The sequence below is a fragment of the Marivita sp. genome (assembly GCF_020055635.1).
Taxonomy (GTDB): Bacteria; Pseudomonadota; Alphaproteobacteria; order Rhodobacterales; family Rhodobacteraceae; genus Marivita.
The window spans coordinates 1-56,439 of sequence record NZ_JAIPUT010000018.1 but is presented as its reverse complement, the minus strand read 5'-3'; the positions used below and the strand labels follow the sequence as shown (position 1 = coordinate 56,439).

General features: G+C 62.5%; 55 protein-coding genes (1 of these 55 only partly in view). 22 read left to right on the top strand and 33 right to left on the bottom strand.

Translation table 11 applies throughout. The annotated features are described in order from the left end of the window. Positions 1-1,321: the 5' portion of an ABC transporter substrate-binding protein gene (locus LCF60_RS10815; protein ID WP_292291741.1), read on the bottom strand. 590 nt of this gene lie to the left of the window's left edge; only the first 1,321 of its 1,911 coding nucleotides appear in the window; it begins with the start codon at positions 1,319-1,321; its stop codon lies off the left edge, out of view. A gap of 127 nt (positions 1,322-1,448) precedes the next feature. On the opposite strand from LCF60_RS10815, the gene LCF60_RS10810 reads away from it, so the two are divergent. From LCF60_RS10810 to LCF60_RS10790, 5 genes are read left to right on the top strand one after another with little or no spacing between them, the layout of a single operon-like run. Beyond that, positions 1,449-2,174 carry a FadR/GntR family transcriptional regulator gene (locus LCF60_RS10810; protein WP_292291740.1) on the top strand — a complete coding sequence of 242 codons (726 nt, stop codon included), beginning with the start codon at positions 1,449-1,451 and terminating at the stop codon, positions 2,172-2,174. Beyond that, positions 2,171-3,052 (top strand): SMP-30/gluconolactonase/LRE family protein, encoded by an 882-nt coding sequence (locus LCF60_RS10805; RefSeq protein ID WP_292291739.1) that lies wholly within the window; start codon positions 2,171-2,173, stop codon positions 3,050-3,052. The genes LCF60_RS10810 and LCF60_RS10805 overlap by 4 nt, the downstream gene beginning before the upstream one ends. Before the next feature lie 31 nt (positions 3,053-3,083). Continuing rightward, on the top strand, positions 3,084-4,235 hold the full coding sequence (locus LCF60_RS10800; RefSeq protein ID WP_292291737.1) for a mandelate racemase/muconate lactonizing enzyme family protein: 1,152 nt from the start codon (positions 3,084-3,086) through the stop codon (positions 4,233-4,235). Next, entirely contained in the window at positions 4,235-5,065 is an 831-nt protein-coding gene (locus LCF60_RS10795; protein WP_292291736.1) for an alpha/beta fold hydrolase, read from the top strand. The genes LCF60_RS10800 and LCF60_RS10795 overlap by 1 nt, the downstream gene beginning before the upstream one ends. Then, the gene (locus LCF60_RS10790) at positions 5,059-5,859 is read left to right on the top strand and encodes an NAD(P)-dependent oxidoreductase (protein ID WP_292291735.1); all 801 of its coding nucleotides are present in this window, start codon (positions 5,059-5,061) and stop codon (positions 5,857-5,859) included. The genes LCF60_RS10795 and LCF60_RS10790 overlap by 7 nt, the downstream gene beginning before the upstream one ends. 70 nt (positions 5,860-5,929) lie before the next feature. On the opposite strand, the gene LCF60_RS10785 is transcribed toward LCF60_RS10790, so the two are convergent. Continuing rightward, on the bottom strand, positions 5,930-6,784 hold the full coding sequence (locus LCF60_RS10785) for a shikimate dehydrogenase (RefSeq protein WP_292291734.1): 855 nt from the start codon (positions 6,782-6,784) through the stop codon (positions 5,930-5,932). A 252-nt stretch (positions 6,785-7,036) separates the two neighbouring features. On the opposite strand from LCF60_RS10785, the gene ltnD reads away from it, so the two are divergent. From ltnD to LCF60_RS10755, 6 genes are all read left to right on the top strand, one after another. Next, positions 7,037-7,945 (top strand): L-threonate dehydrogenase, encoded by a 909-nt coding sequence (ltnD, locus tag LCF60_RS10780; RefSeq protein WP_292291761.1) that lies wholly within the window; start codon positions 7,037-7,039, stop codon positions 7,943-7,945. After that, entirely contained in the window at positions 7,942-9,213 is a 1,272-nt protein-coding gene (gene otnK / locus LCF60_RS10775) for a 3-oxo-tetronate kinase (RefSeq protein ID WP_292291732.1), read from the top strand. Before ltnD ends, otnK begins: the two co-directional genes overlap by 4 nt. Then, complete coding sequence (locus LCF60_RS10770) at positions 9,210-9,860, top strand: aldolase (protein ID WP_292291731.1); 651 nt, start codon at positions 9,210-9,212, stop codon at positions 9,858-9,860. Before otnK ends, LCF60_RS10770 begins: the two co-directional genes overlap by 4 nt. Then, entirely contained in the window at positions 9,857-10,630 is a 774-nt protein-coding gene (locus LCF60_RS10765; RefSeq protein ID WP_292291730.1) for a TIM barrel protein, read from the top strand. The genes LCF60_RS10770 and LCF60_RS10765 overlap by 4 nt, the downstream gene beginning before the upstream one ends. 163 nt (positions 10,631-10,793) lie before the next feature. Then, positions 10,794-11,732, top strand: a complete 939-nt coding sequence (locus tag LCF60_RS10760; RefSeq protein WP_292291729.1) for a 2-hydroxyacid dehydrogenase — start codon at positions 10,794-10,796, stop codon at positions 11,730-11,732. Positions 11,733-11,742: 10 nt separating this feature from the next. Then, positions 11,743-12,510: an HpcH/HpaI aldolase/citrate lyase family protein gene (locus LCF60_RS10755; RefSeq protein WP_292291728.1), complete on the top strand. Its 768-nt coding sequence runs from the start codon at positions 11,743-11,745 to the stop codon at positions 12,508-12,510. A gap of 78 nt (positions 12,511-12,588) precedes the next feature. On the opposite strand, the gene denD is transcribed toward LCF60_RS10755, so the two are convergent. The 7 genes from denD to LCF60_RS10720 are packed head-to-tail and all read right to left on the bottom strand — an operon-like array spanning position 12,589 to position 19,488. Next, complete coding sequence (denD, locus tag LCF60_RS10750) at positions 12,589-13,554, bottom strand: D-erythronate dehydrogenase (protein ID WP_292291727.1); 966 nt, start codon at positions 13,552-13,554, stop codon at positions 12,589-12,591. After that, positions 13,551-14,474, bottom strand: coding sequence for a sugar kinase (locus tag LCF60_RS10745; protein WP_292291726.1), 924 nt, complete (start codon positions 14,472-14,474; stop codon positions 13,551-13,553). The genes denD and LCF60_RS10745 overlap by 4 nt, the downstream gene beginning before the upstream one ends. After that, entirely contained in the window at positions 14,471-15,322 is an 852-nt protein-coding gene (locus LCF60_RS10740) for an SMP-30/gluconolactonase/LRE family protein (protein WP_292291725.1), read from the bottom strand. The genes LCF60_RS10745 and LCF60_RS10740 overlap by 4 nt, the downstream gene beginning before the upstream one ends. Next, on the bottom strand, positions 15,319-16,470 hold the full coding sequence (locus LCF60_RS10735) for a fumarylacetoacetate hydrolase family protein (protein ID WP_292291724.1): 1,152 nt from the start codon (positions 16,468-16,470) through the stop codon (positions 15,319-15,321). Before LCF60_RS10735 ends, LCF60_RS10740 begins: the two co-directional genes overlap by 4 nt. A gap of 2 nt (positions 16,471-16,472) precedes the next feature. After that, complete coding sequence (locus LCF60_RS10730) at positions 16,473-17,858, bottom strand: FAD-linked oxidase C-terminal domain-containing protein (RefSeq protein ID WP_292291723.1); 1,386 nt, start codon at positions 17,856-17,858, stop codon at positions 16,473-16,475. Further along, on the bottom strand, positions 17,855-18,457 hold the full coding sequence (locus tag LCF60_RS10725) for a LysE family translocator (RefSeq protein WP_292291722.1): 603 nt from the start codon (positions 18,455-18,457) through the stop codon (positions 17,855-17,857). Before LCF60_RS10725 ends, LCF60_RS10730 begins: the two co-directional genes overlap by 4 nt. Beyond that, complete coding sequence (locus LCF60_RS10720) at positions 18,457-19,488, bottom strand: L-idonate 5-dehydrogenase (RefSeq protein WP_292291721.1); 1,032 nt, start codon at positions 19,486-19,488, stop codon at positions 18,457-18,459. The genes LCF60_RS10725 and LCF60_RS10720 overlap by 1 nt, the downstream gene beginning before the upstream one ends. A 125-nt stretch (positions 19,489-19,613) precedes the next feature. Here LCF60_RS10720 and LCF60_RS10715 point away from each other — a divergent pair, with 125 nt between their 5' ends. From LCF60_RS10715 to LCF60_RS10705, 3 genes are read left to right on the top strand one after another with little or no spacing between them, the layout of a single operon-like run. Further along, positions 19,614-20,375 carry an SDR family oxidoreductase gene (locus LCF60_RS10715; RefSeq protein WP_292291720.1) on the top strand — a complete coding sequence of 254 codons (762 nt, stop codon included), beginning with the start codon at positions 19,614-19,616 and terminating at the stop codon, positions 20,373-20,375. Between the two features lie 13 nt (positions 20,376-20,388). After that, positions 20,389-21,315, top strand: a complete 927-nt coding sequence (locus LCF60_RS10710; protein WP_292291719.1) for an NAD(P)-dependent oxidoreductase — start codon at positions 20,389-20,391, stop codon at positions 21,313-21,315. A gap of 15 nt (positions 21,316-21,330) precedes the next feature. After that, entirely contained in the window at positions 21,331-22,224 is an 894-nt protein-coding gene (locus tag LCF60_RS10705; protein ID WP_292291718.1) for a phytanoyl-CoA dioxygenase family protein, read from the top strand. 21 nt (positions 22,225-22,245) lie between these two features. Here the strand turns inward: LCF60_RS10705 and LCF60_RS10700 are convergent, their stop codons facing one another. The 5 genes from LCF60_RS10700 to LCF60_RS10680 form a co-directional block, all read right to left on the bottom strand. Next, complete coding sequence (locus tag LCF60_RS10700; RefSeq protein ID WP_292291760.1) at positions 22,246-22,716, bottom strand: cell wall hydrolase; 471 nt, start codon at positions 22,714-22,716, stop codon at positions 22,246-22,248. A gap of 178 nt (positions 22,717-22,894) precedes the next feature. Further along, a complete protein-coding gene (locus LCF60_RS10695) occupies positions 22,895-23,593 on the bottom strand; it encodes an RraA family protein (protein WP_292291717.1) in 699 nt (232 codons plus the stop codon). Positions 23,594-23,635: 42 nt separating this feature from the next. Then, positions 23,636-23,959 (bottom strand): AzlD domain-containing protein, encoded by a 324-nt coding sequence (locus LCF60_RS10690; RefSeq protein WP_292291716.1) that lies wholly within the window; start codon positions 23,957-23,959, stop codon positions 23,636-23,638. After that, a complete protein-coding gene (locus LCF60_RS10685; protein WP_292291715.1) occupies positions 23,956-24,669 on the bottom strand; it encodes an AzlC family ABC transporter permease in 714 nt (237 codons plus the stop codon). Before LCF60_RS10685 ends, LCF60_RS10690 begins: the two co-directional genes overlap by 4 nt. Further along, the gene (locus LCF60_RS10680; protein WP_292291714.1) at positions 24,666-25,139 is read right to left on the bottom strand and encodes a hypothetical protein; all 474 of its coding nucleotides are present in this window, start codon (positions 25,137-25,139) and stop codon (positions 24,666-24,668) included. Before LCF60_RS10680 ends, LCF60_RS10685 begins: the two co-directional genes overlap by 4 nt. 113 nt (positions 25,140-25,252) lie before the next feature. Here LCF60_RS10680 and LCF60_RS10675 point away from each other — a divergent pair, with 113 nt between their 5' ends. Further along, a complete protein-coding gene (locus LCF60_RS10675) occupies positions 25,253-27,034 on the top strand; it encodes an IlvD/Edd family dehydratase (RefSeq protein ID WP_292291713.1) in 1,782 nt (593 codons plus the stop codon). Between the two features lie 54 nt (positions 27,035-27,088). Then, positions 27,089-27,826 carry an SDR family oxidoreductase gene (locus tag LCF60_RS10670; RefSeq protein ID WP_292291712.1) on the top strand — a complete coding sequence of 246 codons (738 nt, stop codon included), beginning with the start codon at positions 27,089-27,091 and terminating at the stop codon, positions 27,824-27,826. Between the two features lie 87 nt (positions 27,827-27,913). Here LCF60_RS10670 and LCF60_RS10665 read toward each other — a convergent pair whose 3' ends face one another. From LCF60_RS10665 to LCF60_RS10630, 8 genes are all read right to left on the bottom strand, one after another. Next, complete coding sequence (locus LCF60_RS10665; protein WP_292291711.1) at positions 27,914-28,801, bottom strand: DMT family transporter; 888 nt, start codon at positions 28,799-28,801, stop codon at positions 27,914-27,916. A 13-nt stretch (positions 28,802-28,814) separates the two neighbouring features. Then, positions 28,815-29,537 carry an SDR family oxidoreductase gene (locus LCF60_RS10660; protein WP_292291710.1) on the bottom strand — a complete coding sequence of 241 codons (723 nt, stop codon included), beginning with the start codon at positions 29,535-29,537 and terminating at the stop codon, positions 28,815-28,817. A gap of 108 nt (positions 29,538-29,645) precedes the next feature. Next, positions 29,646-30,707, bottom strand: a complete 1,062-nt coding sequence (locus tag LCF60_RS10655; protein ID WP_292291708.1) for a Gfo/Idh/MocA family oxidoreductase — start codon at positions 30,705-30,707, stop codon at positions 29,646-29,648. After that, positions 30,704-32,194, bottom strand: a complete 1,491-nt coding sequence (locus LCF60_RS10650; RefSeq protein ID WP_292291707.1) for an altronate dehydratase family protein — start codon at positions 32,192-32,194, stop codon at positions 30,704-30,706. The genes LCF60_RS10655 and LCF60_RS10650 overlap by 4 nt, the downstream gene beginning before the upstream one ends. 61 nt (positions 32,195-32,255) lie before the next feature. Continuing rightward, on the bottom strand, positions 32,256-33,197 hold the full coding sequence (locus tag LCF60_RS10645) for a phytanoyl-CoA dioxygenase family protein (RefSeq protein WP_292291705.1): 942 nt from the start codon (positions 33,195-33,197) through the stop codon (positions 32,256-32,258). Positions 33,198-33,280: 83 nt separating this feature from the next. Then, positions 33,281-34,906 (bottom strand): TRAP transporter large permease subunit, encoded by a 1,626-nt coding sequence (locus LCF60_RS10640; protein WP_292291759.1) that lies wholly within the window; start codon positions 34,904-34,906, stop codon positions 33,281-33,283. 10 nt (positions 34,907-34,916) lie between these two features. Beyond that, complete coding sequence (locus LCF60_RS10635) at positions 34,917-35,678, bottom strand: TRAP transporter small permease (protein WP_292291703.1); 762 nt, start codon at positions 35,676-35,678, stop codon at positions 34,917-34,919. A gap of 179 nt (positions 35,679-35,857) precedes the next feature. Next, positions 35,858-36,871 (bottom strand): TRAP transporter substrate-binding protein, encoded by a 1,014-nt coding sequence (locus tag LCF60_RS10630; RefSeq protein WP_292291701.1) that lies wholly within the window; start codon positions 36,869-36,871, stop codon positions 35,858-35,860. Between the two features lie 219 nt (positions 36,872-37,090). On the opposite strand from LCF60_RS10630, the gene LCF60_RS10625 reads away from it, so the two are divergent. The 3 genes from LCF60_RS10625 to LCF60_RS10615 are packed head-to-tail and all read left to right on the top strand — an operon-like array spanning position 37,091 to position 39,634. Next, positions 37,091-37,753, top strand: a complete 663-nt coding sequence (locus tag LCF60_RS10625) for a GntR family transcriptional regulator (RefSeq protein ID WP_292291700.1) — start codon at positions 37,091-37,093, stop codon at positions 37,751-37,753. Between the two features lie 11 nt (positions 37,754-37,764). Next, entirely contained in the window at positions 37,765-38,610 is an 846-nt protein-coding gene (locus LCF60_RS10620; protein WP_292291699.1) for a fumarylacetoacetate hydrolase family protein, read from the top strand. A gap of 40 nt (positions 38,611-38,650) precedes the next feature. Beyond that, positions 38,651-39,634 carry a LysR substrate-binding domain-containing protein gene (locus LCF60_RS10615; RefSeq protein WP_292291697.1) on the top strand — a complete coding sequence of 328 codons (984 nt, stop codon included), beginning with the start codon at positions 38,651-38,653 and terminating at the stop codon, positions 39,632-39,634. On the opposite strand, the gene LCF60_RS10610 is transcribed toward LCF60_RS10615, so the two are convergent. Genes LCF60_RS10610 through LCF60_RS10595 form a run of 4 tightly spaced genes read right to left on the bottom strand, consistent with a single transcriptional unit; the run spans position 39,631 to position 43,196 of the window. Continuing rightward, positions 39,631-40,383 carry a glucose 1-dehydrogenase gene (locus LCF60_RS10610; protein ID WP_292291696.1) on the bottom strand — a complete coding sequence of 251 codons (753 nt, stop codon included), beginning with the start codon at positions 40,381-40,383 and terminating at the stop codon, positions 39,631-39,633. The two genes, LCF60_RS10615 and LCF60_RS10610, sit on opposite strands and share 4 nt — an antisense overlap. Positions 40,384-40,415: 32 nt before the next feature. After that, positions 40,416-41,303 (bottom strand): NAD(P)-dependent oxidoreductase, encoded by an 888-nt coding sequence (locus LCF60_RS10605; RefSeq protein WP_292291694.1) that lies wholly within the window; start codon positions 41,301-41,303, stop codon positions 40,416-40,418. Between the two features lies 1 nt (position 41,304). Beyond that, positions 41,305-42,348, bottom strand: coding sequence for a transketolase C-terminal domain-containing protein (locus LCF60_RS10600; RefSeq protein WP_292291692.1), 1,044 nt, complete (start codon positions 42,346-42,348; stop codon positions 41,305-41,307). Beyond that, on the bottom strand, positions 42,345-43,196 hold the full coding sequence (locus tag LCF60_RS10595; protein ID WP_292291691.1) for a transketolase: 852 nt from the start codon (positions 43,194-43,196) through the stop codon (positions 42,345-42,347). Before LCF60_RS10595 ends, LCF60_RS10600 begins: the two co-directional genes overlap by 4 nt. 185 nt (positions 43,197-43,381) lie before the next feature. Between LCF60_RS10595 and LCF60_RS10590 the strand changes: the two genes are divergently transcribed. Further along, positions 43,382-44,722 (top strand): Gfo/Idh/MocA family oxidoreductase, encoded by a 1,341-nt coding sequence (locus LCF60_RS10590; RefSeq protein ID WP_292291689.1) that lies wholly within the window; start codon positions 43,382-43,384, stop codon positions 44,720-44,722. 1 nt (position 44,723) lies between these two features. Then, on the top strand, positions 44,724-46,670 hold the full coding sequence (gene tkt / locus LCF60_RS10585; RefSeq protein WP_292291687.1) for a transketolase: 1,947 nt from the start codon (positions 44,724-44,726) through the stop codon (positions 46,668-46,670). 23 nt (positions 46,671-46,693) lie between these two features. Here the strand turns inward: tkt and LCF60_RS10580 are convergent, their stop codons facing one another. The 7 genes from LCF60_RS10580 to chvE form a co-directional block, all read right to left on the bottom strand. Further along, entirely contained in the window at positions 46,694-48,214 is a 1,521-nt protein-coding gene (locus LCF60_RS10580; protein ID WP_292291686.1) for an aldehyde dehydrogenase (NADP(+)), read from the bottom strand. Positions 48,215-48,226: 12 nt separating this feature from the next. Further along, positions 48,227-49,144: a dihydrodipicolinate synthase family protein gene (locus LCF60_RS10575; protein WP_292291684.1), complete on the bottom strand. Its 918-nt coding sequence runs from the start codon at positions 49,142-49,144 to the stop codon at positions 48,227-48,229. A gap of 34 nt (positions 49,145-49,178) precedes the next feature. After that, a complete protein-coding gene (locus LCF60_RS10570; protein WP_292291683.1) occupies positions 49,179-50,102 on the bottom strand; it encodes a Gfo/Idh/MocA family oxidoreductase in 924 nt (307 codons plus the stop codon). Next, entirely contained in the window at positions 50,102-51,844 is a 1,743-nt protein-coding gene (araD, locus tag LCF60_RS10565) for an L-arabinonate dehydratase (protein WP_292291682.1), read from the bottom strand. The genes LCF60_RS10570 and araD overlap by 1 nt, the downstream gene beginning before the upstream one ends. A 4-nt stretch (positions 51,845-51,848) precedes the next feature. Next, the gene (gene mmsB / locus LCF60_RS10560; protein ID WP_292291681.1) at positions 51,849-53,078 is read right to left on the bottom strand and encodes a multiple monosaccharide ABC transporter permease; all 1,230 of its coding nucleotides are present in this window, start codon (positions 53,076-53,078) and stop codon (positions 51,849-51,851) included. Positions 53,079-53,088: 10 nt separating this feature from the next. Then, entirely contained in the window at positions 53,089-54,609 is a 1,521-nt protein-coding gene (gene mmsA / locus LCF60_RS10555; RefSeq protein ID WP_292291680.1) for a multiple monosaccharide ABC transporter ATP-binding protein, read from the bottom strand. Between the two features lie 104 nt (positions 54,610-54,713). Continuing rightward, positions 54,714-55,769, bottom strand: coding sequence for a multiple monosaccharide ABC transporter substrate-binding protein (chvE, locus tag LCF60_RS10550; RefSeq protein ID WP_292291679.1), 1,056 nt, complete (start codon positions 55,767-55,769; stop codon positions 54,714-54,716). A 127-nt stretch (positions 55,770-55,896) separates the two neighbouring features. Here chvE and LCF60_RS10545 point away from each other — a divergent pair. Then, positions 55,897-56,439: LysR family transcriptional regulator (locus LCF60_RS10545; RefSeq protein WP_292291678.1), on the top strand; the 543-nt coding region annotated here is incomplete at its 3' end.

Sequence of the window (56,439 nt, the reverse complement as noted above, 5' to 3'; positions counted from 1 at the left end):
CGCTGTCACGCTCCGTGAACCCCTGTTCATCAAGGATCGCGTTGGCGCGGTCGGGATCGTACTCGATGTACTGGGTCCCCAGCTGCTCATTGTAGAGGACATGGGACTTGGATGGCCCGATCTGCCAGGGCTCGCCCTGCCCTTGCCACACGATGTCGATGATTTCCTCGCGGTCGATTCCAAGGGACAGTGCGATACGCACATCCTTGTTCCGCAACACGTCCCGCATTACCGGGTCCTTGTGGGTGTGGTTGAAATGGATCGCCATGATGTTGGAATTCGAGTCCTTGCGCTCGAAAAGCTTGTAACCACCACGCTCCATGTTTTGCGACAGGACCGGCTTGTTGGTCACCGCCGAGATCCGGCGCGCCTGCATGTCGATGTTGCCCGCGATCGCTTCGAGAAGAATGGCCTGGCTGTCCTGCGCCACGCCCATTTGAAGCTTGTCGACATAAGGCAGCTGATTGCCTTCGGTATCGACCTGCCAGAAGTACGGATTCCGCTCGAACATGACCTGCGTTGAGCCTGCGGAATAGCCGTCGCCCGTCACGACCCAGGGGTCGAGCGTCGGGCGGTCGGGATTGGCCCAGCGGTTGGGCGCTTCGACCTCGCCGCAATTGAGACGGAACAGCGCCGCCCAATCCTCGACAGCTTCGGTTTCGTCGACCAGTTGCTGCACGTTTTCGTTGTATGTCGGGTGGTACTGCTGACAGAAATGCTTTGCCCAAAGCACGGGTTCCTGCGCCAGCGGAGTCGCCAGTTCGGTCAGGAAGGTGCCGTAGGGGGCCGCAAAAATCAGTTTTACCGTATGATCGTCGATCTTTTCTGCTTGCATGGTTTCACCGGCCACCACGAAACGCGCGGGCGCGGTCGGATAGAATTCCGGGTTGTTCAGCAAGTCGTTGACGAAGAAAAGAATGTCATCTGCCGTGAAGGGGGCACCATCGGACCATTTCATGCCTTCACGCAGGTGAAAGGTGAATTCCGAGCCCTCTTCGTTGACCTCCCAGCTTTTGGCCACGTTCGGCACCACACCGGAGAAATCCGGCTTCCAACGGGTCAGACCCTGCGGCGATATGAATTTCAGGATCGAGTTGTGATCGTTCGAGCCGCTGAGCATCCGGCGGATGGTTCCGCCGTAGTTGCCGACCGATTCAAGCGGCGTGATGACTTCCGGTTCATTGGGCAACCGTTCGTCTACCGGGGGCAGATCCATGCCTTCCAGCATAGGGGCTTGTTGATACGCAAAAGCCGCAAAGGGGCTCATGATCGCGCCGACAAAGGCCGAAGCCAAGGCCGTTCTTCGCCAGGTGATTGTCATAATTTCCTCCCATCGGAACGACAGCCTCCCGCTGCCGAAACACCATCAGTCTCGACACGGCTGAACAACTTGTCAAACAAATTAATTGCACTTGTAAGTTTTAAAAACTTCTTGCTATGGTTCCCGCATGCAAGCCCCTGACCCCAATATCACGGCGGATACACCCGCCCGGCCCACACGGCTCGAGGATCGCGTCTTCGCTGGAATACTTGATGATATCCGGCTGGGAAAGTTCACCCTCGGCGAGAAATTACCAAGCGAATCAGAGCTTGCGTCGCAATATGGATGCTCGCGTCCCGTGATCCGTTCGGCCTTGGCAAAACTCAGGGAAAACGGGCTGATCGTGTCCCGACAGGGCGCTGGATCCTTTGTAAGCAGCGGCCATGATGACCGGACATCCGGCTATGGCGCGCTCGAATCGATCTCGGATATCGCCGGCTACTTCGCGTTTCGAAAGACCGTCGAAGCCGAAAGCGTCGCACGGGCCGCGATGAATGTGAAACCTGCGGATATCGACAGGCTCAAGGCGCTTGTCGAAAAGATCGAAGACCTGATCGCAGAAGGCAAGCCGACCGTTGAAGTGGACATCGAATTTCACAATCTGATAGCCGATTTGTCAGACAACCGATTCCTTCACGAGACTCTTGTCATGCTGGAGCCAAGCTGGCTTTTCGTCGGAAAATTCGTGCGGTCGCTCGGACGGACAGGCTATCGCCTTGGCGGCAAACACATGAATTCGGAACACAAAACGATCCTTGCGGCGCTGGAAGCGCGCGATCCCAAGGCCGCCCGCGCCGCGATGATTGCCCATATCGACGGCTCCGAACGGCGCGTCTTCAAGGGGGAGAAATGAGCATCGACATCACCTGCGTTGCCCCGACACGAAGCCGGATCGGCGAAGGGGCTGTCTGGGATGACCGGGACCAATGCCTTTGGTGGGTCGATATCCCGTCAGGTCTTATATACCGCTTTGACCCCGAAACCGGCGAAAACCGCGCCTACGATTTCGGTGAACCGGTGGGATGCCTTTCGGTACGCGAACGGGGCGGGCTTGTCCTTGCCGCCAAGTCCGGCTTCTGGTTCTACGATCCCGAGACCGATGCGCGACGTCACATCACCGACCCCGAGACCCATCTTCCGAACAATCGCTTCAATGACGGCGGAACCGACCTGCAAGGCCGCTTCTGGGCAGGCACCATGAAGGAGGGCGGAGACCCCGAGGCCATGGGCACGTTCTACCGGCTTGATCCGGACCTGAAGGTCACTGCGTGGAAAGACGGGTTCTGGACGACAAACGGCCTGGCCTTTGCCCCGGATGGTCGCCGGATGTACTGGTCCGACAGCAATCCGCGCGTGCGCACGATCTTTGCCGCCGAATACGATCCTGAAACCGGGACCCCCAGCGCGCCTGAGGTGTTCTTCGACACGCGGGACCTGCCGGGTCGGCCCGATGGCGGCACGGTGGATGCCGAAGGCCATTACTGGCAGGCCGGGATCGAGGGCTGGCAATTGTATCGCATCGCGCCGACCGGCGACGTGGTTCAGACCATTGACGTACCGGTTGAAAAGCCGACCAAGCCGCAGTTCGGAGGGCGCGATCTGGGAACGCTCTTTTTCACATCGCTGAGCCTTGGTTTGGCTGAAGACCGTCCACAACCGGAGGCAGGCAGCCTCTTCGCAATCACCGGACTTGGCATCCAAGGCGTGCCGCAAGCGCGGTTTCAGGGTTAAGCATATGAAAATCACCGGCCTCCGAAGTTTCATGGCCCGGGACGGAAACCGGCCTCGGGTGATCGTCGCGGTGGATACCGACGAAGGCATTACCGGCTGGGGAGAGTGCTACAACCACGGCCCCGACCGCGCGCTGCCGCCGCTGCTCGACTACCTTTACCTTCAGATCGAAGGCGAAGATCCCCGCCGGATCGAGCGCATCGTTCTGAAACTGCTGCAACAGTCGCGGTTCCCTCCGGGGGCGCTGGGTCTGGCCGCCATTTCGGCCATTGATCACGCATTGTGGGACATTTCCGCCAAGGCGGTCGGACTGCCTGTCTACATGTTGCTGGGTGGCCATGTCCGGGACCGTGTGCGGGTGTATCTTGGCGTCTATTCCGCGCCCGATGCCGAAGCTGCGCGCGACCATTGCGCAGCAATGAGCGCGGAACATGGCTTTACGGCTTTCAAGATGTCTCCCTATCGCGGCGACATTCATGCCTACCCATGGAGCAAGACAATCGGCAAGACGACCGAGTGGGTCGCAAACCTCACGGAGCTTTGCCCGGACTGGGAATTTGCATACGACGCCCACGCCCGGCTTTTCGAGCCGTGGCAGGCGGTGTCTCTTGGCAATGCGCTGGCTCCGTTCCATCCCCTGTTCTTCGAAGAACCCATCCGCCCCGAAAACGTCGAGGCCTGGGGACCGCTCAAATCCGCCTTGAACTGCCCGCTTGCCACCGGGGAAAGCCTGTATTCCCGGTTCGAATTCCTGCGTCTTCTGCAATGCGGCGGGGCCGACATCATCCAGCCCGATATTTGCGTCGTCGGCGGATTGTTGGAGATGCGCAAGATCGCCGCCATCGCCGAGGCGTTTTACGTGCCCGTTGCGCCGCATAACCCGATGGGGCCGCTGGCAACGGCGGTGAACCTGCATTTCGCGGCGTCCTGTCCGAACTTCAAGATACTCGAATACCGGCTTCCGGGCACGTCTGCCTTCCTCGGGAAAGACCTGGCCAATCCGGACGTCGAAGCCGGCTACGTCACCGACCCCTACATGCCCAACGACGGATATCTCGAACTGCGCCCGGATCGTCCGGGCTGGGGCGTGGAGATCGACGAGGCCTATCTTGCCACCGACCGCTACATCCATTGGGAACGCAAGTTGCCCATCAGGCCGGATGCGTCCACCGGCTATACCTGATGGCAGACCTGCACGACCAGTTGCGTGGCCTTCTGGGCCTCGGCTCTCCATCGGTCTTGCCCGAGGCCCACAGCTATTTCTGCCCCGACGGACCGGGCCCACATCCGGCAGTGCTCTATTGCCATGCGCATGGCGGTGAATACGGGCTGGGACGCCGCGAACTGACCGAGGGCGCTCGCTGGCTTGTCGCGCCTTATGCACCTGATCTGCTGGCAGCCGGCTGGGCGGTTCTCTGCATCGACATGCCCGGTTTTGGCGACCGGGCAAAGCTGGGAACCGAAAGCGCGCTGGTCAAAGCCGGGCTATGGCAAGGCCGGCCATATTTCGGATGGATGGTGGCGGAACAGATCGCCGGTGTGCAGTGGCTCGCCGCACGCAACGAGATCGATGCCACCCGGATCATAACCCTTGGAATGTCGATGGGCGGCGCGCTGTCGCTCTGGACCGCAGCACTCGAGCCGCGCATCGCCGCCTGCGTCCACCTGTGCTTTCTTGCAGACATCGCCCCCCTGATCGCGACGGGCGTGCATGACCGGCACGGGCATTACCTGACTGTTCCCGGCTTTCTGCCCCTGGCCGAAACGGGCGATGTGGCCGCCCTGATCGCCCCGCGACCGCAATTCGTGGGCCACGGCAGCGACGACGCGTTGACCCCCGCCTCCGCGCGCGATGCCGCGTTGGCGCGCCTGCGGACAGCCTATTCGGATGACGCGCTCCGGACTTTCATGGCCGAGCGGACAGGTCATGTCGAGACCCCCGAAATGCGCAGGCATGTGCTTGATTTCCTGCGTCACCTACAAACTGCACAAAACACGAGGACATCATGCTGAAGAAACTTTTGATCACCGGCGCTTCCGGAAACCTTGGCGTCGTGTGCCGCGCAGGCTTGAGGCCCATTGCCGAAACGATCCGGCTCAGTGACCGCGAGGGGGTGACGGACGCAGCCGCCCATGAAGAGATCGTTCACTGCGATCTTGGCGACAAGGACGCGGTCGAGGCGCTGGTCGAAGGCTGTGACGGCATTGTCCATCTTGGAGGCCAGTCGGTGGAAGCACCTTGGGAAATCGTGCGCAATGCCAATATCGACGGCATCTTCAACCTCTACGAGGCCGCGCGCAAGTCGTCCGTGACCCCCCGGATCATCTTTGCCAGCTCGAACCACGCCATAGGGTTTCACAAGCAAACCGAACGGCTTGACGCCAACTCTCTGACCCGGCCCGACGGGCTTTACGGGGTGTCGAAGGTCTTTGGCGAGGCCATGGCGAGCATGTATTTCGACAAGTTCGGGATCGAAACGGCTTGCGTCCGTATCGGCTCCTGCTTTCCCGAACCGCGCAACCACCGGATGCTGTCGACCTGGATGAGCCACGACGATTTCATCGCACTGATCGAACGGGTTTTCCTTGTCCCAAGGCTGGGATGCCCGGTCATCTACGGCGCATCAGCAAACGGCGCATCGTGGTGGGACAATCGCGAGGTCGCCTATCTGGGATGGCAACCGAAAGACAACGGCGAAGCCTACCGCGACAAGATCGATGCCGAAATGGATCCGCCGCCCGCCGACGATGTGACCGCCGTCTACCAGGGCGGAGCATTCTGCGGAGACGGTATCCACGAAACGTGACATGCGCGGGCGCAGGAGACGGAGCATCGGTCTGCCGCGTGCGACGAAGCCATGCGGCTGCACCTGCCTGTCAGGGCTGGCCCGATGCATCTGCGGCCAAGCTTTCGCGCAGACGGGTTTCGTCCAGCGCGGTTCCCGCGAAATGGGCCCAGGCGTGGACACCCTGATGGAAAAACAGCTCGTAGCCGGAAATGACGGATAGGCCAGCTGACGCGGAGTCGCCCAGGAACCGGGTGTTCACGGGGGTGTAAACCGCGTCGAAGGCCCATTCCTGTCCGTGGATCGCGGCAGCCGGCAAGGGCGTCCCGCCATGGCCGACCATGCCCACCGGTGTTCCGTTCAAAAGCCCCGTTGCCCCCTGCGCCGCGGAACTTGCGTCGGTGTAGACAGTGACGGTCGGGGCATGTCGGAGGGCGCGCAAGTCTTCTGCCAGCGCATGCGCTTTGTTGGCGTCTGTATCGAACAGTCGGATTTCCAGTGCATTCAGGGCAACCAGACCGAAGGCGAGCGCCCGTCCGACACCGCCGGTCCCGATCAGACAGGCAATGCCGGGATTTGCGTCTGCCCGTTCGCCACGATAGGCGGCGATGAACCCGGTGTAATCGGTGTTGTGACCCTTGGGTCCTTCCGGTTCGAACAGGACCGTGTTGACCGCCCCGATTGCCTGGACAAGCGGGTCTTCGATCATGACCTTTCCTGCCGCACGCTCCTTGTACGGATAGGTCACGTTCACGCCACGGAACCCGTGACCCGCACATGTGTCGAAGAGGGTGTCGAAATCGACGTTCATGTCTTTCGGAACAAGCCGGTCATAACGAACCCGAAGCCCTGTCTGTTCGCCTGCCAGCCTGTGCAGGAACGGTGCCCGCGACGAAGCGATATTGTCCCCAATCAGGCCGAGTTTGAGCTCGGGTTCATCTTGCATGATGCGCGACCTTTTTGGTGGACGGAAAACGCGGAATGGCCCGAACAACGGCCGATAGTGCATGTGTCATTCAGGTCTCTTTCAGCTACACGAGAGCTCTTATCATCCGTCCTGAAATTTTGGTATGCCAAGGAAAATTTTTTGGTATACCAAATGGATGAGATTCAAATTCTGTCGTAACGGGATGCGGCAAGGAAGACGCACGGCATGGTCACGCCTGATGCGCTTTGTGAAAACGGAATGGGACGGGTCATGGGCGAAACGCAAAAAGTTGCCGTGATCGGGCTGGGCTCGATGGGCTATGGTATTGCCGCGTCGGCGCTTCGCGGAGGCCATCGTGTCTGGGGGTACGACATCAATCCCGCGCAGGTCGAGAAATTCCGCGAAGACGGCGGCGCAGAAGGCGCGCTTTCGGACATTGCCGCTGATTTGAACATTGTGGCCGTGGTGGTCCTGAACGCAGCGCAGACAGAGGACGTGCTGTTCGGTGCGGATGCGCTTGTGCCTCGTTTGACGCCGGGGACGGTCGTTCTGTCCTGCGCGACGGTTCCGCCAGAATTTGCGCGCACCATGGAGTCCCGCTGTGAAGACCATGGCGTGCTTTACCTGGACGCGCCGATCTCCGGCGGAGCGGCAAAGGCGGCCAGCGGGGAGTTGACCATCATGGCATCAGGTCCTGAAGCGGCCTTCACGGCGTCGCGTCCCCTGCTGGATGCGATCGCGGCCACTGTGTTCGAGCTTGGCAATACTGCGGGTCCCGGCTCGGCGATGAAGGCGACCAATCAACTGCTGGCCGGCGTGCATATCGCGGCGATGGCCGAGGCCCTGACATTTGGCATGACCCAGGGCGTCGCACCCGAAACGTTTCTCGAGGTGATCTCGAAAAGCGCGGGCACGAGCTGGATGCTGGAAAACCGCGCGCCGCATGTGATCGACGGGGATTACAGCCCCCGAAGTTCGGTCAATATCTGGCCCAAGGACCTTGGCATCGTTCTCGATATCGCCGCCTCGGCCGGGTTCGAGGCGCCGATCACCGCGACAGCGCTGGCGCAATACCGGCAGGCGGTCGAGATGGGCCTCGGAGGCGTCGATGACTCGGCGGTGGCCAAGGTCTATGCGCGACAGGCTGGTCTGACCCTGCCCGGAGAGGATGCGGCATGACCACCGTCCTGGGCTGCATCGCGGACGATTTCACGGGTGCCACCGATCTTGCCGGGCTGCTGGCCCGAAGCGGCGTCAAGGTGTCCTTGCGCATGGGTGTGCCCACCGACGCCCCATCCGAAACAGCCCCGTTCGAAGTGATCGCGCTCAAGATCCGCACAGTCCCGGTGGAGCAGGCGGTGCAACAGGCGCTCGAGGCGTTGGACTGGTTGCAGGCGGCAGGTGCCACGCGATTCTTCTGGAAATACTGTTCGACCTTCGATTCCACGGCACAGGGCAATATCGGCCCTGTTGCCGAAGCGTTGATGGATGCCCTGGGCACGAAGCAGACAATCTATTGCCCGGCCTTTCCGGAAAACGGTCGGTCCATCTTCATGGGAAACCTTTTCGTGGGTCGGCAGCCTCTGGCGGAAAGCCCGATGAAAGACCATCCGCTCACGCCGATGCGCGATTCCAATCTGATGCGCTTGCTCGACCCGCAAGTGACCCGACCGACGGGACTGGCCGACAGGCAGACCGTGGCAAAAGGGTCCGATGCGTTGACCAACGAACTGGAGCGTTTGCGAAAGGACGGGATCGCGCATGTCGTTGTCGATGCCGTCGCCAATGACGATCTTCACGTGATCGCCAGCGCCTGCCGCAACATGCCCCTGATGACCGGCGGATCCGCCGTTGCGATGCCCCTGCCCGGCATCTTTGCCCGTGACGGTTTGTTGGCTGCAGACGCACCGGGGCTGGTTCAGCCCGACCTTGGCAGGGGCGCAGTCGTGCTGTCCGGCAGTTGCTCGGCGATGACCAACCAGCAGGTCGAAGCCTATATCGCGCACGGCTGCCCGGCATACCGGCTGGACCCGCTGGACTTCGCGGCCGAAGGACACGCGAAAGCGGTGGCGTGGGTCGCGGCGCAAGACCTGACCAAGGCGCCACTGGTCTACGCCACCGCCAATCCGGACTCTGTCCGCGCCGCGCAAGAACGATTGGGCGTGCAGCGCGCAGGCGCGATGGTGGAGCAGGCCCTCGCGGCCTGTGCTGTCGCTGCTCGCGATGCCGGGGCGCAGCGATTTGTCGTCGCCGGAGGCGAAACCTCGGGTGCCGTCTCGCAGGCTCTTGGCGTCGACAGGCTGGATATCGGCACGGAAATCGCACCCGGGGTGCCCTGGTGCTTTGCCACGTCGAACGGCACGCCCATTGCCCTGACGCTCAAATCAGGCAATTTCGGCTCCAAAGGCTTTTTCCGCGATGCGCTGAGCGAACTGGAGCGGGAATGACCGAAGAAACCCGCCTGCGCGACCGGATCTGCCTGTTGGCCAAATCGATGTTCGACCGGGGTCTGACGGGGGGATCAACCGGCAACATCTCGGCCCGAACGCCGGATGGCGGGTTGCTGGTGTCGCCCACAGGCATGTCGTTCGGTCGATTGGACCCGGCAAGGCTGTCGCGCTTCGATGCCGCCGGAAAGCTGATCGATGGTGACAAACCGACGAAGGAAATGCCGTTGCATGCCGCCTTCTACGACACCCGGGGCAGCGCCGGCGCGGTGGTTCACCTGCATTCGTGCCATTCCGTCGCGTTGTCGCTGATGCCAGACGTGGACGACGACAATTTCCTGCCACCGCTGACGCCCTATTCGATCATGAAACTGGGCAAGGTCAAGTTGCTGCCCTTCTTTCTGCCGGGTGACCCGGCGATGGGCGAGGCGGTACGTGGGCTTGCGGGAAAGCGCAGCGCGGTGATGCTGGCCAATCACGGTCCCGTCGTGGCGGGCAAGGATGTCGAAGCGGCCTGCAACGCCATCGAAGAGCTGGAAGACACCGCGCGCCTGGCGATCCTGATGCGGGGCCATGATGCCAGGATGCTGACGCCAGAACAGGTCAATGCCGTTGTAACGAAATTCGATGTGGATTGGGACGGATGAAGTTTTCGGCAAATCTCGGGTTCCTCTGGACCGACCGTCCCTTGCCCGACGCGATCCGCGCAGCGCATGCGGCCGGGTTTGATGCGGTTGAATGCCATTGGCCTTACGAAGTTGCGACCGAGGAGATAAAAGCCGCCTTGAACGACACCGGCCTGCGGATGCTGGGCCTGAACACACGGCGCGGCAATGTGGCGATGGGTGAAAACGGTCTGGCTGCCCTGCCCGGTCGCCAGGCCGATGCCCGCGCTGCGATTGACGAGGCCATCAGCTATGCGGCTCAGATCGGGACAGGCAACGTCCACGTGATGGCCGGATTTGCCAGCGGCGACGACGCGCGGGCCACCTATGTCGACAATCTGCGCTATGCCTGTGACACAGCCGCCCCGCACGGGATCACCATCCTGATCGAACCGCTGAACCGGCATGATGCGCCCGGGTATTTCCTGCGCACCACCGATCAGGCGGTCGCCATCATCGACAGCGTCGGTGCCTCCAATCTCCGGCTGATGTTCGATTGCTACCATGTCCAACGCACCGAAGGCGATGTGAGCACGCGTCTGCGCGCCCTGCTGCGCCATGTCGGGCATATCCAGTTTGCCTCGGTGCCCGACCGGGGCACGCCGGATCACGGAGAGCTGAATTACGCCCATGTCTTCGCGACCCTTCGCGACCTGGGCTGGAATAGCCCCCTGGGTGCCGAATACAAGTCCGATAGGCCGACAGACGACACGCTTGGCTGGCTGGACGCGATCAGGGACCGTTCTTCATGAAAGCGCGGATGAATCCCTCCGGTCACGCCCGTCGCGGCTTTGCAGCGCTCGCGCCAACCATGCCCGGGGCCTCGCTGCTGGCAGCGCATTCCGGCAACCGGGCCACCTGCGCCGGGCAGGGCTGTCACATACGACACACTGGAACTGCTAAGGGAGACACCTGATGACCAAGACACTCGTAATGGGCAACTACACCGAAACCGACCTTGCCGCGCTCAGGGCAGAGTTCGATCCTGTGTTTCTTGCCGGCCCCGATGATCTGGCCGGGCTCCGCGAGGATGCCCGCGCGTCGATCACCGCGATGGCCTACAAGGGGCACGCCCCGTTTGGTGCCGACCAGATGGACATGCTGCCCAATCTCGGACTGCTGGCGAATTACGGTGTCGGATACGACTCCATCGATACGGCAGCGGCCAGCGCGCGCGGGGTAAAGGTGACCAACACACCCAATGTCCTGAACGACGATGTGGCAGATCTCGCGGTCGGACTGCTGCTTTGCCAAGGGCGCGAAATGATGCAGGCCAGCGCATGGGCGCGGTCGGGGAACTGGGCCAAGCATGGGGAATACCAGCTGAACCGCAAGGTCTCGGGAAGCACGGTCGGCATCCTGGGTCTTGGCCGGATCGGACGCGAGATCGCGGATCGTCTGGCGGCGTTCAAGATGGACATTCACTACTATTCGCGCTCTGAAAAGGAGACGCCGGGGTGGACCTATCATGATGACCCGATCGCGCTTGCCGGAGCGGCGGACTTTCTGATCGTGGCGCTGGTTGGCGGCAAGGAGACCGAGAAATTCGTGTCCGAGGATGTGATCGCGGCCATGGGTCCGCGCGGCGTTCTGATCAACATTTCTCGTGGCACGACGGTCGACGAGGCTGCCTTGCTGGATGCGCTGGAGGCAGGCCGGATCGCGGGCGCGGGGTTGGACGTCTTCTTGAACGAACCCGATATCGACCCGCGCTTCTATGCCTTGGACAATGTGGTGATTCAGCCGCACCAGGGCTCCGGGACCGTTGAAACCCGCGCTGCAATGGGGCAATTGCAACGCGACAACATCACCGCGTTCCATGCTGGAAACGCCCTGCTGACGGCAGTGAATTGAAAGACTGAACATGCGCAAGAATACCTTCAAGCAGGCGATCACCGAAGGCCGACAGCAAATCGGTGTCTGGCACATGGTCCGCGACACCCAGGTGACCGAGATGCTCGGAGGGTGCGGGTTCGACTGGGTGCTGATCGATTGCGAACACACGCCCAACTCGGAAGCCGACGTTCTGGCCATGCTTCAGGCCTTGAATGGCAGCCCGGCCATGCCGGCCGTCCGTCCGTCCTGCCTGAACGTGGCCGAGATAAAGCGCCTGCTGGACGTGGGCGCGCAGACGATCATCGTGCCTTATGTGCAGACCGTGGAAGAGGCCGAACTGGCCGCCGCCGCCGTGGAGTATCCGCCGCATGGCATCCGCGGCGTGTCCGGTGGATCGCGGTCGAGCCTTTATGGCACCGTCCCGGATTATTTCACGACCGCGCGCGACGAAATCTGCCTGATCGTCCAGATCGAGACCGTCGCCTCGATGGAAAAGCTGGAAGAGATCGCCGCCGTTCCGGGGATCGACGGCATCTTTATCGGTCCCGCCGATCTGGCCGCGTCCATGGGGCACGCGGGAAACACCAGCCATCCCGACGTTGTGGAGGCCATCGTGTCGGCGATGCGCCGTATCCGGGCGGCGGGCAAACCCGCCGGGTTCCTGTCGTCCAACCAGGAGATGCTGGAAAAGGTGGTCGAGGCCGGATGTGTCTTCACGGCGATCGACATCGACTTCGGACTGTTGCGCCGGGCCGCGCTGGAGCGGATCGAGGCGTGCAGAGGCTGGAAAGCCTGAGCACGAAGATCGCGCAAAGCCGAGCGGGAACGCGCTGTTTCCAGCGGCGCGGACCTGTGTCGATGACGGCGGGCGCGATCAGCCCGCCGGTTTGTCATCCTCCAGGTAGTAGCGGATGTTGTCTTCAAAGCTGTCATCCGCTTGCAATCCTAGCTTGATCGCCTTTTCGGGACGCAGGTCGAACCGCCAGCCCTTGACGATGGCCTGGATGTCGGGCTGCGGATCCCATGTGATGCGCTTGGCCGGTTCCGGGCCTGCCACAGCGGTCATGGCGTCGATCAACTGGCGCACCGACCACATGCGGCCAGGCATCATCATGCAGCGGTTCTGACCCAGATCCGCCTCGGGAATTTCCGTGCCCTTGATCAGGTTTTCAACGCATTTGCGGGGGCTGAGGTAGTAGTGCAGAAAATCCTCATCCACAGGGCAGTTCGCCTCTTGCCCGTTCAGTGGCTCACGCAGGATCGATGACATGAAGCTCGAGGCGGCGCGGTTGGGTTTGCCGGGTCGCACGGAGATTGTCGGGAGACGGAACCCGCGCCCGTCGATGAAGCCTTTGCGCGAATAGTCGTTGATCAGCAGTTCGCCGACGGCTTTCTGCGCGCCGTAGCTTGTTTGCGGGTTGAGGAAACTGTGGTCGACAATGGGGTCGGGAACCTCACCGCCATAAACCGCGATGGACGACGTGAAGACCACCACCGGTCTGGTGCCAAGCGCGCGGGCCCGTTCCAGCACATGCATCGTGCCCATCATGTTGATCTGCCAGCCCGCGTCGAAATCCTCTTCTGCATGGGCCGACACGATGGCGGCAAGAAGGTAGATCACGTCTGTTTCGGCTGTCACCACCTGTGCCACGGAGGCCGCATCGGCGATGTTGCAAGTCGTGGTCTGCACCGGGAACGGTGCCTCGACCGGCGCCGGATCGTTGATGTCGGCAAGTGTCAGGTTGCTGATCGGCTGGCCACGCAAGCTGCCTTTGTCGGCCAGTCTGGCGGCGAGTTTCTGGCCGACGACACCGCCGCCGCCGATGATCAGAATGTTCATGTCGTGACTCCCTCTTCGAAGATCTGCGGCACCAGTGCGCCGTGGAATTGAATGACCTGCCCGGCCAGCGCCATTGCGGTGTCCGCCGCCTGCTCCAGCGTGTCCCCTTGGGCCAGCCGCGCCAGCAAGGCCGCCGCAAAACTGTCGCCCGCGGCGGTGGTGTCGGTGATCCTGTCAACCGGAGTCGGGGTCAGGGTGATCCGACCCGCCGTTTCGGAGTAGGCGGTCAGCGGCGCGTCGCCGTTCTTGACGACAACCGTCTTGGCGCCCTGCCCTGTGTAGCGCCTGATCGTATCGTCGGGCCTGGCATCTCCGAACAGCTCGGTTTCCTCGTCAAAGCTGGGCAGGACGATATCAGCCGCGGATGCACCCAGCAAAAGCCCCGCTTTCATCGTGTCGGTGCTTTCCCACAGCCGGGGCCGGAGGTTGGTGTCAAAGGACACGGTGGTCCCGTTGGCGCGGGCGCGGTTGAGCGCGTCGCACAGGCGGTGCCGATGATCCGGCGTCAGAATGGCCAACGAGATTCCCGAAAAGTGGACCAGACCCGCATCGGCCAGATGCCGGTCAAGCCAAGCCTCGTCTTCCGCCAGCTGACGCGCGGCAGAGGTGCCGCGCCAGTAGGAAAAGCTGCGTTCGCCCTTGTCGGTCGAGATCATGTAAAGGCCAACCGATCGGTCCGGAATCTCGCGCAGGGCGGCCGTGTTCACCCCGGCCGATTCCATGAAGGCCCGCATCTCGGCGCTCACCGCGTCAGTGCCAATGGCTGACAGATAACCCACGTCCCAGTCATCGGGCAGCAGCCGGCGGGCATACCAGGCGGTGTTGAACGTGTCGCCGGCAAAACCGCGGCGATAGGTGTCCTCCCCGATCTGGGCCAGTTCCACCATACATTCGCCAATGGACAAAAATCGCTGTTTCACAAGATCACCCGATGTTCGGCCTGTCCGGTCGCGTCGACTGTCAGGTGATAGGTCTGCCCGTCTTCAGCCGCCGGATCTGCCATGGACTGACGGGCGGTGGTCACGAAAAGCGTGCACAGGTCCCGCCCGCCAAAGGCAGGGCATGTGGTGTTACTTCCCGGCACGGTGATGGTTTCTTTTTCGGTGCCATCCGGCCCGAACCTGACAACCGATCCGTGACCGTATTGCGCGATCCACAGATCACCCCCGGCATCGGAAACCGCGCCATCTGGACGATAGGACCCAGACGGCAGATCAAGCAAAACCTCGGGATCTCCCTTGGGCCAGCCGTCGCCGCCAAGCCGCTGAGACCAGACCTTGCCGGTCGGAGTGTCCGCGAAATAGGCCAGGTCGCCGGACGGAGCGAAACAGATCGCATTCGAAATGGAAATACCGGGATAAAGCTGTCGCACCTCACCGCGGTAGTAGCGCCAGATGGCCCCGGCCCCGGGCGTCTTGGTCTTGCTCATGGTCCCGAACCAGAACCCGCCTTGCGGATCGGCGCGGCAATCATTGCTTCGGGTTTCGGGAGTGTCGGCTTCGATGCGGCACAACCGGTCCTGCGCCCCTGTTTCAATGTCGAAAAGCGACAGGCCGGTTTCCGAGGCGATGACGATCCGCGTTTCATCGACCCAGCCCGCGGCGCTGACATATTCATCGAATTGCCACGTTCGCGTTTCGGCATCCTGGCGGGTGTGAAGCCGATGGGCATTGATGTCGAACCAGAACAATTGCTGTCGCAGCGGATGCCACAGCGGGCCTTCGCCCAGATCGCAGGGCGTGGGATCGTATACGGCGACGCGCGTCATAGAAGGTTCCGCGCGGCCAGATTGCGCATCAACGCGGATGTTCCGAAAATCCATTCGGGGCAATCGGAAGACAGGCGCACGGTGTTGCTCAGCGTGCCCAATGCCGGTTCGGATATGTTCACCACATCCTCGACATGGTGGGTGAATCCCTGTCCCGGTGCATCGCGATCCTGCACCGGCGCGAACATCGTTCCGCAAAACAGCATGAACCCATCCGGGTATTGGTGATGTGCGCCTATGGTCTGCGCCACCAGATCGGCCGGATCGCGGCTGATCTCGGCCATCGAGGATGCTCCGGTCAGGTCGAAACCGTCCGTTCCGGCGACCGTCATCGTCAAGTGCGCGGCGCGCACGTCATCTAGGGTAAAGCCGCCATCGAACAACCGGATCACCGGACCGATGGAGCATGAGGCGTTGTTGTCCTTGGCCTTGCCAAGCAACAGGGCCGACCGCCCCTCCACGTCACGCAGGTTGACGTCATTGCCCAGTGTCGCACCGACAATGTGGCCTGACGGGCTGACCGCGAGCACGATCTCGGGTTCGGGATTGTTCCAGGTCGATACGGGATGCAGGCCCACCGCCGCGCCCCACCCGACCGACGACATCGGCTGTGACTTGGTGAACACCTCGGCGTCCGGGCCGATGCCAACTTCGAGATATTGCGACCACAGCCCTTCTGCCAGCAGCACGCGCTTGACCTCGGCCGCTTCGGGCGAGCCGGGAACAAGACCGGCAAGGCTGTCCCCGATGATGCCTCCGACCTTGGCGCGGATCGCCTCGGCACGGTCGGGATCGCCTGCGGCCTTTTCTTCAATGACCCGTTCGACCATCGAGGCGGCAAAGGTGACGCCGCAGGCCTTGATCGCCTGCAGGTCACACGGTGCCAGCCAGCGCAGATCGTCCGGACCGGCATCGGGTGTCGAATTGGCATGGAGGTCTGAAACAGAGCAGAACTCCTCGCCCGCCGCCCCCCGTGTTGCCGCGACCGGATCCTTGGTTGCCAGCAAGTCCGCCATTGTCGGATGTGCCCGAGACGTGATGTCGGCCACGCGGTCCCCGTCGATGCGGACCAGCGCGGGGCCAAGGCCCGGACGCCAGACACGTCCGACGAGTGTTCTCTCGGAGTCGGGTTCGAGTTCCGGCAGCATGTTCAGCCTCCCTGGTTTCCGGCGGGCAGCATCTTGCCCGGATTGAGAATGTTGTTCGGATCGAATCCGGCCTTGACCGACCGCATGTAAGCCAAGGCGGGACCGTGTTCGGTCATCATGAATTTCTGCTTGCCCAGACCGATCCCGTGCTCGCCGCTGACGGTCCCTCCCAGCCGCAGTGCCGTTTCCGCCAGCGCGCTGGTGAATTCCTCGGCCCGGGCCATTTCGTCGGGGTCGTTCGGATCGACGCTCAGACCGGCATGGAAATTGCCGTCACCGACATGGCCGACAATCGTACTCGTCAGAGCCAGCCGCTGCGCATCGCGTTGCGCTTGCAGCACCGCCTCGGCCAGTCGCGAGATCGGTACGCAGACATCGGTCGGCCAGATATGCCCGGACGCCCCGAGCGCGGCGCTGGCATAATGCGACTTGTGCCGCATCGCCCAAAGCGCGTTGCGCGCCTCGGTGGTGTCGGCGGTCTCCCAACCCTTTGCGCCGAAGTCCGCAGCGATATCCTCGAACGTGGCGGATTGCTCCTCGACGCCCGCGGGCGTGCCGTGGAATTCGAGAAACAGATGCGGTTCCTCCGGAAGGCCGGCGCCGGAATAGACGTTGAACCCGCGCACCATCATCTCGTCGACCAGTTCGATCCGCGCCATCGGCAGGCCGGACTGGATCGTCAGGATCACGCAGTTCACCGCGTCTTCGACCGACGGGAACCGGCAGGTCGCGGATTTGATCGCCTCGGGAATGCCCTGCAATCGCAGGGTCAGTTCGGTGATCACGCCCAACGTGCCTTCGGAGCCGACAAGAAGATGCGTCAGGTCATAGCCGGTCGACGATTTCCGCGCCTGGCTTCCCGACCGGATGATCGTGCCATCGGCCATCACTGCCTCGAGCGCCAGCACGTTTTCCCGCATCGTTCCGTAGCGCACGGCGGTGGTGCCGCTCGCGCGGGTCGCGGCCATGCCGCCGATGCTGGCATCCGCACCGGGATCGACCGGAAAGAACAGGCCGGTGGCGCGCAATTCCTCGTTCAGGCGAATGCGCGTGATCCCGGGCTGCACGACGACATTCAGATCCTCGGCGTTGACTTGAAGGACCGCGTTCATCCGCATCATATCGAGGCATATCCCGCCCGAAATACACAGGTGCTGTCCCTCCAGCGACGATGCCGCGCCATAGGGCACAACGGGGCAGCCTTCGGCATTGCAGATCTTCAGGATCGCCGACACGTCTTCGGTGGTTTCGGGAAAGGCCACCGCGTCGGGGGGTGTCACGGGATAATAGGTTTCGTTCTGCCCATGCTGTTCGCGGATGGCGTCACTGGTGACCAGACGGTCCCCCAACAATTCCGCAATCCGGTCGATGGCTGTGGCAATCGTCATGGCGTACTCCGAGAGGCCGACCAGAGCGCCAGGGCGACAACTCCGAGCATGGACAAGGCCATCAGGATATTGATCGCCCGCTGGGTGCGGGGCGGCAGGTTGAGCTTGTGCAGGGACACCCCGGCCCAGAGCCAGGCCAGGTGAATGGGAATCCAGATCGTGTTGAGGATAAGCGCCTTGGTGATCATCTCGAACAGGAAGCTGTTTGGCGCATAGTTGAACCCGAGGATAAGCGAGCTGTTGACCGCATAGGCCTTGGGATTGATGGCTTGCAACATCACACCTCCCAGCACACCCGGCGCAGTCTTGGCCTCCATGAAGGAAATCTGCGCGCCCGCAAAGGCAATCCGCGCTGCGAGATACAGCAGATAGGCCACCGATCCAACCATCAGGACCGTCCGCAGCCACGGAACCGACAGGATGATCGCGGCCAGCCCGGTCATTACCGACAGCATCACGAGGTTGGTGCCGATGAACAGCCCAAGCACATAACGCAAGGACGGTCGAAACCCGTAGGCCGCGCCGAACCCGGCGGTGGTCATCACACCCGGACCCGGCGTGATGATGAGAAACAGCACCGCAGCGGCGAATGTCAGCATCAGGTGAACTCCAGCTGCACCTTCATCGCCTTGCTGCGATCAGAGGCAGTGGCAAAGGCGGTCTCGAACTCGATCAATGGATAGCTGTGGGTGATCAGCGGGGTCACATCAATCAGCCCCTTGCGCATCAGGTCAACCGCGATGGCGAATTCCTCGTGAAAGCGGAACGACCCGCGCAACATAAGTTCCTTGGCGGTGACCTGCATCATCGGCAGCGTCATGTCCCCGGACAGACCGAGTTGCACCAGCACACCGCGCGGGCGCAGGGCCGCGATTCCGGCCGCGAGTGCAGATTCGGCACCGGAACATTCGAAATGGATGTCCATGCTTCCCTTGGCCTGTTGGTAGGGCTTCAGGGCGTCGGGGGCCGTGCGGGTGTTCAGCACCACATCGGCGCCGGCAGCCTTGGCAAAGTCCAGCACGGCGTCGGCGATATCGGTCGCAATGATCTCGGCCGCACCGGCGCGGCGGGCGGCAAGGATCGTCAGCACGCCGATCGGCCCACACCCGGTCACCAGAACGCGACGGCCCAGCATCTCTCCCGCGTTGCGCACGGCATGCAGGCACACCGCCAAGGGTTCGGCCATCGCCGCCTGTGCCGCGCTCAGCCCGTCTGCCTTGACGCATTGCGCGGCATGGGCAACCAGCGTTTCGCGGAACGCGCCCTGGATATGCGGGAACGGCATCGCCGATCCGTAAAATCGCATGTTCAGGCACTGGTTCGGCAACCCCCGAAGGCATTCACCGCAGCCACCGCAGGGCCGCGAGGGCGACACCGCCACAAGATCACCGACACTCAAGCCGGTCACGCCATCGCCCAAGGCGCTGACCTCTCCGGCAACCTCGTGACCAAGGATCATCGGTTCGCGCAGGCGCACGGTGCCAAAACCGCCGTGGTGGTAATAATGCAGGTCCGATCCGCAAATTCCCCCGCGCCGCATCCGAATGGCCACGTGTCCCGGTTCGGGCACCGCGTCTTCGCAGGGTTCCAGACGCAGATCATGCGCCGCGTGGGCATATAGGGCTTTCATGGCAAGGCTCCTCCCCTCCTCGGGGTAGCGCTTGCATTGCCCCCAAGATGGTATACCATTTTAGTCAAGCCGGGTTTGCCCTGCAATGTCAATGCCGCGAAGACAGACGGCACACGGGAGGAAATATGCAACTGTTCGATCTGAGCGGGCGCACAGCGCTGATCACCGGGTCATCCATGGGGATCGGGTTCGCGCTGGCGCGGGGCCTTGCACAGGCGGGCGCACATCTGGTGCTCAACGCCCGCAATGCCGACCGTCTGGAAGAGGCCGCCAAGACCCTGCGCGCCGAGGGGGCGCAGGTTGCCACATTGGCCTTCGACGTCACCGACGCCGACGAAACCCGCGCGGCGGTGGACAGGTTCGAAGCCGAGCACGGCGCGATCGACATTCTGGTGAACAACGCCGGGATGCAGCATCGCACCCCGCTCGAGGATTTCCCGGCGGACGCCTTTGACACGCTGATGCGCACCAACGTGTATTCCGTGTTCTATGTCGGTCAGGCCGTGGCACGGCACATGATCAAGCGCAGTGCGGGCAAGATCATCAATATTGCCAGCGTGCAGACCGCGCTGGCCCGTCCCGGCATCGCACCCTACACCACGACCAAGGGGGCGGTGGCCAATCTGACCAAGGGCATGGCGACCGACTGGGCCAAGTACGGGCTGAACTGCAACGCCATCGCGCCGGGCTATTTCGACACGCCGCTGAATGCGGCACTGGTGGCCGATCCCGAATTCAGCGCGTGGCTGGAAAAGCGCACGCCCGCGGGCCGCTGGGGCAAGGTCGAAGAGCTGGTCGGCGCGTGCGTCTTCCTGTCATCGGACGCCGCAAGTTTTGTGAACGGGCATACCCTGTTCGTCGATGGCGGCATCACGGCAAGCCTCTGAAGGAGTTTAGAACATGAGCGACAAACCAACAGTTGGTTTCATCGGCGTTGGGCTGATGGGGCACGGGATGGCCAAGAACATCCTTCAGGGGGGCTTTTCCCTCGTCATCAAGGGCAATCGCAACCGCGCGCCGGTCGACAGCCTTGTCGGCATGGGCGCGACCGAGGTGCAGACCGCCCGCCAGATGGCCGAGCAATGCGACATAATCCATCTGTGCCTGTCCAATTCGCCCCAGGTCGAAGCCATCATGCGCGGGCCGGATGGCATTCTGGCCGGAGCCCGTGAGGGCTTGATCGTGGTCGACACAACCACCGCCGATCCGACCTCGACGATGGCACTGGCCGAAGAAATGTCGGCGCAGGGCGTACACATGGTGGACGCGCCGCTGGGCAGGACGCCGAAAGAGGCCGAGGAAGGCAAGCTTGACGCGATGGTCGGCGCGTCGGACGCGGCATTCGCCAAGGTCAGACCGGTGATCGAATGCTGGTCCGGATCGATCAATCACATCGGCCCTGTCGGGTCGGGCCACAAGATGAAACTGATCATGAATTTCATGTCGATGTCCTATGCCTCGGTCTATGCCGAGGCGCTGAGCATCGCGGTGAAATCCGGGCTCACACCGCAATCGGTGCGCGACGTCATGGGCCCGTCCCGCATGGGCTGCGGGTTCTTCGACACGTTCTTTTCGGCAGCTGTCGGCGGCGATCCCAACGCACACAAGTTCGCCATCGCCAATGCGGCCAAGGACGTGCGCTATGTCGCCAACATGGCGATGGCCGCCGGTGTGATGAACCCGATGGGCGCGGCGGTGCGCAACTATTTCGATCAGGCCGAAGCGGCGGGCAAGGGGCAGGATTTTGTCCCCACCATTGCCAACCATATCGCGGAGCTGAACGGCTTTGACCTGCCTGCGGCGGTCAGGAAGGGCAACGAGGGATAGAAAGGGGGGCAGCAGATGCTCACCGAGGCGCAAAAGGCGTTTTACGACGCGAACGGCTATCTTCTGGTCAAGAACGCGGTCACCCCGGACCAGCTGTCTCGCCTGCGCGAGATCACCTATCGGCTGATCGACGGGTCGCGCAATGTGACGGAAAGCAACGAGGTTTATGACCTCGATACCGGTCATACATCGGATAATCCGCGCCTGACGCGGGTGAAGCTGCCACACAAGCGCGACCCCTATTTCTGGGAGTTGATCCGTAAGTCGAAGCTGACCGATGTACTGACCGAACTCCTGGGTCCGCATACCAACCTGCTGACATCAAAGCTCAACACCAAGGCGCCGGGTGGCGGGCGTGCCGTGGAATGGCATCAGGACTGGGCGTTCTATCCTGCTACAAATGACAGCCTGCTGGCCTTTGGCCTCATGCTCGAAGATGTGGAGGAAGCGAACGGCCCGCTCATGGTCATTCCGGGCACCCACAAGGGTCCGGTGCTCAGCCATCAGGCCAACGGGTATTTTGCCGGCGCCATTGATCCTGACGACCCGTTGTTCGAGAAAGACAAGGCGGTGACCCTGACCGGCAAGGCCGGCGACATGACGGTACATCATGTGCGCATCCTGCACGGCTCGGCCCCGAACATGAGCGACCGAAATCGCCTGATCCTGTTCTATGAATGCGCAGCCTCGGATGCATGGCCATTGCTTGGATCGGGAAGCTATATCCACGCCCTCGGCCAGCGAAAGTTCTGGGACGACCTGCAGGACCGCCAGATCACTGGCGACCCACAGCTGTCACCACGCATGGCCGATGTGCCGGTCCGTATGCCGCTGCCCCCGGCCCCAGACACCGGGTCGATCTTCAGGACGCAGGAGAGTGCCGGCGCAAAAAGCGCGTTTTCGTCCTGAACCTGTCTGAAGCGTGCCCTGCTACCTTCCGGTCAGGCCTTCGACATTCGCGGGCGGTGAGCGCCGTGTCACCTGTGTCGGATGCCGTTTCTCGTAGAACGCATTGCCCCCGGTCGAGACAACGTAATGGATGTTGTTGTAGTCCGCGACATAGCTGCGGGCGTGAAAGAACCGGGCCTTGGCGGTGTGCGGATGGCGTTCGCCCCGAAGCACCGCCGCTGCCGTGTCGCGCGCAAGCGCCTCGGACGCGCCTGTCATCCGACGGGTCATCACCCCCGGCGCGAATTGGCGTTTCTGCGCCACGACCTCGCAGACGGTGTTCGGGAAATCCTCTGACCTGACGCGGTTCATGACGATACTGCCGACAGCGACCATGCCGTCACGGCTGGAACGGTTCGATTCGAAATACATGGCGCGCGCCATGCAGTCGATGTCCTTGGCATCAGGACTGTCTGGGCCCCGGGAGGCCGCACAACCAGACATGACAGCCATCGCAGTGAGCGCGACCGCAGACACGAAACGCATGCGAAAAGGGTTCATATGGGCGACAGCCTCTGAAATTGACCATCCGTCGATAGCCCAGGACTGACGAAGTCTGAATAGGCTTCGTCGCCGCGTTTGGCGGATCCGGCAGGAATCCGCCTTGCCCGGCGGACACGCAGTCTCAGCCTCACTCCACCATCAACGCGCTTCCTTCCTCCAGCATCGCCTGCACGGCCAGCATGTCGCAGAAGCCGCCCTGCACCTTGGCGTCAAGACTGTCTTCAAGCTCCTTGATGGCGTCCAGCTGTCCAATCACCGCATCGATCCGGGCATAGGGAACCACGACAACCCCATCTCGGTCAGCGACGATCATGTCGCCGGTCTCGATATGGCGACCGCCCACGACTGCCCCGAACCCGACCTTTCCAGGTCCGTTGGAATAAGGTGAATTCGGGCTGAGGCCCACGCACCACGCAGGCAGGCCTGCGGCAGCGATCCCGGGGTAATCGCGCATCTGGCCATCGGTGACAAACGCCGCGACGCCCTTGTTCTTCATCATGCCGCAGAACCGGTCACCCGCCGCCGAGCAATTCGTGTGGCCATGCACCGCCGCGACAATGACGTCGCCGGGCCGGGCGACGTGCAGCGCACCCATCGTTGCCAGAATCTCGGCCGGGCCGTTATCAGCCACCAATGCCGGGCCGTAAGCATGGGTCGGCAAATCGCGACCGCCACCAATATGCTGGATCGTGCTGCACAGCGCACCCTGCCCTTCCATTGCGTCACAGAGAAACCCGGTAGGGATATCGCGAAACGCGGCGATCTGTTCTGCGCTTGGACGGCGGATGGTTTTCCGGATCTGAAGTCTGGGAGGTTCTTTGATCATTCGATGTCCTTTGGTCAACGTGTCGGCAGCCAAGGCCACCGGCTAGGATAAGAGAAATTGCATCAGGTAGAGCGTGCCCATCCCGGCGATGATCGCCCAGACAACGCCAAAGCGAAGCCCCGCCAGAAATGCGGCCAGCGCAGCGATCAGTCGGATGGGGTCGGGTGTGCCGCCGGTCGCTTCGGGCCAGACCACCAGCGGCATGAAGAGCGCGGGAAACACCGCGACCCCGACATAGCGCAGGTACAGCAAGACGCGGTCGGGCAAGGTGCGGCCACCCAGGAGACCCAGGAAGGAAAAGCGGATCAGGAAAGTGCCGATCCCGAGAAGCACCGTCAGCGTCCAGAACGTGGTGGCGTCGATCATGCACCAGACCTTTCGGCGCGCCGGGCCAGGAACAGCTCGGCCTGACCGCCTGCGAGAATGCCCAAAAGCGCGGCGATGATCAGGCCAAGCGACCACGGCACCCAGGCAAAGGCCAGCGCCGCCGTTCCCGCCACCAGCGCGGCGAAGATATGAGGTCCCGACCGCAACAAGGGCGCGGTCAGCGCGATGAAACAGACAGGAACCGCGAAATCCAGGCTGAATGAGGCCGGGATCGCCTGTCCCACCACGGCACCCAACAGCGTGCAGCCATACCAGAATGGGCAGATCAGCGCCATGCAGCCGAAGTAATACGCGACCTTGATCGGCGGTGACATGTCGGGCCGGTCCTCATACGTACGGACCGCGACGGCGAAGGCCTGATCGACCATGAGGTAGGCCATCAAGGCGCGCACGCCCAGCCGGGCGTGACCGACATGCGGGACCAAGGCCGCAGAATACATCGCCATGCGCAAGTTGACCGCAAGCGATGCCAGCAGCGCGATGAAGACCGGTGCCTGATCCTGCAACAGGGCCACCGCCGTGAATTGGGAGGCCCCGGCAATCACGAGAACGGACATCGACATGGTCTGGAGGATATCCAGCCCGGCATCGCGCGCCACGACGCCGAACAACATCGAATACGGCACCACGATCAGCGTGAAGGGCGCGCAATCCAGGTATCCACGCCAGAAAGCCTGCCGCGGGGTCATCTCAGATCCCGTGACCGAAGGTAGAGCCGCGCATAGGACAGCCCCGCCGCGTTCGACTTGCAGCGGGCGTTCTGGCGCAGGATCGCCGGTTCGCTGTCTCGACCGACAGTCAGGGACAGCTCTTCCATCCGGCTGCACTGAAGCAGGGCCGACAAGAGATCATACTTGACCTCGATCGCCGCGATGGCCGCGATTTCATCGGGCGCCGCGTCCGAGATTTGCGCCATCAGGCCGGAAATTCCATTCTGCCACTTCTTTTCCGCCTCGACGAAGCAGAGCGTCGCCACGGCGGGGACCTCGTTGTCGACGCGCATGCAGTCGGACTGGGCGTCGTCGATGCAGGTGGCCGGGGCTCGCCCGGCGGACAGGCGTTCGGTCAGGCAGGCGTCGACCTCCGAAATATCGACTTCGGCTGCCGCCGGGTGTATCAGCGACGCGAGCATGGCCAGCGCGGCCGACAAGCAAAGCATGCAGGTCTTCATCGAGGTGATCCCGATCCTGTGGTCATGATAGCACTTGCATTTGGTATACCATTTAAGGAAGCTGTGCCAAGGCCCTCCTTTGGGCCCAACGGAGGAGACACATGTCCAACACGCGTGCCAACAAACGTTTCCGGTCTCAGGAATGGTTCGACAATCCGAACAACCCGGGCATGACCGCGCTTTACATCGAGCGCTACCAGAACCAGGAATACACGCGCGACGAGCTTCAGGGCGGGCGCCCGATCATCGGCATTGCGCAGACCGGCAGCGACATCGCGCCGTGCAACAAGATCCACGTCTTTCTGATGGACCGCATCAAGGCGGGTATCCGCGAGGCAGGCGGCATTCCGATGGAATTCCCGGTGCATCCGATCCAGGAAACCGGCAAACGGCCAACGGCCGCGCTGGACCGCAATCTGGCCTATCTGTCGCTGGTCGAGGTGCTACATGGCTATCCGATCGACGGCGTTGTCCTGACGACGGGATGTGACAAGACCACGCCCGCGATGCTGATGGGGGCCGCCACGGTCGATCTTCCGGCGATCGCGCTGAACGGCGGTCCGATGCTGGACGGCTGGTGGCAGGGCAAACGCGCCGGATCGGGCACCATTGTCTGGGAAAGCCGACGCCTGCTGGCCGAGGGCAAGATCGACTACGACGAGTTCATGAGCCGGGTCTGCTCGTCGGCCCCGTCGCTGGGCCATTGCAACACGATGGGCACCGCAAGCACGATGAACGCGATGGCCGAGGCGCTTGGCATGACGCTGACCGGCAACGCGGCGATCCCCGCCCCGTTCCGCGAACGCATGGCGATGGCCTATGACACCGGACGGCGCATCGTGCAGATGGTGCTCGACGATCTGAAACCGTCCGACATCATGACGCGCGAAGCGTTCGAGAACGCCATCGTCGTCAACGCGGCCATCGGCGGATCGACCAACGCGCCACCGCATCTTCAGGCCGTGGCACGCCATGTCGGTGTGGATTTGAACGTCAAGGACTGGGAAACCATCGGTTTCGACGTACCGCTCATGGTCAACATGCAGCCCGCGGGCGAATACCTGGGGGAATCGTTCTTCCGCGCCGGTGGTGTGCCCGCCGTGATGGGAGAGTTGATGAAAGCAGACCGTCTGCATGGAAACGTGATGACAGCCAGCGGCATGTCCATGTCTGCCAATCTTGCCGGATGTCAAAGCCTCGACCACGACGTGATCAAGACACATGATGCGCCGATGCGGAAAAATGCCGGCTTCAAGGTGCTGTCCGGCAACCTGTTCGACTCGGCGCTGATGAAGACCAGCGTGATTTCTCCCGAGTTCCGCGAACGGTTCCTGTCAGAGCCCGGCAACGAAGGTGTGTTCGAGGCGCGCGCGGTGGTCTTCGAAGGCCCCGAGGATTACCACGACCGGATCAACGATGCCGCGCTCGAGATCGACGAGCGAACGATCCTGTTCATCCGGGGGGTCGGTTGTGTCGGCTATCCCGGCAGCGCAGAGGTCGTGAACATGCAGCCACCCGATGCGCTGATCCGGGCGGGGGTCAAGCACCTGCCCACGGTGGGTGATGGACGGCAATCGGGCACTTCCGAAAGCCCGTCGATCCTCAACGCCTCGCCTGAATCGGTGGTCGGGGGTGGCCTTGCATTCCTTGAGACCGGCGACACGGTACGTCTTGACCTGAATGCCAGCCGCATGGACGCGCTGGTGCCCGAGGACGAATGGCAGACCCGGATCGACGCCTGGGAACCGCCCGATCTGGTTCACCAGACACCGTGGCAGGAAATCTACCGTACCCATGTGGGGCAATTGTCCGACGGTGGATGCCTCGAACTTGCCACCGCCTATCAAAAGGTCGGGCGCAACCTGCCGCGCGACAATCATTGAACCGCGGTGGGTTGATCACCCAACCGACGCCAGAGCTTCCGGAAGAGAGAACCCATGAGCAAATCCATCATCATCACCGGCGCTGGCCGGGGCATCGGCAAGGCGACCGCCGATGTGTTTCTGGACGCGGGCTGGAGCGTCGGTCTTGTCGGTCGAAACCGCGACGCTCTGGAGGCGGTCGCCGCTGGCCGCGAAAACGCCCTGCCCCTGCCCTGCGACGTGACCAACGAGGCAGACGTCTCAAAGGCTTTCGGCGACGCTCAAAAGCAATGGGGACGCGTCGACGCGATCTTCAACAACGCGGGCGTGTCGCTCAAATCCGCCCCGATCGACGAGATCGACGTGGCCGACTTTCGCAACGTGATCGACATCAACCTGACCGGCAGTTTCATCTGCGCCAAGATCGCCTTCGGCCTGATGCGCGCCCAGGATCCCCAAGGCGGACGGATCATCAACAACGGGTCTGTATCGGCCTATGTCCCGCGCTGGGGATCGGCTGCCTATACCGCGTCAAAACATGCGATTACCGGCCTGACCCGCACGATCAGTCTGGACGGGCGGCCCTTTTCCATCGCCTGCGGACAGATCGACATCGGCAACGCGTTGACCGACATGGCGGCCAAGATGACCAATGGCGTGCCGCAAGCCAACGGCGAGATCAAGGTCGAACCGGTGATGGACGTGTCCAATGTGGCAAAGTCGGTGCTGCACATGGCCAGCCTGCCACTGGATGCAAATGTGCAGTTCATGACGGTGATGGCCACCAACATGCCCTATATCGGACGGGGCTGACGGAACGCTCGCATTGCGATCCATTCGGGACGGCGGTGCGCTGATGAGCGTTGTTTCACTGGTCGATCACCACGCAGCGCTCGGCGTTCAGGCAGGCGCCTTTTGCCGTTCGCGGTTCCAGATATAAAGACCTGATGCGATGATGATCAGGCCGCCGCCCAAGGTCCAGACCGTGGGCCAAGTGGAAAACACCAGAATCCCCGCGATGGCGGCAAGGAAAATCTGGCTGTAGACCATCGGCGCCAGGATCGACGCATCGGCCCAGCGATGCGCGACCGTCGCCAGAATATGCCCGGTCATCCCGAAGCCTCCGATCAGGAACATGGTCAACCATTGCAACCCGGTCTCGGGCCACACCCAGACGGAGAGTGCAAAGGGGGCCAGAACAATGGACGCCAGCCCCGACGCCCAGACCTGCTGCGTGGCGTTCGTCTCGATCCCGGCCAGCATGCGGGTCATGATGAAATACAGCGACGCGATGATCAGCGCCCCGAGCGAGAAAAACATCGCCGGATGAAACTCAGTTCCCCAAGGCTGGATCACCACCAGAACCCCGACAAACCCGACGCAGACCGCCGCGATGCGACGCAGACCGACCTTTTCGCCGAGGATCGGGATCGCCAGCAGCGTCACCACGATGGGACCGGCGAACATGATTGTCGTGGTCACGGTGATCGGCAGGGATTGCAGCGCAAAGAAATTGCAGATGGTCGAGCCGAACAGGAACAGGGACCGCAGGAACTGTTTCAACGGCGCACGCGACAGAAACACCTCGGCGCGTTCCTGAGGCACATAGAGGATCATTGCATAGACGAAATGCCCAAGGTACCGCACGAAGACGACTTGCATCACCGGCAATCCGGCCAGCACCAGCCATTTTGCCGAGGTGTCGATGCAGGTGAAAAAGACCACCGCAAAGAACATGGTCAGGACGCCGGCAGCGGCACGGTCTTCCCTCGGGATTGGAACGCTCATGGTGCCATGCGTTTCAGACCGTCATTCCGCCGTCGATGGCGACGCATTGCCCCGTCATGTACCGACTTTCGTCAGAGGCCAGGTAGACGACAAGGTCGGCGATCTCCTGCGCCTCGCCTATCCGCCCCATCGGCTGACGGGCGATGAACTGCGTCATCGCGGTGTCATAGTCCCCGGTGTCGCGCAGCCGTTGGTGCAGGCTGGGGCTGTCCACCGTCCCCGGCGCGATGCAGTTGCACCGAATGCCTTGCGTGATGAAATCTGCAGCCACCTGTTTGGTCAGGCCGATGGTTGCCGCCTTGGACGTGCCATAGATGAACCGGTTGGGTAGACCGCGCAGGTTCGAGCAGACCGACGCGATGTTGATGATAGCACCCTGCCCGCGTTCCAGCATGCCCGGCAGGGCCGCCTGAATGGCATGAAAATGCGGTCGCACATTCAGGTTCATGGCAAAATCGAACTCCGCATCCGTGGCGTCGAGGATCGTACCGTTGTGCACCACACCGGAACAGTTGACCAGAATGTCCGGCTGCGCCGCGCGCACGGCCTCCACAAGCGCGGATTTGTCCGTCACGTCCAGCGCAAAGCTCTGCGCGACGTCAAGCCCCGCCAAAAGGTCGCCATGCAGGTCGGTCGCGATGACCGATGCACCGTTGCGGGCAAGCGCCTCTGCGCTGGCGCGACCGATGCCCTGACCGGCCGCCGTGATGAACGCGGTCTTTCCTTGCAGTCTCATGTTCGTTTGCTCCCCGGATGGCTGCCCATCCAACCGTCCATCGCCAGGCCCATCAGAACCGGCCCCCTGCATCCTGTTTTCGGTGTCCTCATTTTCGATCCCTCGTGTCTAAACGCCGGTATAATCTCCCGGCACCTCGCCGGTCCTAACCGGGTGTCCCTGTTGCTCCGACATCGCGGCTGCCAGCGTCATTTCCAAGGCCTTCGTGCCATCCGCGCCGGTGCACAGCACGTCGTCGGAGGCACCACTGACCACGGCGGCAAAGCGCGTCATCTGCTCAAGCAACGGATCGACGGTTTCAAACTTCGGACCCGGCGTCCGCTGCAATGGCCTGGACCATTCGATCTCTCCCGGCGCGGACCGGCCCCAGAGCGTCAGCGACGGAAATTCCAGCGACCCTTCCGTACCGACGAAACGCAGATAATCCTGATGCGACGCCGCGATGGTCGGGTTTTCGTCGGACGCAGCCTCGAAAGACCATGGCGACGCACCTGCATCCGAAATCAGGAACGACCCCAGCGCGCCGTTTCCAAAGCGCAACGCCAGCGCCGAGGTATCCTCGATCACGAAACCGCGCCGTGCATTCGATGTCAGCGCGGTCACCTCGTCGATCTCTCCGACAAGGAACCGGAGCAGATCAAGCTCGTGCGTCAGATTGGTCAGCAACGGCCCCGCGCCCGGCTTCCGCCGCCAGTCGGCATCGTAATACGTGTCGTGCTTGCGCAAAGACCACAGGCCCTGAACCCCGACAAGGTCACCGATCCGTGCCAGCGCATCTCGTGTCGCACGCGAGAACGGATGACACCGGCGGTGGTGTCCGGTAAAGAGCGGCACCTCCTTGTTCGCCGCGCGCTCTACCATCTGCCGCGCGTGATCCAGGGTCGCGGCTATCGGTTTTTCAACGATCACAGGCCAGCCGCGGTCTATACAGGCCAACGTGGAGGCATGGTGATCCTGCGTCGGGGTGGCGATCACCGCGGCACGCGTTTCGACCGGGGCATCGTCCAATGTCTCGACCGCGTTCAGGCCCATCGCCTGCAATTCGGCACGTCGGTGCGCAAGCGGTTCCACCACGGCCGAGATACGGGTCTTCGGACAGGCCAATGCCACCTCGACATGACGCATCCCGATCGCCCCCGCGCCGACGATGACGATGGGCAGGTCGGTCACATCACGGCTCCGACCTGCCACGGCACGAATTCGTAATCGCCAAGGCCCTGGGCCTCGGATTTCGACATCTCGCCGCTCGCCATGCGCAGCCACATGTCGTAAATCTCGCGGCCCACGTCTTCGACGCTGGCCCCGTCCGACAGGATGCGCCCCGCGTTCACGTCCATGTCCGAGGTCAGGCGCTGATACATCCGGGTGTTCGTCGCCACCTTCATCGTCGGCGCGGGTTTCGACCCAAAGGCAGATCCGCGTCCGGTGGTAAAGCACACAAGGTTGCAACCACTTGCGATCTGGCCGGTCACACTCGCCGGATCGTATCCGGGGCTGTCCATGAAGGTGAAGCCCCTGGCGGTGATCGGTTCGGCGTATTTGAACACGCCGGTCAGTGGGCTGGTCCCACCCTTGGCCGCCGCGCCAAGCGATTTTTCAAGGATGGTCGTCAACCCGCCCTGCTTGTTTCCGGGGCTTGGATTGTTGTCCATGTTGCCGCGATTGCGGTCGGTATAGTCTTCCCACCACTTGATGAGGTCGATGAGCCTGTCTCCGACAGCACGGTCCACGGCGCGGGCGGTCAACAGGTGTTCGGCACCGTAGATCTCGGGCGTTTCGGCCAGCACACCGGTGCCGCCCTGCGCCACCAGCAGGTCACAGGCATGGCCCACCGCCGGGTTCGCGGTAATGCCGGACCACGCATCCGACCCACCGCATTGCAGCGCCACCATCAACTCCGACGCCGGACATGGCACGCGCTCGACATCGTTGACGAGGGGCAGCATCGCCTCGATCTTCCTGATCCCCATCTCGACGGTTGCCCGCAATCCACCCACGTCCTGAATGTTCATGCTCTGGAACAGCGGTCCCGGCGTCAGGCCATAGGCTTCGATCAGCCAGTCGATCTGCATCATCTCGCAACCCAGACCCGCCATCAGCACGCCGCCGACATTGGGATTGCGCGCATAGCCCCAGAGCGTGCGTTGCAGCAATTCGAACCCCGTCCCGTCGCCGCCCATGGCGCAACCGGTGCCGTGCACAAAAGCGGTCACGCCATCGACGTTGGGATAGGCCGCCAAAAGGTCGGGGGTGAAGTGTTCCGCGATCATCCGCGCGGCGGTGGCAGAACAGTTCACCGAGGTCAGAACCGCGATATGGTTGCGGGTGCCGACCCGGCCCGTTGCCCGGCGGTAGCCCATGAAGCAATCGGGCTGTGTCGCAGGCGCAACCGGCCGCAGGTTGGTCGAGAACTCGTACTCCGTGTCGACGTTGCGAAATTCAAGGTTGTGCGTATGGACGTGGGCGCCCTTGGCGATCTGCTCGGCCGCATAGCCGATCACCTGGGCGTATTTGCGCACGGCCGCGCCCCTGGCGATATCAGCCGTGGCCATCTTGTGGCCGCGCGGGATCAACTGGGTCGCGCCCTCCTGCCCCACTTCAAGCGGCGAAATGGCTGTGACGACATTATCTTCTGACGAAAGACGGACAGTGTTCATGGTCTATCAACTTTGAGAAGGGCGCGGTCGGCGCACGCCCAAGGTAAGGTGGAACAGGCGATCAGGCGCAGGCGGGACTGTCGCTTTTCCAACGGTGAATCGGAACATGCGGTTGGCCGCTCAGGCGCGCGCGCGCATCGAGCCACATCTCGCGCCAGTCTTGCCAATTGGTCAAGACCCGATCCGGGTGTGTGCGGGACCGCGCGATGAACTCCGGGAAATGCGCGCGTCCTGTCGGCTGGTCGGTGACATTGTAGCGGATGTCGAAGGACCAGCGGAACTGGTCAGAGCGATTATCAAGCGACGCATGCGGCGTCAGCGGATGAAAGATCACCGCGCCACCGGCCTTGACCGGCAAGGCTTGCGCCTTGTCGAAATCGAGGAACCCGTCCGCGATGGCCGTCTGGCGTTTGGGGCAATGCGGATACATCTGGGGTTTGCCCGGGATCGCCTGCAGACACCCGTTTTCGACCGTGGCATCGGAAATCGCCAGCCAGACCGTGACCATCTGTGTATGGTCTCCTTCTTCATGCGCCACGGCACGGTCCTGATGCCAGTCGGTCGCCATGATATGCGCCCGGTCTTCCGACCCGCGCAGCGTGGGAGCGGGCGGTTTCAGGCGCACATGCTGGATCGGATTCGAGGTGATCTCGGGCCCGATCAGGCATTCCACCAGGTCAAGCAGCCGCGGCGCCGTGATCATGTCGAACACCGCCGGGCCGAAATGGAACGGCGTGTCGCCCCTGATCGCGCTTCCCGGCAGGGAAATGTCCATCGGCTGGAACCAGTCGCACCCGGCCTCGTAGCTGACCAACAGCTTATGCCAGAAATCCATCCCGACCGGCGCGGGCACCAGGCCATCGGCATGCCAGCGGTCATAGAGATCATCCAGCAGGGCCCGGTATTCCGACTTGACCGCACCGAGGACAGGCGCGGGCAGGACATCGGGAACAACCAGCACGCCAGTGCTGTGGAATTCCTCGATCTGGAGTTGGGTCAACATGGCAGTCATTCCCGAAGCTGCAATCGACAAGGAGCCGGGCTCATCCCGCCTCCTTGGGTCTTTTCACGATGCCAGCCCACCCGTCACAGGAAGATCGCGACCATCGGCGGCCAGACCAGCAGCACCGACAACGCCAGAAGCTGCAACGCGATGAACGGCAGGAAACCCCGGAAGATCGCGGTCAGCGTGATATGCGGCGGTGCGACGGATTTCAGGTAGAACGCCGCGGGACCAAACGGTGGCGACAGGAAACTCACCTGCATGTTCATGCAGAACACCACACCGAACCAGATCGCCACGTGGCGTGGATCCAACTCTCCGAAAACGCCGATCTCCTGGACCGGAAGCTTGAGCACGATCGGCAGGAACACCGGCATGACCAAGAGCACGATTCCGACCCAATCCATGAACATTCCCATGATCAGGAAGATGAACATCATCACCAGGATGATCGACATCGTCGGCAGCTCGGCCGCGATGATCATGTTGGCCACATAGGTGGGTCCGCCCGAAAGCGTGTACGCCGCCGCAAGGGCCGCCGCACCGATGGTCACCCAGATGATCGTTCCGGTGGATTTGAGCGTGCGGATCAGGCTGTCCCAGATGATCTCGAACGTCATTTCCCGTCGGATCACGCTGATCGTGAACACGGCGACAACGCCCATGCCCGCCGCTTCGGTGATGCCGGTGATCCCCATGTAGATCGAGCCAAGAACAACCCCGATGACGACAACGGGCGCGATCAGACCTTTGCCCATGTCCCAACCTGTTGCCACACGGTCCTTGCCGATCGCGTACATGATCGCACCCGCGATGACGAAGGCGCCAGCGATGTAGGGCAGGTGATAGACCATCCCCAGAGCGATGGGGTCCTCGCCCTCTTGCAGGGTGTTCTGACCGGTCACGGTAAAGAACAGCGCGCGCAGGAACAGGACACCGATGATCCAAAGCCCGAACTTGGACAGGAAGCCAAGGAACATCAGGCCCTTTTCACGTCCTGCGGGATCCTTGGGGTCGATCTCGGGCAAGGGTGCAAGCGACGGATTCAAACGCGTCCGAATGATGATGTAGATGATGAAGAAGGACGACAGCATGAAACCCGGAAGGAAGGACGCCGTGAACAGCGCCTTGATCGAGGTTTCCGTAACAAGACCGTAGAAGATCAGCACGATCGACGGCGGGATCATCGTTCCAAGCGATCCCGACGCACAGATCGTGCCGATGGCCAGGTTCTGGTTGTAGCCGAGCCGCAGCATTTGCGGCAGCGCGATCAGGCCCAGCAGCACCACTTCGCCGCCGATGATGCCCGACATGGCGGCCATGATCACGGCCATGATCGAGGTCACGATGGCGATGCCGCCCCGCGTGCCTGACAGCCAGACGTTCAGCGAATTGTACATGTCCTTGGCGATACCGGACCGTTCAAGCAGGGCTGCCATGAAGATGAACAAGGGGATCGATATCAGGACATAGTTGGTCATCTGCCGATAGATCGCCTGCGCAAGCACCGACATCGGACCAGACCCGAAATCACGGAACAGAAGCTCCGGTCCGAACTTCATGATCAGAACCGCAACCGCCAGAAACGCCGAGGCGAAGCCAAGCGGCATGCCGATGGCCAGCAGAAAGAACATGCCCAACAACAGCCAGATGCTCAGCGTGGCCACGTCCGACACCTTCATCCAGGCGAAGTAGCTCAGGAATTCCATTTCCATTCTCTTACTTCTCCAGGGTCCGGCGGATGTTTTCGATTTCGGTCTTGTCGATGTCGTCCACGGCCAGATGCTCGGGCGCTTTGTTCCAGTCCGAGATGATGTTGGACAGCGCCTGAAGCGCAACGAGACAGATGATGATCAGGATGGCGGGTTTGACGATGCCCGGAATGGGAGGATCCCAGGCGGTGCCAAACGTCTCCATGCGCAGAAACCGGCGCATGGCGTCATCGAAGCCGCCCCAGACCATGGCAAAGGTGAAGAACCAGATCAGGAAGAGCGACAGGATGTCGGAGGATTTCTGAATCCAGCGCGGCATCATGTCGTAGATCACGTAGATGCGAATGTGGCTGCGCTGCTGCATGGCATATTGACCGGCCAGCAGAAAGACAAAGCTCGCGATCCACAAGGACAGTTCGTTGGCCCATAGGGTCGGTCGGGCAAAGACGTAGCGCGAGACCACTTCGTAGAACATCACGATCACGATGAGCGCGACCATGATCATCGCGATCCGTGCACACACGAGCGAGATGATGTCGAAAACGCCATCGGGCTCGAATTCAATCGCGCCGCGGGTGTCCGACAGGTACAGCGAGACGGTCAGGATCGACCCGGCGATTGCAAACAACATGAGCTGCACCATCGGCCGACCGGCGGGCCGGATCATCTCGTGCATGCCGATGGCGTCTTCCGAGACCATGCGGTTGGCGACGAACCAGACAAACAGCACGGCCACCACCGCGGTGAACGCCATGGCTGTCATGCGCATGGGCTTCCTGAACGAGCCCAACCAAAGGCTGTCCTTCTCCATCCCGATCCTCCCTCGAAGATGCAGGGCCTTGTTTCGGCCCATGATGTCTGCGTGTTTTCAAGGCGCGGGCCCCGCAAAAGGGGCCCGCGACTGTCAGCTGAGCGTCACGACCTTGTGGCGCTCCTGGACCGTGGTCATCAGTTGATCAGGCCTAGCTGCCGCAGGTAACTCTTGTGGCTGTCGACCAGTGCAGCGGCTTCGGGGCTGCGGGTTGCCCAGTCATCCCAAGCGGCCTGTGCGGCGATGCGGAATTCCTTGCGATCCTCATCCGACCACGCATAAAGCGTGACGCCCTGCTCCTGCAGCGCTGCGGCGGCTTCGGTGTTGGCCTTCTCGTTTGCCATGGCAATCTGGAAGGACAGCTTCTGCCACGCGGTATCCATGATGCGACGCTGCTGTTCGGTCAGGTTGTCCCAGACATCCTTGTTGCAGGCCAGATGGTCGGACGGCATGGAGTGGAAGCCGGGATATGTCGCGTGCTGGACAATGTCATACAGACCCAGCCCCACGTTGTTCGCCAGGCCGGATGCATCCGCTCCGTCGATGATGCCGGTTTCCAACGCGGTAAAGATCTCGGTGAAATCCATCACGATCGGCGAGGCGCCCATCTTTTCGAAGATCTCGGTCTCCATGCCCGGAGGCGACCGGAATTTCCAACCCTGGAGATCCTCTGGACCCCTGAGCGGCTTTGAGGACGCGAAGGATTCCTGACCATATATGGCCCAGCCGATCAGCTGCATGTTCTGCGCGTTGTAAAGCTCTTGCGCGGCTTCCCAGCCACCGCCGTGATACAGCCAGCTATACTGCTGCCAAGGCGTGTCGTAGCCGCCCATGATGTCGCCGACGAACTGGAACGCCGGGTTCTTGCCGGTCTGATAGGCGCCGCCGGTTGCGTCGCAATCGACGATGCCATTGATGGCTGCGTCGAAAGTTTCCACCGTTGCCACGACCGACGATGAATAGAACATCTCGATGGTGATGTCGCCGCCAGACATCGTCTGCACGTCATCGATCCATGTGGCCAGCATCTTGCCTGTGGGATGTTCGGTTGCGTAATGCGTCTGGATACGCAGGGTCACGGGTTCGGCCGCCGCGGACATGGCGATCAATGCCGTCGCGCCAGCCGCCGTCAAAGTCGACTTCAAGTTCATGATTGTTCCTCCCTAGGCGGCTCTCCTCGACCGCCTGTCTCACCTTGGCGCACCAAAATGCACCGCGAAAGATGGTATACCATCCTGCCGGAACGGTAGCGAATGGAAACTCGACACGCAACATTTTTTGGTATACCAAATCCGGACTTTCGCAGACACGCTCTTTGCCACATCCAGGGGACAGCGCGTGTGAGCGCCTGATTATGCAGAAAAAGCCGGATGTCGAAGGAAACGCTCGCTGAACAGATCGCCAACCGGCTTCGCCGCAACATCCTGCGTGGCAAACTCTTGCCGGGGATGGCGGTCAAGGAACGCGATATTGCTGCCGACATGGGTGTGAGCCGCACCCCCATCCGCGAGGCGATCCGCATTCTGTCCAAGGAAGGGCTCGTCGAATTGCGCCCGTCGCGCAGCCCGATCGTGGCAGTGTCCGACTTCTCCGAAGTGGCGGATCAGACCGAAGTATTGATTGCATTGGAAAAACTGTCAGCCGAACTGGCCTGCAAGAACGCATCCGAGGCCGAGATCGAGAATCTGGCCGCGATCACGCAATACATGTCGGACCATTTCAACACCACCGACGCGCTGGACATGTTCGAGATCGACATGTCCTTTCACACCGCGATCGCGGCTGCGTCCGGCAACAGGGCGCTTGCGGAAACCCATGGCACCTTCCTGCGCAGACTCTGGCGCGCGCGCTATATGGCCGCCCGGCAGCGACGCAACAGGGAACGGGTGCTCAATCAGCACACGCGCATCCTGGACGCCCTGCGCGCCCGGAACAGCGATGAAGCCCGCGAGGCCATCGGCAACCACCTGTGGCACTTGGCCGAAGACATCCGTTCGGTCATAGAACAAGAATCAGCGACTCAGGAAACGTAAGGAAGACAGCGATGAAGCTTTTGCGATTCGGGCCCGAGGGCCAGGAAAAACCCGGCATTCTCGACGGTGACGGCAATGTCCGCGACCTCAGCGGCAAGGTCGCCGATTTCGCCGGCGCGGCTGTGTCACTGGAGGCGCTGGACACGATCCGCGCCCTGGATGTTGCAAGCCTGCCCCTGGTGGAGAACCCGGGGCGCATCGGCTGCCCCCTTGCATGGGTGCCGAATTTCTTCTGCATCGGCCTGAACTATGCCTTGCACGCCAAGGAAAGCAACATGCCCGAACCGCCCGAGCCGATCATCTTTTCCAAGGCGAGCTCTGCCCTGTCGGGGCCGTTCGATCCTGTCGTCATCCCGCGCAACTCGGTCAAGGGCGATTGGGAAGTCGAACTTGGCGTCGTGATCGGGAAACCGACGCTCTACGTCAGCGAGGACGATGCGCTGGACCACGTCGCGGCCTATTGCACCATCAATGACGTGTCAGAACGGGAATTCCAGATCGAACGTCAGGGCCAATGGATCAAGGGCAAGTCCGCACCGACCTTCGGCCCCGTCGGCCCCTATCTCGTCAGCGCAGACGAGGTCGCTGATCCTCAGACCCTGCGGGTGTCTCTGGATCTCAACGGTGACACGGTTCAGGATTCGAACACCAGCGACATGATCTTTTCCGTTCGTCAGATCATCAGCCACATGAGCCAGTTCATGCAGCTCATGCCGGGTGATATCATCGCCACCGGCACCCCGTCGGGCGTCGGGATGGGCATGAAACCGCAACGGTTCCTGAAGCCCGGCGACGTGATGGAGATCGAGGTCGAAGGCTTGGGTCGCCAACGTCAAGAGGCTGTTGCCGCGGAGTGAGGACGCATCATCGCTCCTTGGCGCGGCGGCGCCCCTTTGCATGTCAGTGACCCCGAACCTGAACGCATATCTCTATTTCGAAGCCGTTGCGCGGCGTGGGACGATCACCCGCGCCGCAGAGGAACTGTCGGTCTCTCCGTCCGCGGTCAGCCAGCAGGTCAAGCTTCTGGAACAACGGCTTGGGGTCAAGCTGTTCCGGCGCAACGGGCGTGTGCTCAGCCTGACGCTGGAAGGGGAACAGCTGTTCCAATCCTCGACAACCGCGTTGCGGCTGTTGCGCGACGCAGGGCGTCACCTTGGCAAGACCCGCGAAACGCATCGCCTGAACCTGCGTGTCACACCCAGCTTCGGGGTCCGTTGGCTGGGCCCCCGGCTGGCCGATTTCGTCGCCCGGCACCCGGATTGGGACCTGCGTGTCGATGCGGCGCCGGATCCGACCGATTTCGAACGCGAGGTGATGGACCTCGATATCCGCTATGGGGCCGGCGACTGGCAGGGCCTTCATGCGCGGGCCGTGGTGCCGGATCACGTGCTGCCGCTGTGCAGCCCCGAGTATCTTGCCGGGCTGGCCTTCTCTGATGACGCGGGTGCCCTGCTGGATCAGGCACGCCTGATCGACAGCGCGCGCGCCTTGTGCCAGTGGGATTTCTGGCTTTATCACAACGGGATCGAAACGCAGGGCAACCGCAAGTCCATCCTGATGGACCGGTCCTCCATGGCGTTGCAGCTTGCCCTCGACGGGGCCGGGATCGTCCTGGAATCGCTGGCCCTCGCCCTGCCCGAAGTGGCCGAGGGACGACTTGTCCCCGTGCTGCCCGCCAATCCGGTTCTGACCTTCCCGTCCTACTGGGCGATCTGCCCCGCACGGTATCTGAACCGCCGTGCCGTGAGGCTCTTTCTCGATTGGCTGGAGGACGCCGCGACAGCCCATTCCGGTCAGGTGCGCGACATCCTTGATCACCACGGGCTGACCGTTCGGAACCTGAAATTTGACGGCGGACAGCTGGTCGGGGCAGAACCCTAGTGGATCAGTGATCCCCCGTTCACATCGATTTCCGATCCGGTGACATAGGCCGAAAGCTCGGACGCCAGGAACAGCGCACAGCCCGCCACATCCGACGCCTCGCCCGCGCGGCCCATCGGGATGCCGCCAAGGATCTGGTCCATCATCTCGGGTGTCAGCTTACCGCCCGTGATGTCGGTGGCAATGAACCCAGGACAGATCGCGTTCGACCGGATGCCGTCAGGCGCAAGCTCGCGCGCCATCGCCTTGGTCAGACCCAAGATGCCCGCCTTGGCCGCCGAATAATGCGGGCCACCGAAAATCCCGCCTCCGCGCTGCGCCGACACGGAGGACATGTTGATCAGCTTGCCGGATTTGCGACCGCGCATGTGCGGGATCACGGACTGGCTCATGTTCAGGGTGCCCAGCAGGTTCACATCCAGCACCGCGTCGTAGTTCTCGTGCGTGATGTCCATGATCCTGAGCGGTTGCGTGATGCCCGCATTGTTCACCAGGATGTCGATCTGACCGAAAGCTTCGAGCACCGTGGCGACAGCCTCGTCACAATCCTGCTTGCGCGTCACATCGCATGCCAGCCCCATGTGGCCGTCACCGATATCGGCGGCGGCATCCTCGGCCTGCGCCGCATCCAGATCGAGGATCGCAATCCGCGCGCCATGTGCCGCGAAAAGGCTGGCCATGGCCTTGCCCAGCCCACGCGCGCTGGCAGCGCCGGTGATGATCGCGGTTTGTCCGTCCAGTAGTTTCATGTTGTCTTTCCCATGTGCGGCTGTCGCCCGCGTCAGCTTTCGGTAACCTTGCAGTTGGTCAGCGCCTCGTAGGCGCGGATCACGGCGCTGTCGTCATGACGACCCAGCCCCATGCCACCGGCGCCCACCATCATCTGGTAAGCTGCCGCAGCCAGCGGGACCGGCACGCCACTGTCGCGCGCGGATTGAACCACGAGGCCCAAATCCTTGATGAAGATATCGACGGTCGAGGTAGCCACCGGATCGACCTGCATCATGCGCGGCACGCGGTCGTCCATCATCCAGCTTTGCCCGGCAGAGCTTGAGACGATATCCAGAAGCGTTTGCGGATCGCACCCCGCCTTGGCCCCAAAGGCCATCAGCTCGGCGGCCGCCACGAGATGCACCCCGGCGGCCAGTTGATGCACCACCTTGTAGGTCGCGCCCATGCCCGGTTCGTCGCCCAGCCGGTGCACCTTTTTCGACACCGCCGCCAGCAGCGCATCGGCGCGCTCGAACGCGGCTGGCGGTCCTGACGCCATGATCGTCAACGTACCGCTCTCGGCCCCGACCTGCCCACCGGAGACCGGCGCATCCAGCATCACGTGCCCTGCATCGTTCAATCGCGCCGCAATCGCGCGCGCTTCGGACGGGGCCACGGTCGAGGACAGGATCACCACCGCACCGGGCGCAAGTGCATCCGTGACACCGCCAAACAACGCCGCCTCGGCCTGGGCCGCCGTTGCCACCATCACCAACAGCAAGTCACAGTCCGCGACCAAATCCGCCGCGTCGTCCCCGGTGCGCCCGCCGGCCTTGGCAAATCTGCCACGCGCGTCGGGCGACAGATCGAAACCGCTGAGAGGGATTCCAGCCGCCAGGATGTTGCGGGCCATGCCCTGCCCCATCGCCCCCAGTCCGATGATCGCGGTACCTGCCATGTCAGTCCTCCAACCATGCCTTGATCCGGGCCGCGATCCGTTCGACCGTGATGCCATACTGGTCGTGCAGGGTCGGCAGCGCGCCCGCGTCGAGAAATTCATCCGGCAAGGCGATCTGCCGGAACGGCACATGCACCTGCGCCCGCATCAGCGCGCCAGCAACCGCCTCTCCCAGACCGCCGGTGATCGAATGGTTCTCTGCCGTCACGACAAGCCGCCCGCCCTTGGCGGCTTCGGCACAGATCGTTTCCACGTCCAGCGGTTTGATCGTCGGTGAATGCAGCACCGCGCAGAACACGCCGTCAGCGGCAAGCGCCTTGGCCGCATCCAGCGCGCGCATCGTCATGAACCCTGACGAGATGATCAGCACGTCCGACCCGTCATGGATCATCTGCGCCTTGCCCAATTCGAACCGGTAGCCGTATTCGCCCAGCACATTCGGCACCTTGCCGCGCAACAGCCGCATGTAGACCGGGCCGGGGGTGTCGGCGATCACGCGGGTCGCCTGGTCGATCTCCACGGCATCGCAGGGGTCCAGCACTGTCAGGTTCGGCATGCCCCGCATGATGGCCAGGTCTTCGGTCGCCTGATGGCTTGGCCCGTACCCGGTGGACAGCCCCGGCAGGGCGCAGCATATCTTGACCGGCAGGTCTTCCTCGGCAATCGCCATCGCGATGAAGTCATAGGCGCGGCGTGACGCGAACACCGCATAGGTCGTGGCGAAGGGCACAAACCCTTCGCGCGCCAGACCGGCGGCAGCAGACATCAGCAACGCCTCGGCCATGCCCATCTGATAAAAGCGGTCCGGGTACGCTTCGGCAAAAACGTGCAGGTCGGTGTATTTGGACAGGTCTGCGGACAGGCCGACAATGTCCTCGCGCGATCTTGCCAGATCGGCCAGCGCATGCCCGAACGGCGCCGCGATGGTCTCGCGTCCTTCGGCATCCAGCGACGCAATCATCGCACTGGTGGCGACCCGTTCTCCGCTTGCAGGCGTGCGGGGCGAGTATTTCGATTTGCGGCGCGAGGATGCGGGGATCGTCATAGCGGTTTATCCTCGTCAAGAAGCGCAATCGCCTTGGCCCATTCGTCTGCCTCGACCCGGATGAAATGCGTGCTTTCCCGGTCCTCCAGAAAGGGGATGCCCTTGCACATCTTGGTATGGCAGATGATCACGCGCGGCTGCCGATCGGGATGGTTGCGGGCTTTGTCGAAGGCCTGAACCAGAGCTGTCAGGTCATTGCCGTCAACCTCTTGCGCGTACCATCCAAAAGCCCGCCATTTCGGTGCTTCCTCCGGCGTGGCCAGCGCATCGAGCGTCGGGCCATCCGCCTGCTGGTTGTTGAAATCGACAATGGCGATCAGGTTGTCCAGCTTCCATTGCACTGCCGACATGACCGCTTCCCAAGTTGATCCTTCGCCCAGTTCGCCATCGGACAACATGTTGTAGACAAACGACCCGGACGCCTTGCGCTTGAGCCCAAGAGCCGCGCCCACCGCGATGCCCAGACCTTGGCCCAACGACCCGCCCGTGATCTCCATCCCCGGCGTATAGGCCGCCATGCCGGACATCGGCATCCGGCTGTCATCCATGCCGTAGGTCTCGATCTCGTCCTCCGGCAGGATACCGGCCTCGAGCAGCGCCGCATAAAGGGCAATCGCATAATGACCGATGGACAGGTAGAACCTGTCGCGCCCCTCCCATTCGGGATCGTCGGCGCGATAATTCATCGCGTGGAAATACGAGGTCGCCAGCACATCCGCGACACCAAGCGCCTGACCGATATAGCCCTGTCCCTGCACCTCGGCCATCTGCAGCGCATAGCGGCGGATCGCCCAGGCGCGCCGGGCCAGGCTGACATTGGTTGCACGTGTTTCGCTGCGATTGGGCAAACCGGTCTCCTGCCTCCTTGGGCTCTGGCTTGTCTGAAAGTCGCTGCAATGGGCGGAGTGCGACAAGCGGGAAATCGTTAATGACTGTTTAGCAGAGCTTAACAATTTCCCTCGAATTCATGATGGTTTCCATGCCTGTCGCACCGGTATCCTGTCCCCGAACAAACGAACCGAAGGGGACTCCCATGAACCTGTCCGCACTGCTGGCTGCCCGTACCGCCCAAGGCACTCCCGTCAGGATCGGGCTGATCGGCGCAGGCAAGTTCGGATCCATGATCCTTGCCCAGGCCAGACACATTCCCGGCTATCACATCGTCGGAATCGCCGATCTGGACGTGTCCAGGGCACAGGCCTCGCTGGCCCGTGTGCATTGGGAGGAAGACCGGTATTCCGCGCCCTCGCTGACCAGGGCCGTCGCATCCGGAGCCACCCATGTGACCGACGACGCAGCAAGCCTGTTCGCCTGCCCCGAAATCGAAGTCATCATCGAAGCGACCGGCCACCCCATCGCGGGCGTGCGCCACGCGCTTGGCGCCATAGACGCGGGCAAACACGTCATCATGGTCAACGTCGAGGCCGACGTGATGTGCGGCCCGGTCCTCGCCGCCCGCGCCGAACAGGCGGGCGTGGTGTATTCCATGGCCTATGGCGATCAGCCGGCAGCGATCTGCGAACTGGTCGATTGGGTCCATGCCTGCGGGTTCGAACTTGTCGCGGCCGGAAAGGGCATGAATTTTTGCCCAAGCTACCGCTATTCGACACCGGACACGGTCTGGGACTATTTCGACTTTACCGAGGAACAGGTGGCATCCGGAGACTTCAATCCCAAGATGTACAACTCCTTTACCGACGGCACCAAGGCCGCCATCGAAATGGCCGCCGTCGCCAATGCGACCGGGATGGACTGTCCCAGCGACGGGCTGGCATTTCCTCCCGCCGGGCTTCACGACCTGGCCGACGTGTTCAAGCCGGCCAGCGAGGGCGGACGCCTGGAAAAGACCGGCATCGTCGATATCGCCGCAAGCCGCGAACCCGATGGGCGCGTCGTGCAGAACAACATCCAATACGGGATGTTCGTCACCTTCCGGGCTCCCAATGAATACACCCGCCAGTGTTTCAACCAATACGGGCTGATGACGGACACATCCGGCTGGTACGGCAGCATGTGGCGGCCGTTTCACCTTATCGGGTTGGAGACGTCGGTCTCGGTCCTGTCGGCAGCCCTGCGCCATGAACCGACCGGTGTGTCGAAACGCTACCGCGCCGATGCCGTGGCGACGGCCAAAGGCGATTTCGCGGCGGGCGAGATGCTGGATGGTGAAGGCGGCTACAAGGTCTGGGCCAAGGCGATCCCCGCCTCCCAGGCCGCCGCGTTGCAGGCTTTGCCCATCGGATTGGCCCACCACGTCAAACTCAGGCGCGCAATCAAGCGCGACCAGATCGTGACGCTGGATGACGTCGACGTGGTCGATGACCTCGACATTCACAGCCTGCGGACCGAACAGAACAGCATGCTGGACAACTGACATGCCAAACATTCAGAGTATGGCGGACGCCATCCGGTTTCTTGCCATCGACGCGATCCGGAAGGCCGGCGAAGGCCATCAGGGCGTACCGCTTGGCATGGCCGAAATCGCCGCAACGCTTTACGCCAACCATCTCAAGGTCGCGCCTGAAGATCCGCTTTGGCCAGACCGCGACCGCGTGGTGCTGTCGAACGGTCATGGCTCCATGCTGCTCTATGCGCTGCTGCACCTGTCGGGCTACGAAAAGGTGTCGCTCGAAGCGCTGAAATCCTTTCGAACGCTGCATTCGGTCTGCGCCGGCCACCCCGAGATCGAACAGGATGCGGGGATCGAAATCACCAGCGGTCTGTTGGGTCAGGGCATCGCCTGCGCGGTCGGCATGGCCGTGGCCGAGGAACGGCTCGCCGCCCGATTTGGCCGCGATCTGGTGAATCACCGCACCTGGGCCTTTGTCGGCGACGGGTGCCTGCAGGAGGGCATGGGGCAAGAGGCGATTTCGCTTGCCGGGCACCTGCAACTGGGGCGATTGACCTTCTTGTGGGACGACAACCAGATCACCGATGATGGCGACACCGCGCTGTCGATTTCCGAAGACGTACCGGCGCGGTTCAGGGCCGCAGGCTGGCATGTGGTGCCGGTTGATGGGCACGACATCGATGCGGTGGATACCGCCCTCACCGCGGCCAAGGCCGATCCGCGCCCTTCCCTGATCGCCTGCCGCACGACCATCGCGCGGGGCATTCCCCGCTTGCAAGGACAGCGCGGCGGTCACAGCGCGCCGTTGACAGTAGAGGACACCCAAGAGGCGCGCGCCGCACGCAACTGGCCGCACACGGCCTTTCACGTTCCGCAGGAGGTCTACGACGATTGGCGCTGTGCAATGGACCAAGGCGCGCAGGCCCGAACAGACTGGATGGCACGGTTGGCGACGCATCCTGAAAAGGAGGAGTTCACCCGCTGGATGACCGGTGCCTTGCCCACTGGTTGGGCCGATGCCTTACCCGGATCCTGCGAAGAGCCGCGCGCCACGATCCTCTCATCCGGCGATATCTGCGATGCCCTGACCCGGGTCTTGCCGGAATCGATCGTGCTCTGTGCCGACCTCGAAGCGCCCACCAACCACAAGCGCAGCCGCGTGGCCTTTACCCCGGCCAACCGGGCAGGGACCTACGTGCATTGCGGCGTGCGCGAACACCTGATGGGGGCAATGGTGGATGGCATCGCCGCCCATGGCGGGTTGCGCCCGATCAACGTGACCTATCTGGCCTTTGCCGATTACGAACGCCCTGCGATGCGCATGGCCGCGCTGATGGGGTTGCCCGCTCTCTTTGCCTTCAGCCACGACTCGATCGGCGTGGGCAGCAACGGACCGACCCATCAGCCGGTCGAAACGCTGGCCGGCTACCGCGCGATGCCCAACATGCGGGTGTTTCGCCCTGCGGATGCCGTGGAAACACGCGAGGCATGGCATATCGCCTTGGAAACCGGGGACGGCCCGTCCATGCTGGCCCTGTCGCGACAGGACGCAGATCAGGTGCGCAGCGATACATCGGAAAACCTGACGCGCTTCGGGGCGTATGTTCTGGCCGGGCCGGAACAGGACCGCGACCTTACCCTCATCGCCACGGGCACCGAGGTCGGTTTGGCGATGCAGGCGCGCGAGACGCTGGCGCCGCTTGGCATCCGCACAACCGTCGTGTCGATGCCCTGCTGGGAGCTGTTCGAAGATCAACCTGCCGCCTATCAGGCCCAGGTTCTGGGAGACGCCCCGCGCATCGCCATCGAGGCGGCGCTGAAATTCGGGTGGGAGCGGTGGCTGCGTCCGACAGACCGGTTCATCGGCATGACGGGCTTTGGCGCATCGGCCAAGGCGCCGGCGCTTTATGCGCATTTCGGCATCACCGAGAACAGGATCGTCGAGGCCGCGAAAGAACTGACAGGGCGGTGACCCGCCCTGCCCTGATGTGGTGCCTACACGCCGCGCAGATCGTCCGGCAATAGCGCGTCGGGCATGTTCTGATAACAGACCGGCCGCAGGAACCGACGGATCGCCAATGTGCCCACCGACGTTGCGCCAAAGTTCGTCGAGGCCGGGTACGGCCCGCCATGCACCATGGCTTCGGCAACCTCGACCCCTGTCGGAAAGCCGTTGACCAGAACGCGCCCGGCCTTGCGTTCCAAGACGGGAACAAAGGGACGCGCGGTGTCGGTATCCGCATCGTCCATCTGCAGCGTCGCCGTCAGCTGGCCCTGCAAACCACGCGCCACGTCCAGCATCTGCTCGGGCCCGCTGGCTGCCACGAGGATGCCCAACGGACCAAAGACCTCTTCGGCCAAGGCTTCGTTGGCAAGCCAGCTTTCCGCGTCGACCTTGTAAATCGCCGGCGCCGCGTTGCGGCGGTCACATGTGGATTTCAAAAGCTCCTGCACACCGCTTGCCGATCCGACCTCTGCCACGCCGCGCCGGAACGCGTCGGCAATTCCGTCGGTCAGCATCACCGATTCACCGGCAGCCTCCAACGCATCGGTTGCAGCCTTGGCAAAGGCATCAAGCTCCGGTCCTTCGGTCGCGACGACGATGCCCGGATTGGTGCAGAACTGCCCAACCCCCATCGTCAGCGACCCGGCCCAGGCGGCGCCCAGCTCTGCGCCGCGTTGGGCCAGCGCACCCGGCATGACGAAGACCGGATTGACCGATCCAAGCTCGCCGAAGAACGGGATCGGAACAGGCCGCGCGGCGCACAGGTTGAACAGCGCGCGCCCGGCGCCCAGAGACCCGGTGAACCCAACCGCATTGATCAGCGGATGCTGAACAAGCGCACCACCCAGTTCATGGCTGGTGCCCTGGATCAGCGAAAACGTGCCCGCCGGCATGCCGCAGCGCGCAATGGCCGCCGCGATGGCGTCTGCCACGATCTCGCCGGTGGCAGGGTGGGCCGGGTGACCCTTGACCACAACCGGACAGCCGGCGGCAAGCGCCGACGCGGTATCCCCACCGGCCGTCGAAAACGCCAACGGAAAGTTGGACGCGCCGAACACGGCAACCGGACCGATGGGCCGCTGCACCATCTTCAGATCAGGACGCGGCAGGGGCGCACGGTCCGGCAAGGCCGCGTCGTGGCGACGGTCGAGATACGCGCCGTCGCGGATATGTGTCGCGAAGAGGCGCAGCTGACCGGTGGTGCGCCCACGCTCTCCCTGAAGCCGCGCTTCGGGCAGACCGGTTTCGGCACATCCCAGCCGCGTGATGTCGTCCCCGCGCGCGTCGATCTCCTCGGCGATGGCCTCCAGGAATGCGGCACGGTCTTCGCGGCTGGTCCATCCGTAGGTCGCGAATGCCTCTTCGGCAGCACGGACGGCACGATCGACCTCGTCGGCACCGCCTTCGCAGAAGGACGTGCCATCGCTGCCGACAGGTTGCGAGGTGAATGTGTTCTGGCTCGACACCCAATCGCCAGCGATCAGATGTTTGCCGTGCGGTTCATAGCCCATCGAAATTCTCCTTTATTTGCCCCAACGCAATGCGATCACGTCGCGCTCGGCTGCCAGTTGCAGCAAGCGCGCGCGGGTACGCTCCGACATCGGTTTGAGCGGGTGTCGCACATGATCCGACCCGATCACACCCCCTTCCTTCATCACGACCTTGGCGGCCCGCAGACCACATTGGCGGTTTTCGTGATTGATCAGCGGCAGACATTCGCGCCATTGCGCCAATGCCGCGTCGATATCGCCCGCAAGGTAGTTCGTGACAATCGGCTTGATCAACTCGGGCTGAAGCGCCGAGGTCATCGTGCCGGTACACCCTGCGTCCAGATCCGCCAGCAGCGTCACCGCCTCTTCGCCATCGAACGGCCCGACGATATGGTCGCCGCCCGCGTCGATCAGCGCCGCCAGCTTGTCGGCGGCAAAGGGTGTTTCCATCTTGAAGTAGCTGACATTCGCGATCTCCTTCGCCATCCGGACAAGCAGCGGAACGGGAAGAGAGACACCCGAGAGCGGCGCGTCCTGCACCATGATCGGGATCGAGATGGCATCGGACACCGACGCGAAATGTTCAAAGATCCCCGCCTCGGCGGGAACGAGGCCAACACCGTGATAGGGTGGCATCATCATCAGCATCGCAGCGCCCATCGCTTCGGCTTCGCGCGCGCGATCTACAACGATCTGCGTACTGAAATGGCTGACTGTGACGATCACCGGCACCCGGCCTGCGACATGCTCCAGCGACAGCTTGGTCAGCGTGGCGCGTTCTGCATCCGACAACACGAACTGTTCGGAATAGTTGGCCAGGATACAGATTGCGTCGACGCCCTGGTCGATCATGCAATCCAGCACGCGCGTCATGCCTTCGGTATCGACAGAGCCATCGTCGTGAAAGGGGGTCGGGGCCACGGGCAGAATGCCGGTCAGCGGGTGCTTCATGGGAAATCCTTCAATCTTGCGGGCGCGGTGCGCCTCAGTCGTGAAACGGGTCGGTCGGGATACGACGACCAAGTGCCAGAGCATCGGTGGCAAGCGTCATCGGGCGCAGGTCCATGTCGATCCCGCCGGTGCAGACAAGCTGCGCCATGCGGGCATATAACCGGGGGTATTCGCCCCCCAGCGGAGCGGCATCGCCGGTGCGGGTGCCGTCCACCTCCATCACCGCGCCGCCATCGCGAAGCTTGAGCGTCCCTGCGTCCGTCACCGCGTCGATCTCCCAGGTCTGGTCGCCGTCCTGCCGCCAGTCGAACACGGCACTGACCCGCGCGCCTTTGGGGTGGTGGAAATCAATCCGCGCACCGATCGGGGTCTGGCAGTTCTCGGGCACATCCAGGTCGGCCTGGGTCACGTGAATGTCGTCCGGCAGGATCTCGGTCACGATGGACAGCGCGTTGATCCCGGGATCGAACACACCCAGCCCACCCGGTTCCCAGATCCAGGCCTGTCCGGGATGCCAGCGGCGCACGTCTTCTTTCCACGTCACGGTCAGCGACTTCAGCGTCTTGTCGGCCAGCCAGGCCTTGGCAGCGGCCACCATGTCGGCATGGCGCGAATGCCAGGTCGCATAGATCGAGAGCCCCGCCTCGCGCGCGGCCGCCTCAAGCGCGTGACATTCGGCAATCGTGGCGCCGGGCGGCTTTTCCAGCATCACGTGTCGCCCCGCCTTGAGAGCCTGCATCGCATAGTCGAACCGCGGCACCGGCGGCAGGCACAGCGACACGACGCGAATGTCGGACCGCGCCTCGAGCATCGCGCCCATGTCGGTGAACGCCTCCACGCCCTCGACCGTCCCGTGACGGCTGACCGTTGCTGCAAGGTCCCAGTCAGAGCTACCGTCGATGGCCGGCACGTGCTGGTCCACCGCGATCTTTCCAATGCCCACAAGTGCGATCTTCATCAGTGACTGTCCTTTCCGACCGGCGCGCCGCGGCATCCCTTGAGGAAATCGAGGTCCGCGCCGGTGTCTGCGCCTTCAACATGCTGCTGGTGCAACCACGCATAGCCGCTTTCCGGGCGCTCGTGGATCGGTGTCCAACGGGCAAGGCGCTCGGTCAGTTCGGCGTCCGAGATGTCCAGATGCAAGCGGCGGTTCTCGACATCAACGTCGATCATGTCGCCCGACCGAACAACCGCCAGCGGTCCGCCCGCTGCGGCCTCGGGCGAGGTGTGCAGGATCACGGTGCCATAGGCGGTGCCCGACATGCGTGCATCGGAAATGCGGATCATGTCGGTGATCCCCTTCTTCAGCACCTTGGGCGGGAGACCCATATTGCCAACCTCGGCCATGCCGGGATACCCCTTCGGGCCGCAATTCTTGAGCACCATGATGCAGGTCTCGTCGATGTCGAGCGCATCGTCGTTGATCCGCGACTTGTAATCGTCGATATCCTCGAAGACCACGGCGCGGCCGCGATGCTGCATCAGCTCGGGTGTGGCGGCAGAGGGTTTGAGGATCGCGCCCTTGGGAGCGAGATTGCCCTTGAGCACTGCAATGCCGCCCTTTTCCGTAAGGGGCCTGTCGACGGGGCGGATCACGTCCTCGTTCCAGTTCTGCGCGTCCTTGACCTCGTCCCAGATCGTCTGGCCCGAGACGGTCATTGCCTCCTTGTGCAGCTTGTCCGCCTCGCCCAGCCGTTTCAGGACGACGGGCAGACCGCCGGCATAGAAGAACTCTTCCATCAGGTACTTGCCCGACGGTTGCAGATTCAGGATCGTCGGGATGTCGCGCCCGCAGCGGTCCCAGTCATCCAACGTGATGTCGATGCCGACGCGGCCCGCGATGGCCAGCATGTGCACCACGGTGTTGGTCGACCCGCCAACCGCGCCATTGCAGCGGATCGCGTTCTCGAACGCCGCGCGCGTCAGGATGTCCGACGGCTTGAGGTCGTCCTTGACCATCTGCACGATCCGCCGACCCGAAAGTTGCGCCATGACGCGGCGGCGGCTGTCGACGGCCGGGATCGCCGCATTGCCCGACAGCGCCATGCCAAGCGCCTCGGACATGCTGGCCATCGACGACGCCGTGCCCATCGTGTTGCACGTGCCCGACGAGCGGGTCACCGCGGATTCCGCATCAAGGAATTGTTCCTGCGTCATCTCGCCGGCCTTCACCGCTTCGGAAAAACGCCACAGATGGGTGCCCGCACCGACGCGTTCGCCCTGGAACCAGCCGTTCAGCATCGGCCCGCCGGTCACGATGATCGACGGCAGATCGCACGATGCCGCCGCCATCAACAGGCTTGGCGTGGTCTTGTCACACCCGACCATGAGCACGCAGCCATCCATCGGCTGGCCCCGGATCTGTTCCTCGATACTCAGCGCCGCAAGGTTGCGGAACATCATCGCCGTGGGCCGGAAGGTGTTTTCCGAGGCCGAGAAGACCGGCACTTCCATCGGAAAGCCACCGGCCTCCCAGATGCCGGCCTTCACCTTTTCGGCCAGCTCTCGCAAATGCCCGTTGCACGGCGTCATGTCCGACCACGTGTTCAGAATGCCGATGATCGGCCGCCCGTCGAACAGGTCATCCGGATAGCCTTGGTTCTTCATCCAGCCACGATGATAGATCACGTCCTTGCTGCTGCCGGTATACCACTCGGCAGATCTCAGCTTGCGGGGCCATTTTGCAGGTTTGAATGTCATGCTCTCAGCCCTTTTTCTTGTTGTAGACGTCGAAGATCACGGCGGCGAGCAGGACAAGCCCCTTGATCATCTGCTGGTAGTCGATGCCGATACCCATGAGCGACATCCCGTTGTTCAGCACCCCCATCAGGAACGCGCCGACAACCGCGCCGACGATCTTGCCGACACCCCCCGACATCGACGCCCCGCCAATGAACACGGCCGCGATCACGTCCAGTTCCAGCGCGAACCCCGCTTTCGGTGTCGCGGTGTTCAGACGCGCGGCAAAGACCAGCCCGGCAATGGCGGCCAGCATGCCCATGTTGACAAAGGCCAGAAAGGTCAGCCGTTCGGTCTTGATGCCCGACAGCTTGGCCGCTTTTTCGTTGCCGCCAAGCGCATAGATGCGGCGGCCCAGAACCGTGCGTTCGGTGATGAACGCGTAGATGATTGTCAGCACACCCATCGTCAGCAGCACGTTTGGAAGGCCGCGGAATGTCGCCAGCTTGTAGAGGATGAAGATCAGGGCGAGCGCAATGATGGCAATCCGCGCGACAAAGAACGCGCGGGGTTCGTCTTCGATGCCGTAGGCCTTGTTTTGCGCGCGCTGGCGCAGGCCAGACCAGACCACCCAGCCGGCCGCGACGATCCCCGTGGCAAAGGCCAGCACGTTGAAGTTGCGCACGGCGAAAAGGCCCTTGAAGGCTTCGCCGCCGGGCAGGATATCGGGCACGAAGCCTGTTGCGATCACCTGGAATTCACGCGGAAACGGACCCACAGATTGCCCTTCGAGCAACCAGAGCGACAACCCGCGAAACACCAGCATCCCCGCCAAGGTCACGATGAAGGACGGGATCTTCCAATAGGCGATCCAGTACCCCTGCGCCCCGCCGATGATCGCGCCGACCACCACGCAGGTCAGCATGGTGACGATGATCGACATCTCGTAATTGACGATCATGACAGCCGCCAGCGCGCCGACAAAGCCCATGACGGACCCGACCGACAGGTCGATATGCCCCGCCACGATGACGACCAGCATTCCAAGCGCCATGATGACGATATAGCTGTTCTGCAACAGCAGGTTCGTCAGGTTGATCGGCCTGAGCAGCGTACCGCCCGTGACGATCTGAAAGAACGCCATGATGGCGATCAGCGCGAACAGCAGGCCGTATTCGCGCAAATGCGCCTTGAGGTAGCTGCCGATCCGAGCAGTCGCGCCCGCGCTTTGGGAAGTGTTTTCCGCCACAGACATGCCTGTCCCCTTATTCGTTCACGATGAGCGACATGATGCGCTCCTGACTGGCCTCGGATGCAGGCATCTCGCCCACGAAGGCCCCTTCGTTCATCACGTAGACCCGGTCGCACATGCCCAGAAGTTCGGGCATCTCTGACGAGATCATGACCACGCCTTTCCCGGCCGCGGCGAGATCGTTGATCAGACCGTAGATTTCGTATTTCGCGCCGACGTCGATACCGCGTGTGGGCTCGTCGAGGATCAGCACCTCAGGTCCGACGAACAGCCATTTCGACAGAACGACCTTCTGCTGGTTGCCGCCCGACAGGTTCACCACCTTCTGGAACACACCCGGCGTCCGGATGCCCAGATCCTTGCGGTACTTCTCGGCCACCTCGGTTTCGGCATGATCGTTCAGCACAGAGGCGCGGGCCACTTCGGGCAGGTTCGCCAGGGTGATGTTGCGCGTGATGGTATCGTCGAGGATCAGGCCAAGGCTCTTGCGGTCTTCGGTGACATAGGCGAGCCCCGCCTTGATCGCGCGCCCGACATCGGACACATCCACCGGCTTGCCGTGCATTTCCACCGTACCGGTGATGTTCTGGCCCCAGCTTTGGCCGAAAATCGACATCGCCAGTTCGGTACGCCCTGCTCCCATCAGCCCCGCGATTCCGACCACTTCGCCGGCGCGGACATCAAAACCGACATTGCGGATCACCTGCCGGTCGGCATGTTCGGGATGCGCCACCGACCAGTCGCTCACCCGCATGATCCGTTCGCCGATCCTGGGTGTGCGCGGCGGATAGCGGTTTTCCATCGACCGGCCCACCATGTCGCGCACGATGCGGTCTTCGGTGATGCCCTCGCTTGCCGCAAAGCTGGATACCGAATGTCCGTCCCGGATCACCGTGACCGTGTCGGCGATGCGGCGCACTTCGTTCAGCTTGTGGCTGATGATGATTTGCGTCATGCCCTGCGCCTTGAGCTCGAGCATCAGATCAAGCAGCGCCTGGCTGTCGCTTTCCGACAGCGCCGACGTCGGCTCGTCCAGGATCAACAGGCGTACATCCTTTGCCAGCGCCTTGGCGATCTCGACAAGCTGCTGTTTGCCGACGCCCAGCTTTTCCACAAGCGTCGTGGGCGCATCGCGCAGCCCGACCTTGCGCAGCAGGGTTTCCGTGCGCTGGTTGGTCTCGCGCCAGTCGATCACACCGCCCTTGGCGTTCTCGTTGCCCAGAAACAGGTTCTCGGCAATCGACAAAAGCGGCACAAGCGCCAGTTCCTGGTGAATGATGATGATGCCGCGCGCTTCGCTGTCGGAAATGTCCCGAAACTGCGCCAGCGCGCCGTCATAATGAATTTCGCCGTCATAGCTGCCCGCCGGATAGACGCCGGACAGCACCTTCATCAGCGTCGACTTGCCCGCGCCGTTCTCTCCGCAGATCGCATGAATCTCACCGGTTCGAACCTTGAGAGACACGTCATCAAGCGCCTTGACGCCCGGAAACGTCTTGGTGATGGAACGCATTTCCAGCAGCGTATCCTGCATGGCGACAGCCTTCGGATTGAGAGTGTGATGGTGGCGGCAGACCGGCCCGCATGCGGTGCGGGCCGGTCCACCTGACCGGTGGCAGGTCGTTCAGCGCGCAGCGCTTACTTGATCTGGTCCATGTTGTAGTACCCGGTATCGATCAGACGCTCTTCCCAGTTGTCCGCCGTGACCTTGAGAGGCTCCAGCAGGTACGAGGGCACAACCTTGACGCCGTTGTCATAGGTGCTCGTATCGTTGATCTCGGGCTCGCCGCCTTCAAGCAGAGCCTCGACCATGCCGACAGTAACACGCGCCAGTTCGCGGGTGTCCTTGAAGATCGTCGAATACTGCTCGCCCGCGAGGATCGACTTGACCGACGGCACTTCGGCATCCTGACCCGTCACGATCGGCATCGGCGTGTCGCCGGACCCGTAACCGACACCCTTGAGCGAGGACAGGATACCGATGGACAGACCATCATAGGGCGACAGGACACCATGGACCTGAGCATCGGTGTAATGCGCCGACAGAAGGTTATCCATCCGCGCCTGTGCAACCGCTCCGTCCCAACGCAGCGTGCCGACGGTGTCCATGCCCATCTGACCCGAAACGATATTGACCTTGCCGCTGTCGATCAACGGCTGAAGAACGGACATCCCGCCATCATAGAAGAAGTACGCGTTGTTGTCGTCGGGCGACCCGCCGAACAGCTCGACATTCCAGGTCTCCGCATCCGGGAACCGCTCTTCCAGGCCCGAGACCAGCGTTTCCGCCTGTTGAACGCCAACCTTGAAGTTGTCGAAGGTCGCGTAGTAGCTGACATGCGCGCTGTCGCGGATCAGGCGGTCATAGGCAATGACCTCGATTCCGGCAAAGCTTGCGTTCTCAAGCGCGTTGGACAGCGTGGTGCCGTCGATCGCCGCGATCACCAGCGCATCAACGCCATTGGTGATCATGTTCTCGATCTGCGCAAGCTGGTTCGGAATGTCATCCTCTGCATATTGCAGGATCGTCTCGTAGCCGGCGGCTTCGAATTGTTCCACCATCGATTCGCCGTCCGAGATCCAGCGGGCCGACGATTTCGTGGGCATCGCGATTCCGACAAGGCCTTCCGCAAAGGCGGATGTTGCCAGAGTGGTCACCAGCGCCGTGGTGACCAGAACAGATTTAAGGGTCATGTTTTTCCTCCCGTGGCAGACGCTCTCCATTGCGGCTCTGCCTTCTGAGCGAATGCCTATCCGAGTGGCGTATACCAAACCAATGCAAATTTGATCGACAGGCATAATAAAAATGTTATGCTTTGCCATGTCCTCCGCATTGACCAACCGCCTCAAGCCCTCGCATCTTCGATTGATCCGCGCCATCAACGACAGCGGCAAGCTGCAACTGGCGGCGGACACCGTCGGCATGTCTCAACCCGCCGCGTCGCGGATGCTGTCGGATATCGAGGCCGATGCCGGGGGGCCGCTGTTCGACCGCCTGCCGCGCGGCATGGTCCCAACCGCGGCAGGGGCAGCCTTTGTCCGTCGCGCGCTCATAATCCTTGCCGAGGTCGACGCCTTGGGAAGCGAGGTCGAACAGTTGCGGACCGGACTTGCCGGCTCCGTGCGCGTCGGTGCGGTTACCGGTCCCGCCGTCGGCGCGTTGGTGCCGGCTTTGACCATGATGCGCCAGAAGGCTCCCGAAATTCAGCCCACGATCGAGGTTGCCCCGTCGGTCGCCCTGATCCGGGGATTGGAAGAAGGCCGCTTCGATTTTGTCATGGCGCGGCTTGGGTCCGACAACGACACACGCTCTTTCCATGCCTATCCCGGCCGAAAGGAGGACGTGTCCCTGGTGGTGCGCAGC

Excerpts from the sequence above, each read along its gene's own strand:
- LCF60_RS10600 (WP_292291692.1), bottom strand. The coding sequence starts at position 42,348 with ATGACGATCCCCGCATCCTCGCGCCGCAAATCGAAATACTCGCCCCGC.
- LCF60_RS10810 (WP_292291740.1), top strand. The coding sequence starts at position 1,449 with ATGCAAGCCCCTGACCCCAATATCACGGCGGATACACCCGCCCGGCCC.
- LCF60_RS10785 (WP_292291734.1), bottom strand. The coding sequence starts at position 6,784 with ATGCAAGATGAACCCGAGCTCAAACTCGGCCTGATTGGGGACAATATC.
- LCF60_RS10725 (WP_292291722.1), bottom strand. The coding sequence starts at position 18,457 with ATGCTGACATTCGCCGCTGCGGTGCTGTTTCTCATCATCACGCCGGGT.
- LCF60_RS10665 (WP_292291711.1), bottom strand. The coding sequence starts at position 28,801 with ATGAGCGTTCCAATCCCGAGGGAAGACCGTGCCGCTGCCGGCGTCCTG.
- LCF60_RS10805 (WP_292291739.1), top strand. The coding sequence starts at position 2,171 with ATGAGCATCGACATCACCTGCGTTGCCCCGACACGAAGCCGGATCGGC.
- LCF60_RS10705 (WP_292291718.1), top strand. The coding sequence starts at position 21,331 with ATGCTCACCGAGGCGCAAAAGGCGTTTTACGACGCGAACGGCTATCTT.
- LCF60_RS10685 (WP_292291715.1), bottom strand. The coding sequence starts at position 24,669 with ATGACCCCGCGGCAGGCTTTCTGGCGTGGATACCTGGATTGCGCGCCC.
- mmsB (WP_292291681.1), bottom strand. The coding sequence starts at position 53,078 with ATGTCTGTGGCGGAAAACACTTCCCAAAGCGCGGGCGCGACTGCTCGG.
- LCF60_RS10695 (WP_292291717.1), bottom strand. The coding sequence starts at position 23,593 with ATGATCAAAGAACCTCCCAGACTTCAGATCCGGAAAACCATCCGCCGT.
- LCF60_RS10650 (WP_292291707.1), bottom strand. The coding sequence starts at position 32,194 with ATGAACACTGTCCGTCTTTCGTCAGAAGATAATGTCGTCACAGCCATT.
- LCF60_RS10660 (WP_292291710.1), bottom strand. The coding sequence starts at position 29,537 with ATGAGACTGCAAGGAAAGACCGCGTTCATCACGGCGGCCGGTCAGGGC.
- LCF60_RS10630 (WP_292291701.1), bottom strand. The coding sequence starts at position 36,871 with ATGAACTTGAAGTCGACTTTGACGGCGGCTGGCGCGACGGCATTGATC.
- denD (WP_292291727.1), bottom strand. The coding sequence starts at position 13,554 with ATGAACATTCTGATCATCGGCGGCGGCGGTGTCGTCGGCCAGAAACTC.
- LCF60_RS10605 (WP_292291694.1), bottom strand. The coding sequence starts at position 41,303 with ATGGCAGGTACCGCGATCATCGGACTGGGGGCGATGGGGCAGGGCATG.
- LCF60_RS10570 (WP_292291683.1), bottom strand. The coding sequence starts at position 50,102 with ATGAAGATCGCACTTGTGGGCATTGGAAAGATCGCGGTGGACCAGCAC.
- LCF60_RS10610 (WP_292291696.1), bottom strand. The coding sequence starts at position 40,383 with ATGAAACTACTGGACGGACAAACCGCGATCATCACCGGCGCTGCCAGC.
- LCF60_RS10800 (WP_292291737.1), top strand. The coding sequence starts at position 3,084 with ATGGCCCGGGACGGAAACCGGCCTCGGGTGATCGTCGCGGTGGATACC.
- LCF60_RS10635 (WP_292291703.1), bottom strand. The coding sequence starts at position 35,678 with ATGCGCATGACAGCCATGGCGTTCACCGCGGTGGTGGCCGTGCTGTTT.
- LCF60_RS10740 (WP_292291725.1), bottom strand. The coding sequence starts at position 15,322 with ATGACGCGCGTCGCCGTATACGATCCCACGCCCTGCGATCTGGGCGAA.
- LCF60_RS10790 (WP_292291735.1), top strand. The coding sequence starts at position 5,059 with ATGCTGAAGAAACTTTTGATCACCGGCGCTTCCGGAAACCTTGGCGTC.
- araD (WP_292291682.1), bottom strand. The coding sequence starts at position 51,844 with ATGACATTCAAACCTGCAAAATGGCCCCGCAAGCTGAGATCTGCCGAG.
- chvE (WP_292291679.1), bottom strand. The coding sequence starts at position 55,769 with ATGACCCTTAAATCTGTTCTGGTCACCACGGCGCTGGTGACCACTCTG.
- LCF60_RS10580 (WP_292291686.1), bottom strand. The coding sequence starts at position 48,214 with ATGGGCTATGAACCGCACGGCAAACATCTGATCGCTGGCGATTGGGTG.
- LCF60_RS10670 (WP_292291712.1), top strand. The coding sequence starts at position 27,089 with ATGAGCAAATCCATCATCATCACCGGCGCTGGCCGGGGCATCGGCAAG.
- LCF60_RS10700 (WP_292291760.1), bottom strand. The coding sequence starts at position 22,716 with ATGGCTGTCATGTCTGGTTGTGCGGCCTCCCGGGGCCCAGACAGTCCT.
- ltnD (WP_292291761.1), top strand. The coding sequence starts at position 7,037 with ATGGGCGAAACGCAAAAAGTTGCCGTGATCGGGCTGGGCTCGATGGGC.
- LCF60_RS10735 (WP_292291724.1), bottom strand. The coding sequence starts at position 16,470 with ATGCTGCCGGAACTCGAACCCGACTCCGAGAGAACACTCGTCGGACGT.
- LCF60_RS10590 (WP_292291689.1), top strand. The coding sequence starts at position 43,382 with ATGAACCTGTCCGCACTGCTGGCTGCCCGTACCGCCCAAGGCACTCCC.
- LCF60_RS10795 (WP_292291736.1), top strand. The coding sequence starts at position 4,235 with ATGGCAGACCTGCACGACCAGTTGCGTGGCCTTCTGGGCCTCGGCTCT.
- LCF60_RS10640 (WP_292291759.1), bottom strand. The coding sequence starts at position 34,906 with ATGGAATTCCTGAGCTACTTCGCCTGGATGAAGGTGTCGGACGTGGCC.
- LCF60_RS10690 (WP_292291716.1), bottom strand. The coding sequence starts at position 23,959 with ATGATCGACGCCACCACGTTCTGGACGCTGACGGTGCTTCTCGGGATC.
- LCF60_RS10715 (WP_292291720.1), top strand. The coding sequence starts at position 19,614 with ATGCAACTGTTCGATCTGAGCGGGCGCACAGCGCTGATCACCGGGTCA.
- LCF60_RS10720 (WP_292291721.1), bottom strand. The coding sequence starts at position 19,488 with ATGAAAGCCCTATATGCCCACGCGGCGCATGATCTGCGTCTGGAACCC.
- LCF60_RS10710 (WP_292291719.1), top strand. The coding sequence starts at position 20,389 with ATGAGCGACAAACCAACAGTTGGTTTCATCGGCGTTGGGCTGATGGGG.
- mmsA (WP_292291680.1), bottom strand. The coding sequence starts at position 54,609 with ATGCAGGATACGCTGCTGGAAATGCGTTCCATCACCAAGACGTTTCCG.
- LCF60_RS10770 (WP_292291731.1), top strand. The coding sequence starts at position 9,210 with ATGACCGAAGAAACCCGCCTGCGCGACCGGATCTGCCTGTTGGCCAAA.
- LCF60_RS10615 (WP_292291697.1), top strand. The coding sequence starts at position 38,651 with ATGTCAGTGACCCCGAACCTGAACGCATATCTCTATTTCGAAGCCGTT.
- LCF60_RS10675 (WP_292291713.1), top strand. The coding sequence starts at position 25,253 with ATGTCCAACACGCGTGCCAACAAACGTTTCCGGTCTCAGGAATGGTTC.
- otnK (WP_292291732.1), top strand. The coding sequence starts at position 7,942 with ATGACCACCGTCCTGGGCTGCATCGCGGACGATTTCACGGGTGCCACC.
- LCF60_RS10755 (WP_292291728.1), top strand. The coding sequence starts at position 11,743 with ATGCGCAAGAATACCTTCAAGCAGGCGATCACCGAAGGCCGACAGCAA.
- LCF60_RS10620 (WP_292291699.1), top strand. The coding sequence starts at position 37,765 with ATGAAGCTTTTGCGATTCGGGCCCGAGGGCCAGGAAAAACCCGGCATT.
- LCF60_RS10760 (WP_292291729.1), top strand. The coding sequence starts at position 10,794 with ATGACCAAGACACTCGTAATGGGCAACTACACCGAAACCGACCTTGCC.
- LCF60_RS10765 (WP_292291730.1), top strand. The coding sequence starts at position 9,857 with ATGAAGTTTTCGGCAAATCTCGGGTTCCTCTGGACCGACCGTCCCTTG.
- LCF60_RS10625 (WP_292291700.1), top strand. The coding sequence starts at position 37,091 with ATGTCGAAGGAAACGCTCGCTGAACAGATCGCCAACCGGCTTCGCCGC.
- LCF60_RS10730 (WP_292291723.1), bottom strand. The coding sequence starts at position 17,858 with ATGACGATTGCCACAGCCATCGACCGGATTGCGGAATTGTTGGGGGAC.
- tkt (WP_292291687.1), top strand. The coding sequence starts at position 44,724 with ATGCCAAACATTCAGAGTATGGCGGACGCCATCCGGTTTCTTGCCATC.
- LCF60_RS10645 (WP_292291705.1), bottom strand. The coding sequence starts at position 33,197 with ATGTTGACCCAACTCCAGATCGAGGAATTCCACAGCACTGGCGTGCTG.
- LCF60_RS10575 (WP_292291684.1), bottom strand. The coding sequence starts at position 49,144 with ATGAAGCACCCGCTGACCGGCATTCTGCCCGTGGCCCCGACCCCCTTT.
- LCF60_RS10680 (WP_292291714.1), bottom strand. The coding sequence starts at position 25,139 with ATGCTTTGCTTGTCGGCCGCGCTGGCCATGCTCGCGTCGCTGATACAC.